General features: G+C 63.2%; 52 protein-coding genes (2 of these 52 running past the window's edge). 25 read left to right on the forward strand and 27 right to left on the reverse strand.

Annotation, left to right across the window (positions count from 1 at the left end; translation table 11 throughout):
* The 3 genes from HNQ60_RS24820 to HNQ60_RS24830 all read left to right on the forward strand — a co-directional run.
* Positions 1-1,309: the 3' portion of an alpha/beta hydrolase gene (locus HNQ60_RS24820; protein WP_184335466.1), read on the forward strand. It extends 104 nt beyond the left edge of the window; the window shows 1,309 of its 1,413 coding nt (coding positions 105-1,413); its start codon lies off the left edge, out of view; the stop codon is at positions 1,307-1,309.
* Between the two features lie 171 nt (positions 1,310-1,480).
* Complete coding sequence (locus HNQ60_RS24825; RefSeq protein WP_184335467.1) at positions 1,481-2,944, forward strand: esterase-like activity of phytase family protein; 1,464 nt, start codon at positions 1,481-1,483, stop codon at positions 2,942-2,944.
* A gap of 115 nt (positions 2,945-3,059) precedes the next feature.
* A complete protein-coding gene (locus HNQ60_RS24830; RefSeq protein WP_184335468.1) occupies positions 3,060-3,518 on the forward strand; it encodes a nuclear transport factor 2 family protein in 459 nt (152 codons plus the stop codon).
* A 199-nt stretch (positions 3,519-3,717) separates the two neighbouring features.
* Here HNQ60_RS24830 and HNQ60_RS24835 read toward each other — a convergent pair whose 3' ends face one another.
* Both HNQ60_RS24835 and HNQ60_RS24840 read right to left on the reverse strand, forming a co-directional pair.
* The gene (locus HNQ60_RS24835) at positions 3,718-5,640 is read right to left on the reverse strand and encodes a Calx-beta domain-containing protein (RefSeq protein WP_184335469.1); all 1,923 of its coding nucleotides are present in this window, start codon (positions 5,638-5,640) and stop codon (positions 3,718-3,720) included.
* Positions 5,641-5,822: 182 nt separating this feature from the next.
* The gene (locus tag HNQ60_RS24840; protein ID WP_184335470.1) at positions 5,823-6,863 is read right to left on the reverse strand and encodes an aldo/keto reductase; all 1,041 of its coding nucleotides are present in this window, start codon (positions 6,861-6,863) and stop codon (positions 5,823-5,825) included.
* A gap of 251 nt (positions 6,864-7,114) precedes the next feature.
* Here HNQ60_RS24840 and HNQ60_RS24845 point away from each other — a divergent pair, with 251 nt between their 5' ends.
* Positions 7,115-8,335: a DUF3466 family protein gene (locus tag HNQ60_RS24845; RefSeq protein WP_184335471.1), complete on the forward strand. Its 1,221-nt coding sequence runs from the start codon at positions 7,115-7,117 to the stop codon at positions 8,333-8,335.
* Between the two features lie 145 nt (positions 8,336-8,480).
* Positions 8,481-8,915: a DoxX family protein gene (locus HNQ60_RS24850; protein WP_184335472.1), complete on the forward strand. Its 435-nt coding sequence runs from the start codon at positions 8,481-8,483 to the stop codon at positions 8,913-8,915.
* Positions 8,916-9,132: 217 nt separating this feature from the next.
* On the opposite strand, the gene HNQ60_RS24855 is transcribed toward HNQ60_RS24850, so the two are convergent.
* Positions 9,133-9,750 carry an FMN-dependent NADH-azoreductase gene (locus tag HNQ60_RS24855; protein WP_184335473.1) on the reverse strand — a complete coding sequence of 206 codons (618 nt, stop codon included), beginning with the start codon at positions 9,748-9,750 and terminating at the stop codon, positions 9,133-9,135.
* A gap of 105 nt (positions 9,751-9,855) precedes the next feature.
* Between HNQ60_RS24855 and HNQ60_RS24860 the strand changes: the two genes are divergently transcribed.
* A complete protein-coding gene (locus HNQ60_RS24860; protein WP_184335474.1) occupies positions 9,856-10,797 on the forward strand; it encodes a LysR family transcriptional regulator in 942 nt (313 codons plus the stop codon).
* Positions 10,798-10,885: 88 nt separating this feature from the next.
* Here HNQ60_RS24860 and HNQ60_RS24865 read toward each other — a convergent pair whose 3' ends face one another.
* The 5 genes from HNQ60_RS24865 to HNQ60_RS24885 form a co-directional block, all read right to left on the reverse strand.
* Positions 10,886-11,809, reverse strand: a complete 924-nt coding sequence (locus tag HNQ60_RS24865; protein ID WP_184335475.1) for an ABC transporter permease — start codon at positions 11,807-11,809, stop codon at positions 10,886-10,888.
* A complete protein-coding gene (locus tag HNQ60_RS24870; protein ID WP_184335476.1) occupies positions 11,806-13,332 on the reverse strand; it encodes a sugar ABC transporter ATP-binding protein in 1,527 nt (508 codons plus the stop codon). Before HNQ60_RS24870 ends, HNQ60_RS24865 begins: the two co-directional genes overlap by 4 nt.
* Positions 13,333-13,346: 14 nt before the next feature.
* Positions 13,347-14,285: a sugar ABC transporter substrate-binding protein gene (locus HNQ60_RS24875; RefSeq protein WP_221304430.1), complete on the reverse strand. Its 939-nt coding sequence runs from the start codon at positions 14,283-14,285 to the stop codon at positions 13,347-13,349.
* Between the two features lie 99 nt (positions 14,286-14,384).
* Entirely contained in the window at positions 14,385-15,362 is a 978-nt protein-coding gene (locus HNQ60_RS24880) for a GNAT family N-acetyltransferase (RefSeq protein ID WP_184335477.1), read from the reverse strand.
* Between the two features lie 244 nt (positions 15,363-15,606).
* On the reverse strand, positions 15,607-16,509 hold the full coding sequence (locus tag HNQ60_RS24885) for a class I SAM-dependent methyltransferase (RefSeq protein WP_184335478.1): 903 nt from the start codon (positions 16,507-16,509) through the stop codon (positions 15,607-15,609).
* A gap of 237 nt (positions 16,510-16,746) precedes the next feature.
* Between HNQ60_RS24885 and HNQ60_RS24890 the strand changes: the two genes are divergently transcribed.
* Complete coding sequence (locus HNQ60_RS24890; protein WP_184335479.1) at positions 16,747-17,622, forward strand: aldo/keto reductase; 876 nt, start codon at positions 16,747-16,749, stop codon at positions 17,620-17,622.
* Between the two features lie 32 nt (positions 17,623-17,654).
* Here the strand turns inward: HNQ60_RS24890 and HNQ60_RS24895 are convergent, their stop codons facing one another.
* Positions 17,655-18,398 carry a hypothetical protein gene (locus HNQ60_RS24895; protein ID WP_184335480.1) on the reverse strand — a complete coding sequence of 248 codons (744 nt, stop codon included), beginning with the start codon at positions 18,396-18,398 and terminating at the stop codon, positions 17,655-17,657.
* A gap of 155 nt (positions 18,399-18,553) precedes the next feature.
* On the opposite strand from HNQ60_RS24895, the gene HNQ60_RS24900 reads away from it, so the two are divergent.
* Positions 18,554-19,657 carry an alpha/beta hydrolase gene (locus tag HNQ60_RS24900; protein WP_184335481.1) on the forward strand — a complete coding sequence of 368 codons (1,104 nt, stop codon included), beginning with the start codon at positions 18,554-18,556 and terminating at the stop codon, positions 19,655-19,657.
* A 34-nt stretch (positions 19,658-19,691) separates the two neighbouring features.
* Here HNQ60_RS24900 and HNQ60_RS24905 read toward each other — a convergent pair whose 3' ends face one another.
* On the reverse strand, positions 19,692-20,081 hold the full coding sequence (locus HNQ60_RS24905; RefSeq protein WP_184335482.1) for a hypothetical protein: 390 nt from the start codon (positions 20,079-20,081) through the stop codon (positions 19,692-19,694).
* 127 nt (positions 20,082-20,208) lie between these two features.
* Between HNQ60_RS24905 and HNQ60_RS24910 the strand changes: the two genes are divergently transcribed.
* A complete protein-coding gene (locus HNQ60_RS24910; RefSeq protein WP_184335483.1) occupies positions 20,209-20,592 on the forward strand; it encodes a YchJ family protein in 384 nt (127 codons plus the stop codon).
* A gap of 90 nt (positions 20,593-20,682) precedes the next feature.
* Positions 20,683-21,447 carry an SDR family oxidoreductase gene (locus HNQ60_RS24915; protein ID WP_184335484.1) on the forward strand — a complete coding sequence of 255 codons (765 nt, stop codon included), beginning with the start codon at positions 20,683-20,685 and terminating at the stop codon, positions 21,445-21,447.
* Between the two features lie 45 nt (positions 21,448-21,492).
* Here the strand turns inward: HNQ60_RS24915 and HNQ60_RS24920 are convergent, their stop codons facing one another.
* The 3 genes from HNQ60_RS24920 to HNQ60_RS24930 all read right to left on the reverse strand — a co-directional run bounded on the left by HNQ60_RS24920 (position 21,493) and on the right by HNQ60_RS24930 (position 23,606).
* Positions 21,493-21,738 carry a hypothetical protein gene (locus HNQ60_RS24920; protein WP_184335485.1) on the reverse strand — a complete coding sequence of 82 codons (246 nt, stop codon included), beginning with the start codon at positions 21,736-21,738 and terminating at the stop codon, positions 21,493-21,495.
* Positions 21,739-21,892: 154 nt separating this feature from the next.
* A complete protein-coding gene (locus HNQ60_RS24925) occupies positions 21,893-22,954 on the reverse strand; it encodes an aspartate-semialdehyde dehydrogenase (protein ID WP_184335486.1) in 1,062 nt (353 codons plus the stop codon).
* Between the two features lie 241 nt (positions 22,955-23,195).
* Positions 23,196-23,606, reverse strand: coding sequence for a hypothetical protein (locus HNQ60_RS24930; RefSeq protein WP_184335487.1), 411 nt, complete (start codon positions 23,604-23,606; stop codon positions 23,196-23,198).
* Positions 23,607-23,758: 152 nt separating this feature from the next.
* Between HNQ60_RS24930 and trhO the strand changes: the two genes are divergently transcribed.
* A complete protein-coding gene (gene trhO, locus HNQ60_RS24935; RefSeq protein ID WP_184335488.1) occupies positions 23,759-25,558 on the forward strand; it encodes an oxygen-dependent tRNA uridine(34) hydroxylase TrhO in 1,800 nt (599 codons plus the stop codon).
* A 203-nt stretch (positions 25,559-25,761) separates the two neighbouring features.
* Here trhO and HNQ60_RS24940 read toward each other — a convergent pair whose 3' ends face one another.
* Entirely contained in the window at positions 25,762-26,313 is a 552-nt protein-coding gene (locus HNQ60_RS24940) for a hypothetical protein (protein ID WP_184335489.1), read from the reverse strand.
* Between the two features lie 140 nt (positions 26,314-26,453).
* Between HNQ60_RS24940 and HNQ60_RS24945 the strand changes: the two genes are divergently transcribed.
* The 4 genes from HNQ60_RS24945 to HNQ60_RS24960 all read left to right on the forward strand — a co-directional run bounded on the left by HNQ60_RS24945 (position 26,454) and on the right by HNQ60_RS24960 (position 29,947).
* On the forward strand, positions 26,454-27,659 hold the full coding sequence (locus HNQ60_RS24945) for a tetratricopeptide repeat protein (protein WP_184335490.1): 1,206 nt from the start codon (positions 26,454-26,456) through the stop codon (positions 27,657-27,659).
* Positions 27,656-28,264 carry a hypothetical protein gene (locus tag HNQ60_RS24950; RefSeq protein ID WP_184335491.1) on the forward strand — a complete coding sequence of 203 codons (609 nt, stop codon included), beginning with the start codon at positions 27,656-27,658 and terminating at the stop codon, positions 28,262-28,264. The genes HNQ60_RS24945 and HNQ60_RS24950 overlap by 4 nt, the downstream gene beginning before the upstream one ends.
* Positions 28,206-28,784, forward strand: coding sequence for a helix-turn-helix transcriptional regulator (locus HNQ60_RS28190; protein ID WP_184335492.1), 579 nt, complete (start codon positions 28,206-28,208; stop codon positions 28,782-28,784). Before HNQ60_RS24950 ends, HNQ60_RS28190 begins: the two co-directional genes overlap by 59 nt.
* A 104-nt stretch (positions 28,785-28,888) precedes the next feature.
* The gene (locus tag HNQ60_RS24960) at positions 28,889-29,947 is read left to right on the forward strand and encodes an alpha/beta hydrolase (RefSeq protein WP_184335493.1); all 1,059 of its coding nucleotides are present in this window, start codon (positions 28,889-28,891) and stop codon (positions 29,945-29,947) included.
* Here HNQ60_RS24960 and HNQ60_RS24965 read toward each other — a convergent pair.
* A complete protein-coding gene (locus HNQ60_RS24965; RefSeq protein WP_184335494.1) occupies positions 29,927-30,778 on the reverse strand; it encodes an MBL fold metallo-hydrolase in 852 nt (283 codons plus the stop codon). The genes HNQ60_RS24960 and HNQ60_RS24965 overlap by 21 nt on opposite strands.
* 94 nt (positions 30,779-30,872) lie before the next feature.
* On the opposite strand from HNQ60_RS24965, the gene pdxR reads away from it, so the two are divergent.
* Both pdxR and HNQ60_RS24975 read left to right on the forward strand, forming a co-directional pair.
* A complete protein-coding gene (gene pdxR / locus HNQ60_RS24970) occupies positions 30,873-32,327 on the forward strand; it encodes a MocR-like pyridoxine biosynthesis transcription factor PdxR (RefSeq protein WP_184335495.1) in 1,455 nt (484 codons plus the stop codon).
* Positions 32,328-32,566: 239 nt separating this feature from the next.
* A complete protein-coding gene (locus tag HNQ60_RS24975) occupies positions 32,567-33,277 on the forward strand; it encodes a hypothetical protein (RefSeq protein WP_184335496.1) in 711 nt (236 codons plus the stop codon).
* Positions 33,278-33,282: 5 nt separating this feature from the next.
* Here HNQ60_RS24975 and HNQ60_RS24980 read toward each other — a convergent pair whose 3' ends face one another.
* Both HNQ60_RS24980 and HNQ60_RS24985 read right to left on the reverse strand, forming a co-directional pair.
* A complete protein-coding gene (locus tag HNQ60_RS24980) occupies positions 33,283-33,735 on the reverse strand; it encodes a YybH family protein (protein WP_184335497.1) in 453 nt (150 codons plus the stop codon).
* Between the two features lie 57 nt (positions 33,736-33,792).
* Positions 33,793-36,015: a xanthine dehydrogenase family protein molybdopterin-binding subunit gene (locus HNQ60_RS24985; protein ID WP_184335498.1), complete on the reverse strand. Its 2,223-nt coding sequence runs from the start codon at positions 36,013-36,015 to the stop codon at positions 33,793-33,795.
* 268 nt (positions 36,016-36,283) lie between these two features.
* Here HNQ60_RS24985 and HNQ60_RS24990 point away from each other — a divergent pair, with 268 nt between their 5' ends.
* On the forward strand, positions 36,284-37,390 hold the full coding sequence (locus HNQ60_RS24990) for a nucleoside hydrolase (RefSeq protein ID WP_184335499.1): 1,107 nt from the start codon (positions 36,284-36,286) through the stop codon (positions 37,388-37,390).
* Positions 37,391-37,476: 86 nt separating this feature from the next.
* On the opposite strand, the gene HNQ60_RS24995 is transcribed toward HNQ60_RS24990, so the two are convergent.
* Positions 37,477-38,115: a dihydrofolate reductase family protein gene (locus HNQ60_RS24995; RefSeq protein ID WP_184335500.1), complete on the reverse strand. Its 639-nt coding sequence runs from the start codon at positions 38,113-38,115 to the stop codon at positions 37,477-37,479.
* Between the two features lie 168 nt (positions 38,116-38,283).
* On the opposite strand from HNQ60_RS24995, the gene HNQ60_RS25000 reads away from it, so the two are divergent.
* A complete protein-coding gene (locus tag HNQ60_RS25000; RefSeq protein ID WP_184335501.1) occupies positions 38,284-39,372 on the forward strand; it encodes an anthrax toxin-like adenylyl cyclase domain-containing protein in 1,089 nt (362 codons plus the stop codon).
* A 112-nt stretch (positions 39,373-39,484) separates the two neighbouring features.
* Here HNQ60_RS25000 and HNQ60_RS25005 read toward each other — a convergent pair whose 3' ends face one another.
* The 4 genes from HNQ60_RS25005 to HNQ60_RS25020 form a co-directional block, all read right to left on the reverse strand.
* Positions 39,485-40,384: an alpha/beta fold hydrolase gene (locus HNQ60_RS25005; protein ID WP_184335502.1), complete on the reverse strand. Its 900-nt coding sequence runs from the start codon at positions 40,382-40,384 to the stop codon at positions 39,485-39,487.
* 190 nt (positions 40,385-40,574) lie between these two features.
* Positions 40,575-41,198, reverse strand: coding sequence for a helix-turn-helix transcriptional regulator (locus HNQ60_RS25010; protein WP_184335503.1), 624 nt, complete (start codon positions 41,196-41,198; stop codon positions 40,575-40,577).
* Positions 41,199-41,316: 118 nt separating this feature from the next.
* Positions 41,317-42,114: a LytR/AlgR family response regulator transcription factor gene (locus HNQ60_RS25015; RefSeq protein WP_184335504.1), complete on the reverse strand. Its 798-nt coding sequence runs from the start codon at positions 42,112-42,114 to the stop codon at positions 41,317-41,319.
* Positions 42,111-43,238 (reverse strand): sensor histidine kinase, encoded by a 1,128-nt coding sequence (locus tag HNQ60_RS25020; RefSeq protein ID WP_184335505.1) that lies wholly within the window; start codon positions 43,236-43,238, stop codon positions 42,111-42,113. Before HNQ60_RS25020 ends, HNQ60_RS25015 begins: the two co-directional genes overlap by 4 nt.
* A 235-nt stretch (positions 43,239-43,473) precedes the next feature.
* Here HNQ60_RS25020 and HNQ60_RS25025 point away from each other — a divergent pair, with 235 nt between their 5' ends.
* Both HNQ60_RS25025 and HNQ60_RS25030 read left to right on the forward strand, forming a co-directional pair.
* Positions 43,474-44,550 carry a Gfo/Idh/MocA family protein gene (locus tag HNQ60_RS25025; protein ID WP_184335507.1) on the forward strand — a complete coding sequence of 359 codons (1,077 nt, stop codon included), beginning with the start codon at positions 43,474-43,476 and terminating at the stop codon, positions 44,548-44,550.
* Positions 44,547-45,860 (forward strand): Gfo/Idh/MocA family protein, encoded by a 1,314-nt coding sequence (locus tag HNQ60_RS25030; RefSeq protein WP_184335508.1) that lies wholly within the window; start codon positions 44,547-44,549, stop codon positions 45,858-45,860. Before HNQ60_RS25025 ends, HNQ60_RS25030 begins: the two co-directional genes overlap by 4 nt.
* Before the next feature lie 76 nt (positions 45,861-45,936).
* Here HNQ60_RS25030 and HNQ60_RS25035 read toward each other — a convergent pair whose 3' ends face one another.
* Both HNQ60_RS25035 and HNQ60_RS25040 read right to left on the reverse strand, forming a co-directional pair.
* Entirely contained in the window at positions 45,937-47,472 is a 1,536-nt protein-coding gene (locus tag HNQ60_RS25035) for an MFS transporter (protein WP_184335509.1), read from the reverse strand.
* A gap of 85 nt (positions 47,473-47,557) precedes the next feature.
* Positions 47,558-48,025 carry a DUF1203 domain-containing protein gene (locus tag HNQ60_RS25040; protein WP_184335510.1) on the reverse strand — a complete coding sequence of 156 codons (468 nt, stop codon included), beginning with the start codon at positions 48,023-48,025 and terminating at the stop codon, positions 47,558-47,560.
* A gap of 120 nt (positions 48,026-48,145) precedes the next feature.
* Here HNQ60_RS25040 and HNQ60_RS25045 point away from each other — a divergent pair, with 120 nt between their 5' ends.
* Positions 48,146-49,243, forward strand: a complete 1,098-nt coding sequence (locus HNQ60_RS25045; RefSeq protein ID WP_184335512.1) for a winged helix DNA-binding domain-containing protein — start codon at positions 48,146-48,148, stop codon at positions 49,241-49,243.
* A 129-nt stretch (positions 49,244-49,372) separates the two neighbouring features.
* Entirely contained in the window at positions 49,373-49,948 is a 576-nt protein-coding gene (locus HNQ60_RS25050; RefSeq protein ID WP_184335514.1) for a glycine zipper 2TM domain-containing protein, read from the forward strand.
* 6 nt (positions 49,949-49,954) lie between these two features.
* On the opposite strand, the gene HNQ60_RS25055 is transcribed toward HNQ60_RS25050, so the two are convergent.
* The 3 genes from HNQ60_RS25055 to HNQ60_RS25065 form a co-directional block, all read right to left on the reverse strand.
* Complete coding sequence (locus HNQ60_RS25055) at positions 49,955-51,403, reverse strand: M48 family metalloprotease (RefSeq protein ID WP_184335515.1); 1,449 nt, start codon at positions 51,401-51,403, stop codon at positions 49,955-49,957.
* Between the two features lie 13 nt (positions 51,404-51,416).
* Positions 51,417-53,228 carry a DUF885 domain-containing protein gene (locus HNQ60_RS25060; RefSeq protein ID WP_184335517.1) on the reverse strand — a complete coding sequence of 604 codons (1,812 nt, stop codon included), beginning with the start codon at positions 53,226-53,228 and terminating at the stop codon, positions 51,417-51,419.
* 72 nt (positions 53,229-53,300) lie between these two features.
* Positions 53,301-53,978, reverse strand: coding sequence for a YdeI/OmpD-associated family protein (locus tag HNQ60_RS25065; RefSeq protein ID WP_184335518.1), 678 nt, complete (start codon positions 53,976-53,978; stop codon positions 53,301-53,303).
* A 130-nt stretch (positions 53,979-54,108) separates the two neighbouring features.
* Here HNQ60_RS25065 and HNQ60_RS25070 point away from each other — a divergent pair, with 130 nt between their 5' ends.
* A complete protein-coding gene (locus HNQ60_RS25070) occupies positions 54,109-55,224 on the forward strand; it encodes a DmpA family aminopeptidase (RefSeq protein WP_407676468.1) in 1,116 nt (371 codons plus the stop codon).
* A gap of 298 nt (positions 55,225-55,522) precedes the next feature.
* Positions 55,523-56,507, forward strand: partial view of an HD-GYP domain-containing protein gene (locus HNQ60_RS25075; RefSeq protein ID WP_184335520.1) — the 5' portion only. Its footprint extends 221 nt past the window's final position; 985 of the gene's 1,206 nt are visible here — the first part of the coding sequence; its start codon is at positions 55,523-55,525; its stop codon lies off the right edge, out of view.

Below are 56,507 nucleotides of genomic sequence, written 5' to 3' on the forward strand. Positions count from 1 at the left end.
ACCCGTCGTTGTCGAAGCCGCGCTGCCCTTCGCGCCGCTGGCCGCATTTCCGACTGCCCGACAGTACTGGGGCATCGACGCCGCCGCGGGCTATCGCGTCGAAGTGCCGGAGCAGTGGAACGGCTCGCTCGTCATGTATGCGCACGGCTATCGCGGCGAAGGCAATCTGCTCACGGTGTCGAATCCCGCGATTCGCGCCCACCTGCTGGCGAACGGTTTCGCATGGGCCGCATCGAGCTACACGCGCAATCACTACGATGTGCGTGCCGGCGTACAAAGCACCAACTCTCTCGCGCGCGCCTTCGAGAGCATCACGGGGCTGAAGCCCCACCGCTATTTCATTCACGGGCATTCGATGGGCGGTCACGTCACGGTCGCATCCATCGAGCAGTTCCCCAATCGAACCTGCCCGTCGGGGCGGCTGGGTCATTTCTGCCGGGAGACCGTCGAGTTCCTCGGACAGCTCGCGGGCGGCATCAAGTACAGCGGCGCAGTGCCGATGTGCGGCGTCAACGGGGATACGCGGCTGTTCGATTTCTTCGACGACTTCAATCTCGTCGCGGCTGAGCTCGCCGGCATCGACGTACCGCGGCCTTCGCCCGACTATCCGACGGCACAGCTGCCTTCCATCCTCAGCCAGCTGTTCGTGACTTATCCGACGATCAACACGCCGCTGGGTGACAAGCTGAAGGCCGCGACGATCGAACTGACCGGCGGCCCGCGCCCGATCGTCGATCTTTCGTATCCCTCGTTCATGAACCTGCTCTTCGGATTCGGTGGCGGCGATGGCTCCATCTCCGCTGTCACGAACGGGCTGTCCGTGACGAACAACATCGGCCGCATCTATCAGCTCGACCATGACTCGCGACTGTCGCGCGAGGAGTTCGAATTCAATCGATCGATCCTGCGAGTGCGGCCCGATCCGAAGGCCAATCCGCCGAGATTCATCGAGCTCGAAGCGATTCCACGCAACACGGGCAACCTGCACGTGCCGACGGTGAGCCTGCACACGCTCGGCGACCTGTTCGTTCCGTTCTCGATGGAACAGATCTATCTCGAGCGGACCCGCTTCTGGGGTCAGCAGCATCTCTTCGTGCCGCGCGCGATCCGCGCTGCCCAGCATTGCGAATTCAGCGTTCCCGAACAGGAGCAGGCTTTCGCCGACATGCTGAAGTGGGTCGACCAGGGCGTGAAGCCACGCGGCGACCGTATCCTCGATCGCAAGACCGTGCAGCAAGCGAACTTCGGCTGTCAGTTCACGACGCCGATTCGCGCGTATGACAGTGCCGCGGCGTGCGCTGCACCTTGAGATCAAGAGTATGGAAAGTCTTCTTCTGATTCTTCCTCCGGTTCGGATTCCTCAGTAGCACCACCGTCAACCAACCTTCACGGATCGGCAACAGGGAGTGGCCAATGATCCGGACTCGCTGCGAATCGCGCGCCGATCGGCGGCGCGCGTGCACGCACGGGAGTCCGAAGCATGAAGCACACGAATCGCCTGATCCCTGCCCTCGCCCTGCTCACCTGCACTGCGGCGGCATTGCCGCAGGCGGGTGCCGCTGAGCTCCTGCAACGAGCGGTGCTCCCGAGTGACACCTTCTCGCCGGGACCGACCTCCGGCCAGTTCGCCACGGGCGCGAACGGCGTCGTGCTGCCGCTGATCAATCGTCAGCCCGTGCAGGGATTCTCGGCGGTCCTGCCCGGCCCGACGAAAGGCACCTACAGGGTGATGGCGGACAACGGCTTCGGTAACAAGGCGAACTCTCCGGATGCGCTGCTGCGCGTCTACACAGTGAAGCCCGATTTCGAAGAGGGCACGGTGTCCGCGGCGCATCGGGTGACTGGCGAAGCTCTCTCTGAGTTCACGGCCGACAGCTTCATCACGCTGCGCGATCCCTGGCGGCGCGTGCCGTTTCCGATCGTCGCCGACGGCGCAACTTACCCAGGCACACCCGCCGGCGGCGGCACGATCGCAGTGGATCCGTCGATCCGCAGCGGTCGCCTGCTCACCGGTGCGGACTTCGACATCGAGTCGATCCGGCGCGCACCGGACGGCACCCTGTGGTTCGGCGACGAGTTCGGCCCGTATCTCATCCACACGGATGCCCAGGGACGCGTGCTCGAAGCCCCGATCCCGTTGCCCAACTTCCGCGCACTGCCGAGCACCCTCGGCGGATCGGAAGTGAATCCGCTGGTGCAGGCGATCAGCAATCCGCAGCGCACGCTGGCCGCGAATCTCCCGGACTCGGGCGGCTTCGAAGGAATGGCGCTCAACGCCAGCCGCACCCGCCTCTATACGCTGCTCGAGAAGGCGATCGCCGGCGATCCGGTGCGTGAGCGCCTGATCATCAGCGAGTTCCATCTCGCTGCGCGCAAGTACACGGGCAAGACGTTCGCGTACCTCCTCGACAAACCCAACCACGCGATCGGCGACTTCACCGCACTGACCGACACGGAGTTCGTAATCATCGAACGCGATGGCGGTCAGGGTGATCCGAGCGATCCGCGCTTCACGTCACCCGCGCGGTTCAAGAAGATCTTCCGCGTCGATCTGCGCCGCATCGATACCGCGGGCAATCTCATCAAGGAAGAAGTTGCGGACCTGATGAACATCTATGACCCGCGCGACATCGCGGGCGACGGCCGCACCAACACGGTATTCACGTTCCCGTTCACGACGATCGAAGACGTGCTGGCGCTCGACAACAATCGTCTTCTCGTCATCGACGACAACAACTATCCGGGCTCGGCGGGCCGCGAGTTCGGCGTTCCGGACAACAACGAGTTCATCGTGATTCATACGGCGCCGTTGCTGGAGTGCGAGGAAGGACGGGGTCGGCGCGGCGACGGCTACGACGATCGGCACCATGACGATCAGCACCGTGGGGATCATGGGCACGGTCGCGGAGACGATTGTCGGCCAGCCGCGGAAGAAGTGCGATAGCGGATAGCGGATGGCGGATAGGCCGGGACAACGGTGCCCGGCCGCAAGATTCTCCAAGTCCAGGCCCGCGTCGACGATTACCGTCGCACGCACATCCGGACCAAGGAGCTTCTGCATGACCACGATTCGCAGTTCCACCATCGCCGCCGCGCTCGTCCTGGCGGCAATGTCCCCGCTCGCAGCCGCGACGGACGACGTCAGCATCGTCGCTGCACTGGACACGACCTACCAGGAGGCCGTGAAGAAGAACGACGCAGCGACGATGGATCGCATCCTGCACGATGACTTCGTGCTGGTGCTGGGCGATGGACGGACTTATCGCAAGGCCGACCTCATCAACGATGCGCGGACGTCCAGGTTCGCGTATGAGTTGCAGGACGAGGAAGCCGGCTCACAAACGGTGCGCGTCTGGGGAGACACCGCAGTCGTGACCGCGAAGCTCCTGCTCAAGTACGAGCACAATGGGAAGCAGTTCGAACGCAAGCTGTGGTTCAGCGATACGTACGTTCGCACGCCGCAGGGCTGGCGGTACGTATTCGGGCAGGCCTCGTTGCCGCTGCCGCGTGAGAGCTGAGCTTCCTAGAGCTTTCGCTGAGGCGCTTCAGTGTCGATGGAAACACCGATCGCGTAGAGGATCGCAGCGACTGCAGCAATCATGAAAGCGATGAACCAGACCATGGATCCCTCACTCGAGCCGTACATTGCCTGACGTGAACCGTTCAATGCACCACAGAGCGCAACGGTTCCTGCCCCACGCAGATATCCCGGTGCCGTCAGTTGGCGGCGCCGGAAGTGAAGTTGTCGACCCGGAAGCGATCGGCGTCGTCGCCGGCGAATCCGACGGCGCCTGCTGTTGCGATGCGTGAGGATGAGCTGTCGCTGTAGTGGCCTTCGCCCAGGACCTCCCACGCGCTGCCTGTGAACCGCTCGACATATGCGTCGAGCCTCACCGGATTCGTTCCGACAGCCCGCAGGCGCAGCCGGTAGGTGTCAGTGAGATTGATCGAACGGGAAAGCGAGAACACAGCCAGAGCCGTGTCCCAGCCGGTGCCGGTCTGGCGTCCCAGAACCGCCTGGGTCTGCGAGTTGTTGAGGTACACGAGATAGCCGTCCCACCGGCTGGCCAGCCCGACTGTCGACGCCTGTGCGCGTGCAAGCACCGCCGGATAGCCCACGGGGAACTGCTGGAACCGCAGCTCGACAATCGACTCGACATCGAGCGAGTCTTCCGATGCCGGGCGATACACGAGGCTGTTCCGGAAATCACCCGACGGCGCATTCTTCTGCACGGCCCCGCCGGAGAGCGAGAACGAGTTCGCCGTCTTCTCGATCCATGAGTTGCCCAGCACGGCGCCGTCCGCTCTCGCGAACGTATCGGAGAATGACGGAGTCACGGGACCTGAAGGCCCCTGGTTCGGTTGATCGTTCGCGGCAATCGAGACCGTCGCCGTTGCAGGCGAACCCATGTCGGCACCGACCGCCGTCGAGAGATCGACGCTGAATGTCTCGGCGGATTCCGCGTACGAATCATTGATGATCGAAATCTGGACCGTGCGCTCTCCGGACTGGCCGTTAGCCCAGGTCAACGTGCCGGTTCTCGCCTGGTAATCGGCGCCAGCGGTTGCCGAGCCGTTGCGCGTTGCGTAGTTGACCGACGCCGCGCCGCTCGAGCCGCCGGTGCGAGTGACTCGAACCGTGACCGAACCGCCGTCCTCGGCAACGGAATAGCTGCTCACGGCAAACTCCACATCGCCGCGCGGCGCTGAGCTCGCCGGCGATTCTTCGGGGTCGAACGTGCCGCTCTGCGTCCGGTACAACGACATGCAAGCGTTGGTGATCGAATCGCAGATCCGCGATCCGCTCATCTCCCCGATCTGGTACCAGCCCACGAGTCCGGACTCGGTGCCGTACACCGGCTGCGACCAGTTCGACTGGATTTCCGATGCCGATTTCGCGCGCGACCAGAATCGAACGTCATCGACCAGACCCTTGTAGTCTTCCCATGCCGCGCCCGAGATGGCGGCGATTTTCTCCGCGCCCCATACGAAGCCGCTCTGACCGGACGGATAGCCCGACCAGCTGTTCCACCACTGACGCATATTCGTTCTGACCGGCGATGTTTCGCTGTCGATCAGCGCGCCGTCGATCCACAGCTCGAGCTGCGACGCACTCGATCCGCTCCAGCGCCGCACGAGTGTCACGTGATGCCAGCGGCCGTCGAGCAGCGATGGTGTATTCGATGCTGGATAGGCGCCGACCGATCGCACTCCGCCGATCACGGAAGACCCGTCTCCGAACAGCCAGCGCAGGCGACCGCCGCCGTAGAACTGCAATCCGACGGAGCCGCTCGGAAACGACGAATTGTTGAAACCGTCGAGCAGAAAATTTCCGTAGTACCACCAGTCCGAACGACTGTAGGGCGCGACATCCGCGGACGACCACGTCGTGTATTTCGAGGAAGTGCTCGTGGTCGAGCCCACCGGAAAGTTCTGATTGGGCTTCAGCCACAGCTCCAGTGTGAACTCGCCGGAACCGAATGCTGACGGCAGCGAAGTCTGCTGCGCATAATCGAACGCGTTCGCGCCGTTCTGGAAAAATTCGAGACTGCTGGCGAGCAGGCGCTGACTGACGAGAAGGGAAAGCATCAGTGTTGCGAACGCGACGCGTGCCGCCATCGACCGGTGATTCTTGTTCATGGCCTGACCGGATTGCCTGACCGGATTGTTTGGGTGGCCCTGTAATTCTTCTCCGCAGCGCAAGTTCCCGATCGCCTACGTTTCCGTTGCAAAAAATTCAGAGCTGTCGCTGATTGCAAACAGAATGCGACACGACGCGCTGAATGCAGCGCGCCGTGATCTCGTGACGCGAGACGACGTTGTTATCGCAATGGAACCGGCGGAGGTGTGCGTTCGGTGAACTGGCCGTTCCAATATGGGTAGTACGGGTACGGCGCATCGACCGCGCTCGATGCATCAAGCTTCAAGACTTGTGCGGGAGAAAGGTTCCATCCGACCGCGCCAAGATTGTCGCGGAGCTGCTGCTCGTTGCGCGCGCCGATCAATACAGTCGACACCGTCGGTCGTTGCAGCAACCAGTTGAGTGCGACTTGCGGAATCGTGCGGCCTGATTCGGCCGCGACCTCTTCGAGTGCGTCGACGACGCGATAGAGGCGCTCATCCTCCACACGCGGAGCGAACTGCGCAGTCTCGCGAAGCCGGCTCGAAGGCGGTGCCGGTTGCCTGCGGCTGATCCGTCCGGTCAGACGCCCCCAGCCGAGCGGACTCCAGACGACCGCACCGATCCCCTGATCGAGACCGAGCGGCATGAGCTCCCACTCGTAGTCACGACCGACGAGCGAGTAGTACACCTGGTTCGCCACATAGCGCGAGTAGCCGTAGCGATCCGCGGCCGCGAGTGACTTCATCAACTGCCAGCCCGAAAAATTCGACGCACCGAGGAAGCGCACCTTGCCGGCACGCACGAGATCATCGAGCGTCGACATGACACTCTCGACCGGCGTCATCGCATCGAAGTGATGAAGCTGCAGCAGATCGATGTAATCGGTCTGCAATCGCTGCAGCGCTTTGTCGACGCTTCGGATCAGATGATGCCGCGACGCGCCGACGTCGTTCGGACCGCCGCCCGTTCGCAGTGTGACCTTCGTCGAAATGATGGCCTCGTCGCGTCGGCCGCGCAGCGCTTCGCCAAGAATCTCCTCCGACGCACCGTCGGAGTACACGTCAGCGGTGTCGAAGAAATTCACGCCGGCATCGAGACAGATGTCGACCAGGCGGCGCGCCTCGTCGACGTCCGTCGTACCCCATGCGCTGAACAGCGGCCCTTTGCCGCCGAACGTCCCGGCGCCAAATCCCAGCACCGGCACCTTGAATCCCGATGCCCCCAGAAAGCGATAGTCCATGGCCTGCTCCTCGATGAAACGAAGCGTCCAGCCTAGAGATCGCAGACCCCGGCAAAAATGGGCTGCGAAGAAACAGACTCCTGCCGCACGCCCTGCAATCGATCCGCGGCATCGACTGGACCGCGCTCCTCCATGCCGATCGTCTGCCGTAGTCCTGCCCTTACGGGCAATCGCGAGCCGCCATGACATCGGATTCCGTCCGGGGTAACAGGCGGCACGTCGTCGCCATCCCAACAGCAAAGAGGTGCGTCATGCGTCTTTCCCGGTCCCTGCCCATTGCGGTCTCGATCCTTTGTGCCTCATCGGCACACGCCGCACTCAACTGGCAATTCGTGGTCGACAGCGCGCAGATCACCGATCTGAACGTGCCCACCAGCTACGACAGCATCGCCAAGGACATCAACAGCAACGGAGATATCGTTGGCCGCTCGTACAACGCATCGGGTCTCTATGGATTCTTCTTCTCGGCCGCCAACAACAGCAGCTACAACATCACGAGCGGCTTGTCCGGAGGCATGGCGCTCGGTGTCAACGACGCGGGCATCGTGGTCGGCAGCTTCGTCGACATCAACGCCGGCGCACTGGACAAGCCTTTCGTCTGGTCATGGGGCAGCAATGCGGCCGAGATGCTCGGCAATCCGGCTGCCCCACTGACTTACAAATGGGACACGATTGCGCTCGCCATCAACAACCAGCAGAAGATCGTGGGTTCCTCGAACCGGCGCGACGATCTCAACCTGCCGCCGCCACCGAATACACAAGGGGATTGCTACGAGACGCTGGCGGTGAAGTGGTCGTCACCGAATGCAGCGCCGGCGATGGTGTATTGCCCAAACGATGGGCCGGAGACTCCGGAAGTCTACGGAAAAGAGATCAACGATGCGGGCAGCGTGATCGGCCACGATGGCAAGTCGAACAACTTCGCCTCCAGGATGTTCATGTGGAAGCAGCCCACGCAGCAGCTGCTCGCCGTACCGCTGCCGGCCAACACCGCACAGACAACGTACACCTACGGCATCGTTGAGGGACTCACCGAGTCACATCGTGTAGTGGGCACGGCGTTCACGAACACGCTGCCGCGTGCATTCATCTGGAACGGCACTTCGACGTACGCGCAGGACATTGGCACGTTCGCCGGAGGTAGCTACAGCAGCGCACGCGACATCAACGAAGACCAGATCGTCGTTGGGCAGGCACAGGCGATCCGCAAACTGCTGCCCAACTCACCAGGTTTCGCCTACGACGCCGCGTTCATCTGGCATCCGCATTTCGGTTTCAGGGCACTGCCGGCGCTGTCGATGAACGGACTCGTTCCGCGCAGTTGCACGGCGACCGCCGTGAACGATCGCAAGAGCAGTTCGGGACTGGTCCAGGTCGCGGGTCACTGTGCGGGCTCCGACGGCCGCAATCGAGCGGTGCGATGGGACGTGATTGTTCGCAAGCAACCCGTCGACTTCCCCATCAGTCCGTAACGCCCGCCCGAGTTCGCCCGCGTGCAGCGGCGGGCGAACTCGGGAAACGGCTGCGGCGAACCGCAGTGCCGATGCCGCCGAACGTCCTTGCTCCTTGCATGCGCTCATCGGACACTGCCCTATCGCAAGTCACGGAACCCCATGCATGTCGAACGCCGCTCTCCTCACGTCGCTGCAGCGTTACGACGACCACGGCCTGCTGCTTCTGCGCGTGCTCGCAGGCTCCTTTCTGATCTACGGCGTGTGGGACAACATCACGAGCGCCGAACGCATGGAGGAATTCGTCGCCTTCCTCACGAAGTTCGGCTTTCCGGCGCCGGCGTTCATGGCGCGTCTGTCCGTGTGGGCGCAATTCCTGATTGGCCTGTCATTCATCACCGGCCTGCTGATGCGCTGGGCCGGGATCCTGTGCGCGATCAACTTCGCCGTGGCTTTCGTGATGGTGGATCGCTTCGCCGGATTTCGCGGCGCGTTTCCGGCACTTTGCCTGCTGGCCCTTGGGGTCTACTTCGCACTGCGCGGTTCGGGGAGGTTTGGGCTGGACGCGGTGCTTGAGCGGCGCGCGCAGGCGAAGCAGTAGAACGCTCTTCTCTCTGTGGGTCCGACTTTAGTCGGACGTCATGCCGAAGGCATTCCGTCACGCGCGCGCACGCGGGCGTCCATCTGAACTCCAGGGAGTGGATTCCCGCTTTCGCGGGAATGACAGAGAGCGAACCATGCCTTTCGGCATGACGTCCGGCTAAAGCCGGACCCACAGTCGGAGCGCGTGCCGCATCTCTGCCTGTGGGTCCGAGCGCTCAGGCCGCGATTGCCTGCGGCTCGAGCAAGTTGCTGATCGACTCACGAGCAGCACCCAGGCTCTTCTCGCGTACCTCATCGCCGTACGCGAGTCCCTCTGCGTATACGAACTCCACATCCGTGATGCCGATGAAGCCCAGGAACTGCTTCAGGTACGGCGTCTGCGTATCCGCCTCTCCCGAGTAGATGCCGGCGCGGGTGATGAACACATACGCCCGCTTGCCCTTGATCAGTCCTTCCGGGCCGGTCGCGTTGTAACGGAACGTCACGCCGGCTCGCGCCACATGATCGAAGTACGCACGCAGCGTCGAAGGAACGCTGAAGTTGTACATCGGCACGGCGAACACGATCGCATCGGCGCTGCGCAGCTCATCGATGAGCACATCCGAAAAATCGACGGCGGCCTGCTGCGCCGGCGTGCGGTCGTCCGCGCTGGACGAGAACGACTGGAATCGCTCCGCGGTCAGGTGAGGAATGGAATCGCCGGATACATCGCGCGTGATCACGCGTCCACCTGGATTCTTCGCGAGCCACGTTGCGACAAAGCGATCGGCGAGCTGGGACGACTGACCCTGCGAGCCGAACAGGCTGGTCTGGATCTTCAGCAGCGTTTTCATGGGACACCTCTCGGATCAGTTGAACTTCGGTGTCGCTATTTGAATATTGAACCAGCCGATAAAAAAGCATAATAATCGGCCTATTCCTATCCATTTATTAGATACATGACTCAGAAAAGCGAGGCCCAAGAAGGACTTAACCCTCGCATCACCCTTGAGCAGTGGCGCTGCCTCGTGGCGGTGGTCGACGCAGGCGGCTATGCGCAAGCCGCTGAAATGCTGCACAAAAGTCAGTCCGCAGTGACTTATGCGGTCCAGAAGATCGAGGAGCTGCTGGACTTGAAGGCCTTCGAAATTCAGGGGCGCAAAGCGGTTCTCACGCCAACGGGGCAGATGCTCTATCGCCGCGCGCAGGTGCTTCTCGAGGACGCGGGGACGATGGAGCGCGCGGCGCGCAAGGTATCGAGCGGCTGGGAAGCCGAGATCACGATCGCGGTCGAGGTCGTGTTTCCAATGTGGCTCGTACTCGATTGCCTCGGCCGCTTCGGCGAAGAGAGCCCGCAGACACGCATCGAGCTGCTCGAGACGGTGATCGGCGGCACGGAGGAAGCGCTCGTCAGCAGGCGAGTCGACTTCGCGATCTCACCCACAATCCCCACGGGCTTCGCAGGCGAACCGCTGCTCACCGCGCGATTCATTCCGGTCGCGCATCCCGATCATCCGCTGCACCAGCTGGGTCGCGAGATCACCGCGCGCGATCTGCGCAAACATCGCCATCTGGTCGTCCGCGACTCCGGATCTCAGCGCGATCGAAAGAGCAGCACCGTCGAAGGCGAAATGCGCTGGACCGTGAGCAACATGCCGACGTCGATTGGTGCCGCGTGCCGAGGTCATGGATTCGCATGGTTCCCGGAAGAAAAGATCCGGACCGAAATCTCACAGGGCCAGCTGAAAGCCCTGGCGCTCCGCGACGGTGCCGAGCGACTGCTGCAGATCTTTCTGGTGTTCACCGATCGCGACGGTGCCGGACCGGGAACGCTGCGACTGGCGCAGATCATTCGCGATGGCGTCAGGAACATGGCGAGCTTGCCGGCGGGGAGATGCTGAGCGGGGGAGGAAGAAAAGAAGGAGATTCTCCACGGGGTACACGGGGATCACGGGGATCACGGGGGAAGAATTCTAAGGTTCTGCCTACTCAGCCGCGCTTCCGACGATTGCGGTACACATCCAGCAGCACGGCGACGATGATGACGCAGCCGGTGATCACGCGCTTTGCCGGGTCCGATGCGCCGATCTGCGCGAGGCCGGCTTCGAGGACGGCGACGATCAGGACACCGAAGAAAGTGTTGAGCACCGAGCCGCGCCCGCCCATGAGGCTCGTGCCGCCGATCACGACGGCGGCGATGACTTGCAGCTCCATGCCGACACCCGCATTCGGATCCGCGGCTTCAAGGCGCGATAGCTGCATGAGTCCGCCGAGCGCGGCGAGGCTCCCCATCAGCGCGAACACGATCACCTTCCACGGACGCGGATCGATGCCCGCGAGGCGCATCGCTTCTTCGTTCGTTCCAATGCCCACGAGATAGCGCCCGAACACCGATTTGCGCAGCACGATGTGGCTCGCGACAACGATCGCGAGCGCCAGCAGGAAGGCCGGCGAAATTCCGAACCACAACGGCGTGCTCAGTCCACCGATCGCACCGCCGATGTACTGAGTGCGTGAGTCAGTCACTAGATATGCGCTGCCGCGCGCAATCTCGAGCATGCCGAGCGACACGATGAAAGACGGCAGCCGCCATGCGACGGTAACGGCACCAGTCAGCGTGCCGCAGAACAATCCGCACGCGAGCCCCAGGGTGGCAGCGCCGGGAAGATTCCATCCCCACGACTGCATTGCAACGGCGGTGAGGCCCGCGCTGAGCGCCAGCACCGAACCGATCGACAGATCGATTCCCGCGATGATGAGTACGAACGTCATGCCCACGGCCATGACGGTGAGGGCCGGAATGTCGTTCGCGATCGCGATGAACGTGTCGCGGGTCAGGAAGTATTCGCTCGTCAGTCCGAACCCGACGACCAGCGCGAGCAGCGCCAACGGCAGACCCAACGCCTGTTTCATGATGCCGCCTTGTCCGTCGCCATGTTCATGGTTTGTGCGTAGGCCGAGAACGCTGCTGCGAGAAGTGCCTGTTCGGTCCACTCGCCGCGCTCGAACGTCTGAACGAGCGTGCCCGCACTCATGACTGCGATCCGATCGCACAGTGTCATGAGCTCGCGCAGATCGCTGGAAACGACGAGCAGTGCCTTGCCCGCTTTCGCCAGCGCGTCGAGCTCAGCATAAATATCGGCGCGCGCACCGATGTCGACACCGCGGGTCGGCTCATCGAGCAGCAACACCTGGCAATCGCGATGCAGCCAGCGCGCGAACAGCACTTTCTGCTGGTTGCCGCCGCTGAGCTCATCGACATGCTGCGCGGAGTCCTTCGAGCGGATACGCAGGCGCTGCTTCCATTGCTGCGCGGTTCGTTCCTCACCGCCGCCATCGATCCATCCCTTGCGACTCACTGTGCTCAGGTGCGCGATGGTGAGATTCATCGCCAGTGCCTGGCCGAGCAGCAGCCCCTGGGATTTGCGATCCTCCGTGAGGAGGCCGACACCCTGCGCAACAGCATCCGTCGGATTGCGAATGCGAGCCGGCCGGCCACCGAGCCAGAGATCTCCGGTCGATTTCTGATCGGCGCCGAAAATCAGGCGCAGCAGTTCCGTGCGACCCGAACCCACCAATCCCGCGAGACCGAGGATCTCGCCGGCGTGCACCGCGAGGCTGGCATCACGTACGAGACCGCCGCTGAAATTCGCGACGCGCAGAAGCTCGCGGCCCGAAGCCCGACGCGGACGATCCTCATCCTCATGGACGTCGTGTCCGACCATCATCCGGACGATCTCATCGTGCGAGACTTCAGCCATCGCGCGATCACAGGCGAGCCGGCCATCGCGCAGCACGACGACACGATCCGCGATTCGCTGCAGCTCATCCAACCGATGCGAGATGTAGACAATCGTTACACCGCGCCCTCGCAGGAGCGCGAGCTGACGAAACAGCTCCTCGACCTCGCGCGCAGTGAGCATCGCCGTGGGCTCGTCGAGAATGAGAAGCTTCACATCGCCGCTCAGGCCGCGTGCGATCTCGACGAGCTGCTGCTGACCGATGCCGAGCTCGCTGACGGGAAGTTCCGGATCGATCGAGTCCAGCCCAAGCAACGCGAGCTGCGCACGAGCCCGCGCATTCATGGCGTCGCGATCGATGAAGCCGAAGCGATGAGGAATTGCGCCGAGTTGCAGGTTCTCCGCGACGCTGAGTGTGCCGACCAGACTCAACTCCTGCAGAACCATGCGTACGCCGCTGCGCTCCGCGTCGACGCGGCTGCGTGGCGAGAACCGCTCGCCGCCAAGGAGCATCTCGCCGCTGTCAGGCGAAATCAGCCCTGCGATGAGCTTCGACAGCGTGCTCTTGCCGGCGCCGTTCTCACCCGTGAGCGCGACGATCTCGCCCGTATCGAAGGCGAGATCGATGTCAGTGAGCACCGGCGCAGCGAACGATTTGCACAGCTTCCCGATTCGCAGCAAAGGTGCGCGAGCCATCGTGCACTCCGCGATCAACGAGTGACGAGCGCAACCTCGGTATTGGTCACGACCGGCAAGGATGCTTGTGGTGTCTTGGCAGCGAGCGCCTTCAAAGCCACTTCGATTCCGAATGCGGCCTGCTTGCCCGCGAACTGATCGACGGTCGCGCTCATCCGGCCGTCCGTGAGCAGCGGCTTCACGGCCGGGATGTTGTCGTAGCCGACGACCTTCACCTTGCCGGTCTTGCCCGCCGAACGAATCGCCGCTACCGCGCCGAGCGCCATCGTGTCGTTGCCGCAGAGCAATGCAGCGAGATCCGGATGTTCACGCATCATCGCCGAGGCAACGGTGTTGCCCTTCTGCAGTTCCCACTCACCCGATTGCACGCTGGCCACCTTCATGCCCGCGGCCTGCATGGCATCGCGGAAACCCAGCGTGCGCTGCTGTGCGTTCACCGTCGTGGGAACGCCTTCGATGATGCCGACCTTGCTGCCGGCAGCGAGCTGCTTCGCGAGATGGTCACCGGCAAGCTTCGCACCCGCGCGATTGTCCGGGCCGACGAAAGGAATCGAAATGCCCTTGGCCGCCAGCGCCTTCGCATCGAGACGGTTGTCGATGTTGACCACGATCACGCCCTTCGCGATCGCGGACTGCAGCACCGGCACGAGCGCGCTCGAATCCGCGGGCGCAATCACGATCGCATCGACGCGCTGCGCCAGCATCTGTTCGACGAGCCGGATCTGGCCGGACGTATCGATCTCGTCCTTGATGCCAATGGCGATCAGATCGTACTGGGCTGCATTCGCCTTCTGATGCGCCTTTGCCCCATCCTGCATCGTCTGGAAGAACTCGTTGGCCAGCGATTTCATCACCAGCGCCACGCGCGGCTTCGCAGCCGCCTCGGACACGGCAGGCAGGACCACCATGCTGGACAGCGCAAGCGCCGCCAGGAAACGTCGGAAAATCTGCACGCGAGGTCCTTCTTGTTCGGGAGGCTGACGCCGGGAGGCCAGAATAGGGGCTGGTTCCGCGCGCTGTCAAAGCGCCTCTGACCGGCGATGTATACGCCCTCAGCGCAACCTGCGAGTGTGATCGCGCCCGGTGACTGACAGCGCCAGTTCGTATCCGGCGTCGAGTATCTTCATCAGCCTGCCCATGGAAACCAGCCGGTAGAACGATTGCTGGCGCGCGCCGAACGCTCGAAAGAAGCGCTCGACGTTCGGCAGCATCGAACCGACGAAATCGAACCGGCGGGTATGCACTCCCGCGCGACGGATCGCTTCCCACATCATCAGGCTGTGCGCGCCGCTCGTCCGCAACTGGGGATCGGCGCCGCCGGCGAGGTAGTACGTGGTGTGCGCATCGCGCACGAGATACAGCGACGAATGCACCCGGCCCTTTTCGTCGCGGGCCATGAGGATCTCGCGGCAATCGCGCTTCGAGCACGCGGCATCGATGCGCTGCATGATTTCCAGCTTGTGAGGCGATTGCACCCCGATGCGCGCGAACGTCTTCGCGATGACGCGCTGGCTTTCGACGATGTCCTCCGTCGCCACGATCTCGACCTGCTTGCGCGCCTTGCGGATCTCGCGACGGATGTTCTCGCGAAGCCCGTTCCAGAGCCGGGTCTCGTCGCTCAGATCATCGAGCACATAGGTACAGCGCGGAGTGACCTGAAAGCCCGCCCACATGAACGGCAGTACGTTGGTGAACGAGGCGTGGCAATGCACTGCGAGCTTGTCGTACTTCGGCAGCTTCCCGAGCAGCTCCTCGATGAGCTCTTTCTCGAGCTCCAGGCGCCGCGACACTTTGACGGCGTCACCGGTAGCGAGCGCTGGCCCCAGCCAGGGCGTCAGCGGCGGCGGAATGATGAACCGCAGGCCCGCCGATCGCGATTCCACGATCGGCCATCGCGCACTGATGAGCTCGCCGGGATTGACCGTGATCTCACGCCAGGAGTTGGGCGCAACCGCATCGAGCCACCAGGGTTCCTGGAAGAGCCCGTAGCTGAGCGTGCGCGGAGGTTTCGACTGTTCGGCCAGGGCCATGGCAATGCCAAACCGACGGATTGATGCCGGTGTTCCACCAGCCATGGGAATTCCGGCAAATTCTGCGCCCCGGATGTGGGGAGAGCCATAGGCAGCGAAGCAAAAGCAACCCACCCAGCAAAAACTGGAAGATTTGTCGACGGTGGGGAAATCCGGGACGGCGCAAACGCGCCGCCGTCCCGGTGAAATCCGTCATGCCCGCACAGTCGTCATGACGGACTATTTTCTCGCGGGGACGAGTGCCTCAGGCCTTCTTCTTGAACTTCAGCGTCATCCGGTCGCTCTCGCCGATCGCTTCCATCTGCGCCTTCACGTCAGGCTTGCCTTCGCTCGTGGCGAGCGTCGGCGGCAGGCGCCACACGAAGTCCTTCTCGGTCGGCTGGTCCTTCGGGTTGGCGTTGATCTCGCTCGCTTCCACGAGCTCGAATCCGCCCTTCTCGAAGGCAGCAACTACAGCCGACTGCTTCAGGTAGCCGGCCTCGCCGACAGCCCAGGCATCGGAGTTGCCTTCCGGCGAACGATGCGCTTCGACGCCCACGATGCCGCCCGGCTTCAGCACTTTGTTGATGTCCGCGAGCGCCTTCGTGAGATAGCCGTCCTTCGCTTCCATCCTGTTGAAGTGGTGCAGCGCGCGGATCATCAGCACCACATCCGCGGTGCCCGCCATGTCATCGGGAACGGCGCCATACTGAAACGCCGCGATCGCGGCATCGTCCGCACCCCGCTTGGGCTCCATCTTTGCGACGTAGTCGGCGGGCCAGTTCGTCTTCGTCTTGGGATCCGGAGAGTACTCGCCGAACTTCGTCCACATTTCCGCCGAGTAGTCCGCCGCGATCACTTTGCCATTCGGGCCGAGATAGTCGAGCAGGATGCCGGTGTACCAGACATCGCCGGGCAGAGTATCGACGACGGTCATGCCCGGTTCGACGCCGAAGAACTGCAGCGTCTCTTTCGGGTGCCGATAAGCGTAACGAGCCTTCTCCGCATCCGGTTGCGCAGCGAGCACGGCATCGAGCCGTTCGGCCGGTGAAGGCTCCGCAGCCGCCGTCGCAGGCGTCTGTGCCGCGGGTTCCGCGGGCGGTTCAGCCGGTTTCGAGCATCCGAGCAAAGCCACGGCAACGGCGGCGACGAGCAATGGTGTTCTCATGAGTTTCTCCCCTTTGTGAGCGGATTCCTTCGACCCGACAGCATGGCATTCCCGAGCGCGCGAATGCCACCGTCCGGCGCATTTGTGTCCGGCCGAACAGGCGCTTCGCGCGTGATTCGAACGTCGGACGCGTGAGTAGACCCGATCGGGGGAGGCGGGATTGCAGTGAATACGAAGAGAATTTCTCCTCGCGAGCTGGCACCTTCGAATTCTCACCTTGCGCATCGGCAGCAACCCATGACAACCGCACACGCTCCCTGCTCCGGCACTTTCAAGGTCGGCGGCGAAATACTCGTCAATCGTCTTGGGTTTGGCGCCATGCGGATCACGGGGCCGGGCATCTGGGGCCCGCCGCGCGACAAGGCCACCGCGCTCGAAGTCCTGCGCATGCTTCCCGACCTCGAAGTCAACTTCATCGACACCGCGGACTCTTACGGGCCGGATGTGTCCGAGGAGCTGATTCGCGAGGCCCTGCATCCCTATTCGGGACTGCTCATTGCAACCAAAGCGGGGCTGACACGCAGCGGCCCGGATCAGTGGACACAGAACGGCCGGCCCGACTATCTGATCGCGCAGGCGCACAAGAGCCTGAAAAAGCTGGGCGTCGACCAGATCGGCCTGTGGCAGCTTCACCGCATCGATCCCAAGGTACCGCGGGACGAACAGTTCGGCGCCGTGAAGAAACTGCTCGACGACGGCGTGATCCGGTTTGCGGGTCTGAGTGAAGTATCCGTTGAGGAGATCGAAGCCGCGCGCAAGGTCTTTCCGGTCGCGACGGTGCAGAACCTCTACAACCTCGGCAACCGGGCGAGCGAGCAGGTCGTGGACTATTGCGAGCGCCACAACATCGGATTCATTCCCTGGTATCCGCTGGCCGCCGGCGACCTCGCTCGCGACGGCTCGTTACTCGACCAGGTCGCCGCCAAACACGATGCGAGCCGCAGCCAGATTGCACTCGCGTGGATACTGCGGCGCAGCCCGGTGATGCTGCCCATTCCGGGCACGGCGGATCCAAAGCATCTCGAGGAGAACGTCGGCGCGGCCGGAATCCATCTCTCCTCGCATGATTTCGATGATCTGAACCGGGCGGGGCAAGGGCTGCACGCCGCGTAACGCGACTTCGTCATTCCCGCGAAAGCCACCGGTCATTCCCGCGAAAGCGGGAATCCATCCTGCGACGATGGACTCCCGCTTTCGCGGGAGTGACGGAGATCGAGCGTCTCGTCCGCGTTCCTCCACAACCACACGCCAATGAGCGTTCGCCCAAGGGGCTGGATCGCCGGATAGACCCAGTCTGCGAGCGCGTCAGGCACGACGTGTACCTGGAATTCGCCCAGCATGTACGTCACCGTGAGCAGGCACCCTGCCACGAAAAAGCCGCCGACGATGCGCGTCAGTCCTTTGTGCTTCAGGAACGTGACACCGAAGCTGAGATTGCCGATCGCGAAGCCGATGAGCAGCAGGAAATACATCGCGTCCCACAACGCGTCGTACATGAACGTGTGAGCCTCGATCTGCGCACGCATCGCCGCGTCCGCGGTTGCGAACGCGGCACGCCACTTGTCGAAAGCAAGCAGTGTCAGCGTCTGCTGCCCCGCTTCAGTGAACGCCCAGAGCACGAATCCCAGAAGACCGATCACGGCCGCGGCCGATGCAGCGCGACGGATGCGCATCGCAATCCCCAGAGCCGCCGTCAATACGATGAATGGATGGACGAGGTACACCCACGATCGCAGCGCATAGGCAGGGTCATTCACCCGGGACATGCGTCCTTCGAATCCTTCCACCGGCGCATAGAGGTCGGGCAGAAAGATCAGCAGCAGCGTCGTGACTGCGGAGACGACCGAGCAGATCGCGGCGGTGCGGTAGAAGGAACGGTCGAAGTGCATGGTTCGGTGACGGGTGACGGGTGAGATGGGTGACGGGCAGCGTGCCGCGGTGCCCATGCGGCAGGAATACGCATGGGACGAAGGCCGTCGGTCAGGGACGGACGGGATGCAGCGTATAGTTCGCGTTCCCTGCGAAGCGACTCCAGAGCCTGCGAATGAATCGAAAGATCCCTGCCCTGTTGCTGACTTTCCTGTCGATGCTGTCCCTTGCTTCGATTGCCGCCGACGACACGGGCCCCGGCCTCAAGAAGGCGCGGGGCGTCATCGCGGATCTCGACCGGATCGTGACGCCGCGCGGTATTCAGGAGAACTACAAGCTGCGCGCCGGCGGCATCGATCAGTGGGTCTATGCGCGGGGACATGATTCAGAGAATCCCGTGATTCTGTTCGTGCACGGCGGCCCAGCCTCGCCCCTGTCGCCGGCGCTCTGGCAGTTCCAGCGTCCGCTCGAGGAATACTTCACGATGGTCACGTGGGACCAACGCGGCGCCGGACGCACGTTCCTCACCGTCGATCCCGCGGACATCGCCGACACGATCCGCATCGATCGCTACGTCAGCGACACAATCGAGATCGCGGAGGCCATCCGGCAGCGATACCACAAGCAGAAGCTCATCCTCATGGGACACAGCTGGGGCACGGTCGTCGCAATGAAAGCGGCGCTCGAGCGACCCGACCTCTTCCATGCGTACGTCGGCATCGGCCAGGTCATCAACACGAAGACCAATGAGCGGCTGAGTTTCGAATACGGACTCGATCAGGCCCGCAAGACGAACAACGCCGAAGCGATTCGCGATCTCGAATCGATCGCGCCTTATCCTGGAGACCAGCCCATCACTCGCGAGCGGATCATCATCGCGCGCAAATGGCCGCAGTACTTCGGAGGTCTGACGGCGTATCGAAACAGCTCCGCCTACTTCTTCAGCGCACCGCTGCTCTCGCCGGAGTACGAGCCGGGCGACGTTGCCGCGATCGACCAGGGCAATGTCTTCACGCTCGGAAAGATCCTGCCGGCGTTTCTCGAAGTCGACTTCACGACCGTTCGCGAGTTTCCGATTCCCGTCGTCATGTTCATGGGCCGGCACGACTACACGACGCCCTCGCAGCCCACGGAGCAATGGCTGAACGCAGTGCGGGCGCCTTACAAGCAGGGCGTATGGTTCGAGAACTCCGCCCACATGATTCCGTGGGAGGAGCCCGGCAGGATGCTGGTGAGCCTGCTCGAGCACGTGCGTCCGCTGACGACGCGCACGAAGTAAGCGCCTCTTCCGGCCAGGAAGAGGCGCCTGGCGATTACGGAATATTGATCTGGATCGTGTCGCCGGAATTGATGCTCACGCCGCGCCGATAAACCCAGCGCTCGACGTTGCCGTCGAGATAGCGAATGCGGAAATCGACCTTGCCGGTCCAGCACGGAAGCTCGAGCTCGACGGCCTGCTTGCTGTGAGAGGCAGCGCCTGCCCCTTCAGGATCGAGCACTGCAGCCTCGAGTCCTCCGATCGGGTTCCACAGATTCAGGCCGGCCTTGCTTGCACCGCTGTTCGGGCCGCCGAAGATGGTGATGGCATTCGGAGTCTTGTTGTTGATCCGCAGGTTCAGATCACACCCCACGCCGGCGCTCGCCACCTGGGCGAGACCGAACACGAGGGCGATGGCGGACAGGATCGGATAGCGCGTTTTCATGAATACTCCTTCGATGAGGTCGCCGGGGCGACAGGCAGGAGATGACCTCCTGACTTCATCAACGGAAGCCTTCCGCCGGAACCGGACAGCGATGGAACGAAAGGACAGGTCGTGCGAGTCTGCGCGCATGAAGACGACGCCCTCCTGCCCGTGCGGCTCAGGCCAGCCGCTCGCTGCGTGCTGCGGCCGATATCACGCTGGGGAACCCGCACCCACCGCGGAAGCGCTGATGCGATCCCGGTACTCGGCGTTCGCGCTGCACAACGAGCCGTATCTCATGATGTCGTGGCATCCGCGCACGCGGCCCGCGTCGATCCCGTTCGATCCCAATCAGAAATGGCTGGGACTGCGCGTCGTCGAAGCGAAGAACACCGGCGCGGATACCGCGGAGGTCGCATTCATCGCGCGCTTCCGCGTTGGTGGTGGATCTGCGGCTCGTCTTCACGAGCGCAGCCGTTTCGTGCGCGAGAACGGCCGATGGCTGTACGTCGATGGCGATCTTCGCGACTGATCCCGAAACGGATTCGAGCGCAAGAACCGAGGAGAGCGAAGCGCGACCGCGTTCTATCGTGAGCCCGAATGTCGCTCACGAGGAACCGCCATGTCAGTACTCGCTCATAAAGTCGCAATCGTCACAGGCGCCAGCTCCGGCATCGGCCGCGCAACCGCGGTTCTATTCGCACGCGAAGGAGCATCTGTCGTCGTGTCCGCGCGGCGCCAGAAAGAGCTCGATGCACTCGTCGACGAAATCTCCACGGCGGGCGGACGCGCAGTGGCTGTCGCTGGTGATGTGAGAGCGGACGACCTGGCGCAGCGACTGGTCGCCACTGCGGTCGAGCGCTTCGGCGGTCTCGACATCGCATTCAACAACGCAGGGTCGCTCGGAGAAATGGGCGCGACGCCGGATGTGTCACTCGATGGCTGGCGCGAAGCCGTGGACATCAATCTCACCGCCGCATTCCTCGCTGCCAAGCATCAGTTGCCTGCGATGCTCGCGCGCGGCAGCGGCTCCCTCATCTTCACTTCGACGTTCGTCGGCTACACGGTGGGCTACCCGGGTGCCGCCGCTTACGCCGCGAGCAAGGCTGGTGTGATCGGACTCACCAAGGCGCTGGCGGCCGAGTTCGGTCCGCGGGGAATCCGGGTGAACGCCCTCCTTCCCGGTGGCACGGACACGCCGATGGCGCGGGCGATGAATGGAACACCGGAAGCGTGGGCGTTCGTGGAGCAACTGCACGCACTGAAACGCGTCGCTACGCCGGAAGAACAGGCGAAATCCGTGCTCTATCTCGCGTCCGATGCGTCTTCGTTCACGACCGGCACTGCGATGCTGGTCGACGGCGGCGTTTCCATCAATCGTGCCTGAGCCGCCCGCCCGATGTCCGGCACACATGTGTCCGGATGATCGCGACTAGGAAGCGCAGCGAAACGTCGTTACCTGCCGGCCGGTGCCCGGAGGCAGCGAGGGATCCTTGTTGACCGTGGAGACGATCACGGCTCGTTGCTCGCTGGCCTTGCCACAAGCGCGATTCGCCAGCGCCTGGCTGTCCTCATCGGCGCCATGGGTAATCGAGTTGGTGTTGTCGTGATTGAGCTTCACGGTCGTGCAGGCACTCATTGCGACGACACAGGCAGCTATGACGATCCCGCGAATCATGGTGACCTCGGCGTATCGGCGGCACGGATCGTGAGCTTATCTCCTCTGTCACCCCCGCGTAAGCGGTGTCCGCCGTCATTCCGCGCAGGCGGGAGTCCATCCGGAGACTGAAGATGGATTCCCGCTTTCGCGGGAATGACGGGAGTTGCGGGACCTACCCCACCAGCTTCTCCGCGATCTGCACCGCATTGAGCGCCGCGCCCTTGAGCAACTGATCACCCGCGATGAACATCGAGATGGAGCGGTTCGACGGATCGCTCACGTCCTGGCGGATGCGGCCGACCAGCAGCTCGTCGCGACCTGACGCATCGTTCGGCATCGGGTAGTAGTTGTTCTGCGCATCGTCGACCAGGCGCACACCCGGTGCCGACGCCACGATGCTGCGTACTTCTTCCGGCGTGATCCGCTCTTCGCACTCGAAGTTCACGGAGACGCAATGAGCGCGCAGCACGGGAACACGCACGCACGTGGCCGTGATCCGCATCGTCGCATCGCCGAAGATTTTTCGCGCTTCCTGCATCACCTTCGCTTCTTCGTCGTTATAGCCCGTCGTCGGATCGACGCGCGCGTTGTGGCTGAAAACGTTGAATGCGTAGGGATGCGGCAATACCTTGGGCTCATAGCGCTCGCCCGCGAGATACGCACGCGTGCTCTCGCGCAACTCTTCCATTGCAGCAGCACCGGCGCCCGAAGCCGCCTGGTAGGTCGACAGGATCAGGCGGCGAATCGGATTGCGCTGATGAATGGGCCAAAGCGGCGTGATGCTGAGAATGGCCACGCAATTCGGATTGGCGATGATGCCGCGATGCTGCGCGATGGCCTGCGAGTTGATCTCCGGCACCACGAGCGGCACATCGTCATGCATGCGGAAAGCCGACGAGTTGTCGACGACGATCGTGCCGCGCTCGGCCATCAGCGGCGCGTACTGCTTCGAGACGGAGCCGCCTGCGGAGAACAGCGCGATGTCGATGCCGTCGATCGTATCCGGGCCCAGCGCTTCGATGACGACCGGCTGATCGCCGTACTTGAGCACCTGCCCGGCGGAGCGGCCCGAAGCGAGCAGACGCAGCGAGCGCAACGGGAATTTGCGCCGGTGCAGGCACTCGATCATTTCGCGACCGACTGCTCCCGTCGCACCCACCACGGCGACGACCGGCGAGCGAAGGTCGCGACGGGGTCGCGAATCAGGGACGGAATCGGAGACTGCTGCGCACATACTGCTTCCTCATTGAGTGAAGCCGGGTCGGGAACGCAGCCAAAGAAAAGGCCCCGTCCGTTTCCGGCGGGGCCTTTTGAACCGTTCGATCGCTTTTTGACTTACGCGCGCAAACAGTCCGGCAACCCCGCTGGGAGCCGCTTTGTTTTCGTCGTGCGTTTAATCGAGCGAATCATGGGCGGGGAAATTAGCCGACGGACGACGGGTCTGTAAAGGGCCAAAGTACACAATCCCCGAAGGCCTATCGCGCAATTCCGCCCTTTCTTTTACTTAAGTAGGCCCCGGCGAGCGCTGCCGGGATACCAAGGCCTAGTCCCAGGACCCGCACCCAGGTCGGTACTCCGGTGGAAAACGGGATGCTGATGGCGACCCCGAGGACGCCGAAGGCCAGCGCGTTGTAGTACGGCAGCGTCGGAGCCAGGCGTGCTGTGAGATAGCCACCAACGACTGTCGATGCCGTCCCGAGAACCAGCGCGGTGAGCAGGTAACCTGCGTCCTCATTCAGCGCGGCCAGCGCAGCCTCGATCTGTTCCTTGGGCGCGTCGAGAGGGGGCCCGCCGAACATCGCGAACAGCACCAGGCTGGACACGAAATCGATGCCGAAGACGGCGAGGGTCGCGAGCACGATCGCCTTGATACTGATGCCTTGCATGAATCCGTGGTGCTTGTCTTGAGGATGTACCTCACCAGTCTGACATTGTTCGTCGTACGCCTGCGTGACTTCGGCGTGACGCCCGCGGATTTGCAGGGGCAGTCCTCGCGCACTTCGAATACCATCGCGCACCGTCGAATACCCGCACCGCGATGAAGCCGATCCTCAACGCCGCCGCCTACAAATTCCTGCCGCTGTCCGACCTGATGGCGAAGCGGGATCGGTTGCGCGTGCTCTGCGAGCAATGGCAACTCAAGGGCTCGATCCTGCTCAGCCCCGAGGGCATCAATCTCTTCGTCGCCGGGGAAGCCGATCAGGTCGAATCGCTGCTCGCCGAGCTGCGCAGCTGGCCCGGCCTCGCTGACCTGCAGCCGAAACTGAGCGGTACGGAGGCCCAGCCGTTCCGACGCATGCTGGTGCGAGTGAAGAACGAGATCATCGCTTTCGGCGTCGAGGGCATCGATCCCTCCCGGCACACTTCCGCCAAGCTGCCGGCGACCGAACTGAAGCGCTGGCTCGATGAGAAGCGCCCGGTGACGCTGCTCGATACGCGCAATCGCTATGAAGTGAAGCTCGGCACCTTCAGGAATGCGCTGCCAATCGACATCGATCACTTTCGCGACTTCCCCGCGGCAGTGGCGCAGCTGCCCGCGGGGCTCAAGGAGCAACCGATCGTGATGTTCTGCACCGGCGGCATCCGCTGCGAGAAGGCCGGTCCGTTCATGGAGCGCGAAGGCTTCAGGCACGTCTACCAGCTCGAAGGCGGCATCCTGAAGTATTTCGAGGAGTGCGGCGCCGCGCACTACGAAGGCGAATGCTTCGTGTTCGATCAGCGCACCGGACTCGACGCGCATCTGCAGCCGACGCAGTCAGCGCAATGCTTCAAGTGCCGCCTGCCCCTGACCGAAGAAGACCAGCGTCACGAACATCATGTGCCGGGCGAGAGCTGCCGCTACTGCTATCGCACGCCGGCCGAGAAAATGACGAGCGTGCTCAGCGCCCGCCACGAGGAAGTGAAGCGGATCATCGATCCGCTGCCCGGCAGCCAGCCGCACGATCACTTCCGGCCCGTCAGCATTCCGGCTGAATGCGACGGGCAACGACTCATCGAAGCGCTGTGCCACGTCGTGAAGCACGTGCCCGAAGAAACATGGCTGGAGCGTTGCGCACTCGGCCTCGTACTCGACGCCGACGATCGCTCGTGCGAGCCGCACAGGATCGTTCATGCCGGCGAGCGCTATCGCCACAAGTTCCCGGCGGTGATCGAGCCGGACGTGAACATGCGGCTCGAAATCCTCTACGAGGATGAAGCGCTGTTCATCGTGAACAAGCCCGCGCCGCTGCCCATGCACGCGGGCGGCCGGTTCTATCGCAACACGCTCAAGTACGTGCTCGATGCGCTCTACGCCCCGCAGAAGCCGCGCCCGTCACATCGACTCGATGCGAATACGACGGGTGCACTGGTCGTTGCGCGAACGCAGTTCATCGCGAAGAAGATCCAGACGCAGTTTGCACGCGGTGAGGTGGAGAAGCGCTATCTGGTGCGCGTCCACGGCCATCCGACGGATGACAACTTCGCGTGCGATGCACCGATCAGCGTCGATGCCGGCAAACTGGGCTCACGCTTCATCGATCATGAGAGCGGCCTGGCCGCACGCACCGAGTTCAGCGTTCTCGATCGCCTCGCTGATGGCTCATCGCTTCTCGAAGCTCGCCCCCTGACAGGACGCACGAACCAGATTCGCGTGCATCTGTGGCATCTCGGCTTCCCCGTATGCGGCGATCCCGCGTACGTTCGCGGCAAGGAGCTTGGGGACAGCCAGACGCTGGACATCAATGCACCGCCACTGTGCCTGCATGCGTGGCAGGTCAGCTTCGAGCATCCGCTGCATCGGCAGACCGTGACGTTTACCGCGCCTCCGCCGGGGTGGGCGTCTGTCACTCCGGCGTAGCGTCTGTCACTCCCGCGAACGCGGCCACGCTTTGCCTGGTTCAGATGGATTCCCGCTTTCGCGGGAATGACGGCATCTGTCACTCCCGCTTTCGCGGGAATGACGGATCGCTGTCGCGATGACGTCCGGCTGAAGCCGGACCCACAGCGACGCCCCTCTTCCTCCCAGCTAACCGCCAACCGCCAACCGCCAACCGCTTCTCCTCAGTGCTTCCACTCCGCCTGCAGCACCTCGGCGGCGTCATTCTCCAGCTTCACCTCGATCTTCGTTTCCTTCCCCGCGGCATCCGGCCCGAAGAACTCGTAAATCACGACGCCGTTGCCCTGGTCGCTCTCGATGATGCGGGTCGGCGCGAACTGCGCATTGGCTCCCGTGAGTGCAGCCATGACCTTCGCAGGCGCGTCAGCCGCGACGATGTCGCGCTGAATCTCGACGACTTTCCAGACGCCGTCGACTTTCGTCAGGTCGAGCTCGATCTCCGCTCCGTTGAACGTGCCCTCGACATCGTAGTAATCGTTGCCGTTGCGCTGCTCATGCTCCGCTTCCGCGACCTGCATTCCCGGGCGTGCGGCTTCGACTGCCGCCAGCACCTCCGGCGGCACTGACGAAAGATCGACCGTTTCCTTCCCTGTCGCATCGACCTTCTGCGCCGGGGCGGCCGCGGGCTCGGATGCCGGCGCAGGTTCTTTGCTGCAAGCCGCGGTCATCAATGAACCCGCCAGCACACACGAAACGAGAATGACCTTCGAGCTCATGGCATCACCCGCGGCAAGCAACAGGGGCCCGCATGCTACCGCACTGCCGTGTTCTTCTGTCCATCGTGCCACTTGATTCCCGTGCCATTGCGCACTGAAACTGCGCACACGTCGGCCAAGAACGTCACGAGGCATTCAACGTGTCCACCCCCGATCCGGTTCTCACTGCTGCCGTGGCCGCACATCAGGCAGGCCGGCTGCAGGAAGCGATCGATGGATACGAAGCCGTCCTCACGAAGCGGCCCGATGATCCGGACGCGCTGCACTTCTTCGGGATGCTGCACTTTCAACTCGGCCGCGGGATCGACGCGGTACGGCTCATCGGTCGTTCGCTCGACCTGCTGCCGACCAATCCCTATGCCTGGAACAATCTCGGCAACATCCTCGTGTTCCAGGACAAGTTCAAGGAAGCCCGCGAGGCGTATCGACGCGTCACCGTACTCGCACCGCAGATGGCGGAAGCCTGGTTCAACCTCGGCGTGTCGCTGCGTGACGCCGGCGAGTTCGAAGCCGCCGTGAATCATCTTTACGAGGCGATCCGCCAGCAGCCCAGTTTCATGCGGGCCTACGAAAGCCTCGGGCAGTTGCTGTATCGCGTCGGCGATTTCGAACGCGCCGCGCAGGTGTATCGCGACTGGCTCGCTCGCGACCCTGACAATTCCGTTGCAAGACACATGGCGGCTGCAACCTCCGGCATCGATGTACCCACACGAGCCGACAGCGACTACGTCGCGAAGCTCTTCGACAAGTATGCCCGCCACTTCGACATGAACCTCAAGGAGCTGGGTTATCGCGCACCTGAAGTCATCGCATCGACGCTGGCGCATTGCCTCGACGGCAGTTCGTTCAAGCCTGTCGTTCTCGATGCGGGGTGCGGCACTGGTCTCTGCGGTCCGCTGCTGCGGCCCTTGTCAACGACGCTCATCGGCGTCGACCTGTCACCCAAGATGGTGGACCTCGCTCGCGAACGCGGCACGTACGACGAGCTCGTCGTTGCAGACCTTTGCTCGTTCATGCGCTCCCGACCGCTGGCTTTTGAAGTCGTCGTCGCGGCGGACACGTATGAGTACTTCGGCGATCTGAAGGAAGTGAACGAAGCCGCGGCGATGGCGCTGCAACCGGGTGGGCTCTATCTGTTCACCGTCGAGGCGCTGCCGGAAGACGCCAACAAGGACTACGAGCTCCTGATGCACGGCCGCTACGCTCACCGCCGGGGCTACGTGGAGCAATCGTTGCTCGATACCGGATTCGATGTGATCGACCTGAGACTCGAGGTGCTGCGAGCGGAACGAATGCAGGATGTCGCGGGCTTGCTGGCGATCGCGCGCAAGCGGGTCCAGCAATGAGCACGCTGCACAGTTCGCTCTATGCCATCGCCCTGATGAGCTGCGTGCTTGGTTCGTTCGTGACGCGAACGACGATGCGCGGCTCTCATTACCTCATGGTCTACCTCGCGCTGGAATCTCTCGGGTTCATTTTCGAATGGCTGATGCTCCATCCCACATCACCGGGAAAATCCCTGTGGCTCGGCCTGCTGATGTGCGTGTCGTTCCTGCTGGCTCCCTGCGTCTCGCTGTATGCGCGCGAGATTACCGAGCGGCCCCGTCCATCCATCAGATCGCTGTCCACGGGCGAAGTGTGCGTCATCGCCGGCGGAATGCTGCTGACATTGCCGCTGATCCAGGCGTCACACTTCGGCCCCGACTATGCCGAGGCGGCCGGTTCCACGAACCAGCTGCCGTGGTCGATGATTCACGACCATGTTCGTTTCGGCGGCGATGTTTCTGCTGCAAGCGCCCTTCTATCTTCGTCAGTGCCTTCGACGCATGCGCTTGCACGCGGACACTGCTTCCCCGGCCCAGCTCGGGGCACTGCGGATTCTGCTGCTGGCCGTGGCCCTCAACTGGTTCGTGAGCCTGCTGCGGATTCTTCATTGCGTCATCCTGGGTAAGGACACTGGCCTCGGGCTCGTATTCGCATTCATGGAAGTGGGTGTCACGCTGTGGGCCATCTTCTCGCTCCTGCAGCCCACCACCGACGCGATGCAGCTGCCGGCGATCGCCCGCATCGATACAACACAGGCCGCGGCGAAGTACGGCCGGTCGGCGCTCGATGCCACTGCCCGCGCCCGCATCCAGCGCAAGCTATCGGCGGCGATGACAGATCTGCGGTTGCACCGGGACAGCGCGCTGAGCCTGCGAGCGCTGTGCGATCACATTCGCGAGAATCCCCACTACGTCTCGCAGGTCCTGAACCAGGACCTGGCCACGAGCTTCCACGACTTCGTGAATCGCCAGCGCATCGACGACGCGAAGGTGGCGCTCCGATCGTCCCCGGAGCGGCCGATCCTCGAGATTGCCCTCGACGTCGGCTTCAACTCCAAATCCACATTCAACGCGGCGTTCCGGGCGCACGCCGGGATGACGCCCAGCGAGTACCGGCGCCCTCAAGCGGCGTCGCCGCTTCCATAAGACCGCCAGAACGATCGCCAGCGACGTCCGATCCGGACGGATCGGTCGCCCGACCGCACTCACTGATCGATGCTGCCCCGTCGTTTCACTACGGGGACATGGCGATGCGATTGCTGCGATCGGGCTGTCTGGTGTTGCTGCTGGTGGGCGCAACGATTCCTGCACTCGCCACGGAGAAGGCGGGCGCAGTGGCCGACCTGGAGCTATCCTCCCCGAGTCTCGAAGAGAACATCATCGGCATCGACCCGGTGCGGCGAATCAAGATCTACCTGCCGCCCGGGTACGACACGAGCCGCAAGTCCTACCCTGTCATTTACTACTTCCATTCCGTGTTCTGGAGCAATCGCCAGATGTTCCAGGACGGTGGCGTCCAGCGCCTGTTCGATCGCGCAATCGCCGAAGGCACGATTCCGCCGTTCGTTTTCGTCGCCGGCGATTTCACCACGCCGCACGTGGGCACCTTCTTCGGCAATTCGCCCGTCTCAGGTCGCTGGATCGATCACATCGTCGATGAGATCGTCCCCGCGATCGACGCCCGCTTCCGCACCATTCGAACGCCCGCCGGGCGCGGACTGGCGGGAGACTTCCTGGGCGGCTACGCAGCGCTGAAGCTCGCGATGATGTACCCGGACCGGTTCAGCGCCGTCTATGCGCTGCATCCGATCGGCACATCCGGCGGACTCATTCCCATTTCCTCGCGGCCTGATTGGGGGAAGATGAATCGCGCCAGATCGTGGGACGATCTCGCGGATGACGGGCTCTCGCAGGTCTTCATGGCGATGGCGCAGTCTTACCTGCCGAACGCACAGCGCCCGCCGTTCTACTGCGACCTGATGGTTGAGGCGAATGGCGGAACACTCGAACTCGATTCGACCCATGCCGAGCGTCTGCAGTCGCAGTTCCTGCTCGATCGCCTGCTTCCCCGCTACGCGCAGAACCTGAAACGCCTGGCCGGAATCCAGTTCGACTGGGGGCGTTACGACGTGAACCAGGATCACGTCGCGGCGAATCAGTCGTTCACACGCCGGCTCGACGATCTCGGCGTGCCCCACTACGCCGAGGAATATCGCGGCAACCACTACGAGATGAACTGGAGCGAGCACGGACGCGTGGAGGATCGGATGCTGCCGTTCTTTGCGCGGCTACTGGCGTTCGAGAGATAGGGAATGAGAAGAAGCCGGCCGGCTCCCCACTCCAATCGCCCTCAGGTAACGATCGAAGGAACGCTCCACCGCCTCCCGCGCCCCTCCAATGATGTTTCGTCCCCACGTGTAGCCGAACACGTCGTCGAACTCGAGGCCGGCGATCTTCTGCCGCATCGTGCGCACCGCATCGGGATGCAACGGAATGGCATTCGGGTAGCTGTACATGAACGTCACGTGCCGGCGATCGAACACCACTTGCAGCGCGTCGCCCGGAAAGAGCTGGCCCTTCGGGCGTCGACTGTCCTGCCAGTGAAGCGCCGTGCTGCCCGGAAAGTGTCCGCCGCAACGGATCAGTTTCACGCCCGGTGAAAACACGTGCTCTTCGCCACCCCACAACCGGATGTTCCGTGAGCCGCGACCCACCCACTCACGATCCGCTTCATGCAGGTAGATCGGTACGTCCCCGAGCGCCTCGCTCCAGTCGACCATCGACGAATAGAAATGCGGATGCGAGATCGCGATCAGATCGATGCCGCCCTGAGCACGAATCCTGTCCACGGCCTCCTGCGTCACCAGCGGCACGCACTCCCAGAGGATTCGATGAGTCGCGGTCGGCAGCACGAATGCCCGCTGGTCGATGGCAAAGGCCGGCGACATGCCGACGCAAAGAATCCCCTGCTCGTCGTCCAGACGGTTGCCGTGCGTGCGACGCAATTCATCCTGGGTCGTCCAGCGTTGTCCTCCCCACCCCACGTATTGCCGCTCGTCCATGCAGATGGGGCACTGTTGAGGATGCGGCGTCGGCGTCTCGTACTGGGTGCCGCAGGTTGCGCAGATCGGGTGAAACATCGGTGATCCCTCCGGATCGATCGGGCTCGTGTCATCGCGGCGCCAGCATGCGATGATCCGTGGACCCCCAGAAGGTCCAGATCCAGCGACTTCCATGGAACCAATTTTCGAGCTGCCGATCAGCGTCCCGCCGCGCCGGTCGCGCAGTCGACTGCAGGCGCTGCATCGTCAGTTGCGCGCGGCCATCGTGGAGGGCCGCTTGCAGGCCGGCGTTCGACTGCCACCGACGCGTGTGTTCGCCTCGACGTATGGGGTGTCGCGCAACACGGCAATCGCTGCCTACGACCTGTTGCTGAGCGAGGGTTACGTCGTCACGCGCCAGGGAGGGGGTACGTTTGTCAGCAATGCGCTGCTGAATCGATCGGCGAAGACGCCGGTGCGCGCGAACAAGGACGATGCCCGGCTCAATGAATTCTGGCGCACTCGTTCGCCTGGCGCTCCGGAGCCGGCACCCCGAATCCACTTCAGGCTCGGCGTGCCGGAGCTGTCTCTCTTCCCGTTCGACACCTGGCGCCGACTGTCGGCTCGGGCATTGCGCACCTACTCGAAGATACCGGTCTCTGGTTACGACGATCCACGCGGACGCCTCGCCTTGCGGGAAGCGATCTCGAAACACGTGTCGTTCACGCGCGCCGTGTCTTGCGAGCCGGACGATATCGTCATCACAGCGGGCGCGAAGCAGGCGTTCGATCTCATCGCGCGGATTCTCGTTACGCCCGGCCGTTCGGTGGTTGCGCTCGAGAACCCTGGCTATCGACCGCCGCGCCTTGCGTTCGAAGCAGCCGGCGCGAAGATCGTGCCGGTTCCCGTCGACGAAGAAGGCATCGTCGTCACCAAGCTGCCGGCAAACGCGCGAATCATCTGCGTCACACCGTCACACCAGTATCCGACTGGGGCGGTGATGTCCGCGCCGCGACGCACCGAGTTGCTCGCCTTCGCGCAGGCGCATCAGGCCGTCATCATGGAAGATGACTACGACTCGGAGTTCCGCTTCGGAGATCGGCCGCTCGATGCGCTGCAGACGCTCGATCGCTCATCATCCGTGTTCTACGTGGGCACGTTCTCGAAGAGCCTCTTTCCTGCCCTTCGCATCGGATTCATCGTCGCGCCGCAGTGGGCACGCACCGCGCTCGCCGCCGCAAAACAGAATGCGGACGGCTACTCTGCGATTCAGCCCCAGGAAACGCTCGCGGCATTCATCCATGAAGGCCATCTTGCACGACATGTGCGTCGCATGCGCCGCATTTACGACGATCGGCGCAGCGCGCTGCTGGAGCGGCTCGACCGCGACTTCCCGTGGTTACGACCGATCCCCGCTGCAGCAGGACTTCATCTGGCCGCGCTGGTGGCGCCCGGTGTCGACGTCGACGCGTTCATCGCGAAGGCACGTGAATCAGATGTGGGCATTGAAACGCTGCGTATCTATCAGTTTCAGAAAGCGACCGCTCCTGGAATTCTCTTCGGCTACGGCGCGCTCGGCGAAGCAGCGATCGTCGAGGGCCTGGCGCGACTGCGACGGATCTCAGTGAAGTCGCGATCCCGGGCCTGATGTCCTTCTGGACCATGCACCGTGCGTACGTCTCATTTGCCCTGACCGGCCGCTCGTGACGCAGCTCGCACTTCGTCGCGCACCCGCTCCGGGAACGCAGGGACGAAACGTGAGGCGCTTCCTGAAATCGCAAAGTAGGAGATCTCGACACCCCAATTGAGGGCTCCACCTCACTGAAAAGCCGCGCCTTCATGCCGATCTTTGGGGCTCATGGAGAAACTGTTTCACGAGGTTTCCAAGTGACCCGGATCGGCATCGTCCTGAGCGCCTGCTTCGCCCTGCTCTTCGCGGCTACGAGCCGTGCCGAGTCGTTCGACGAAGCCTGTGCCTCCCTGCCGTCGCTCCCGCTCGCGACGGTTTCGACCCTGCCGATCACCATCGACAACACGATCCGCGGCGGCGACATTCACCGGATGACAGTCGAAACCACCGGTGCAGCGAGTCTCGGTAAACGCGCGACGGTCGGCACGACCTTCGCGACCCGCACGTGGGAAGCGTCGTATGGATTGAGCATGTTGCACGACCCGGTCTCGGGCCGTGTCTGCTACCGCCCCGCAATCAATGTCACGGTCGGCTACGAGCCGCTGCAGATTTCCGTTGCACATCCCTTCGAAGCCGGCAGCTGTGCGTTCGATGCGATCGTCGAGCACGAGCGCGAGCACGTGAACATCTACTCGCAGTTCCTGTCCAGCGCATCGCATTCCATCGAGGCAGAGCTCAGGCAGCGCATCGCGGGTAACGTCCGCTACGCACCCAGCCTCGATGCCGCCAATGCGCAGATGCGCCAGTTGCTGCGTTCTCAGGTCCACGAGATCGTGCGCAGCGAGATGGCCAAGGGCCAGCCGCAACACGACGAATTCGATTCGATCGACGAATCGTTGCGCTTGCTGAATGCCTGCAACGGCGAAATCCGCCGAGGCCTGTCCCGCGAAGTGCTGGCGCTGAAGTAACGCCCTTAACGCTGCGTCTCGCGCGACGAGACGTGATTCAGCGCGATCACCCATTTGCCGTCCCGCTTGCGCATCAACCGCGTGTTGATGCCGTTCTGCGGACTGTTCGGCCGATCCAGCCGGTAGCGACTGATGAGCTGCGCTGCGTCCGGTCCCAGCAACTCGATCCGGATGTCGTAGAAATGCAGCGTGCCGCGGCCGTCCGGCGACTGTCCGTAGTCGCGAATGTAATGGTCGAGCGTCCCCTGCCAGTCCTTCTGGAACTCGCCGCGCGACACGAAGATCACGTCCGGATTGGCGAAGCCTTCCATGTACCCACGGAAGTCGCCGCGATTCCACGCAGCTTCCATGCGGCCGATGACTCCACGGATCGCCACCTTCTCGGCTTCTGCCTCTACGTCGGCGAATGTCGCGTGGGAGACCAGTGCAAGCGCCAGCAGTGCAATCGATCGGATCATGGGAGCACTCGGGAAAGTTGGGGTGTGCCCAATACTAGACCCGAAGCCCCTGCATGACTAAGCGAGCGAGAAAGGAAGTTGCCGCAGGCGCTTGCCCGTCGCGGCGAAGATCGCATTGGCAAGCGCCGGAGCAACCAGGGGCGGCGACAGTTCGCCGGAACCGTGAGGCGCATCGCCTGGGTTCTCGATGAAATGCACTTCGATCCGCGGGCACTCGTTCATGCGCACCACCGGAGTGTCGTTGAAGTTGCCGTTCATGACGCGACCGTTCTGGATGTCTATGCCGCCGTAGAGTGCAGCGGTCAGGCCCCACACGATGCCACCCTCGATCTGCTGGCGCAGACCGCTCGGATTGATCACGCGACCGACATCGACAGCAGCCACGGCGCGCTCCACCCTGATGCGCCCATCGGCGACGAGGACATCCACGACCAGTGCGGCGTAACTGTTGCCGTGCATGTAAGGGAACACGGCAATTCCCTGTCCGCGGCCTTTGCCTTTCTTGCCGCGACCCCAGCCGCTCTTGTCGGCCGCGAGATCGAGCACGCGCCGCAATCTCACGCGACTCAGCTTGTTCGAATGCCCTACGTCGACTTCATCACCTGACTCAAGCAGCTTTGCACGGAAGCGGTAAGGATCAACCCCGGCAGCGACCGCGAGCTCGTCGATGAAACCCTCCTGGCCGAAGGCCCAGTTGTTCGCGACGACCGAGCGCCAGGCTGCGCTCTGCACGATGCTGTCCGCGTGCAGGCTGATGAAGTCATAGCGGGTATTCGGGATGTCATACGCCATCCACGGCATCTCGTTCGCGGGATCGCCCCAGAACGTCCGCCCTTCACGATGGCCCCAGGCTGCGATGCTGCCCTTGTCATCGAGGCGCGCGCGGTAGTCGGCGTAGTAGAAGGCATGGAACCCGTCGTTCCGGATGTCGTCCTCGCGGCTCCATACGACCTTCACAGGAATATTACCGGCGGCGAGAGAGACCTTCAGCGCTTCGAGCGCGACGTCCGGATAGAAGCGGCGGCCGAAGCCGCCACCCGACGGCAGCGCGTTCACGGTGATGCTGCGCGCCTCGATGCCGAACATCTGGCTCGCGCGAGCGACGATGCCCTGCGGTGCCTGTGAACCCACCCAGACTTCACATCGATCGCCGCGATGATGGGCGACACAGTTCATCGGCTCCATGCACAGGTGGGCCTGGTACGGAAACACGTAGGTCGCGTCCAGCGAACGACCCGCACCCGCAAGTGCGTTCTTGTCGCCCGTCGATCGCAGCGGATCACCCGGCGGCTGTTTGAACTTCTCCTGCACGTGCTCCATCCAGCTCTTCGAGCTGAACTTCTCGTTCGCACCGCCGTTCCATCGCACTTCCAGCGCATCGCGTCCCCGCATGGCGGCCCAGGTGCTGTTCGCGATGACGGCAACGCCGTCTTTGATCGTGAAACCGGTTGCCCCTTCGAGCTTTCCGTACGGAGACAGGAAGCCTTCGACCGGAACGACCTTGATGACGCCAGGCACCTGCAGTGCGCGTGTCGCATCGAAACCGGCGAGCTTGCCGCGAAAGACGGGACAGCGCGCGATCGCGGCGTACTTCATTCCATCGACCTTCACGTCCATCGCATAGCGATGCTGGCCGCTCACGATCGCGGGCGCGAAGATGTTCGTCACCGGCGTGCCGATGAGCTTGAAAGTTTTCGCATCCTTCAGCGGCGCTTCGAGCTTTGCGAACTCGGCATCGTTGTAGGTTGCGGGCAGCGACGACAATCGATCTGCCGCGAGGCGCGCGAGCTCGCCGAACCGCAAGACCTTCCCGCTGGTCGTATTGCGGACCGTACCGTCGGCAACCGCACAGATCGATGCCTCCACCGACCATTGGGCAGCCGCCGTGTCGATCAACGCCTGTCGCGCAAGTGCGGCAGCCCTGCGGATCGGCAGGTACATATCCTTGACCGTCGTGCTGCCGCCGGTGCCGCTCAATGCGTAACGCGTTTGTCCGGTGTTCGGAAACTCCACCGTCACTCGCCGGAAATCTACCCCCAGTTCTTCCGCCATGATCATCGCGAGACTCGTCGCGACGCCCTGCCCCATTTCGTGCTTGATCGACAGGAAGCGGACTCGGTCGTCCGGATGGATCTCCAGGAAATAGGACAATGCGACCGGATCACTTGCCGGCACCACGGAGCCCGCAACGTCACGCGCCAGCGCGGCAGGCATCGAGCCTGAGACGATGATGCCGCCGCCCGCCATCGCTGACAGTTTCAGGAATTCGCGTCGCTGCATTGCCATCGCCACACCTTTTCAGCGCCAGGGGATCACGAAACCCTGCAGTCATCCCCGTGCACGCGGGGATCCATCTTGAGAAGAATGGATTCCCGCCTGCGCGGGAATGACGCGGGCGGAGACCTCTTAGCGTAGCGGCCACGATGGCCCGGCGGGGCGGGCCGGTCGCGCATCCGGCACGGGTCGTCGCATGACTTGCGCGGACGGACGATCACGGCGCGGGATTTTCCCGTAGGATCAGCCCTGACTTCCGTCATGGGCGAACCGCATGTCCACACTCCGACTCTGCGTTCTCATGGCCGCGACATTGCTCGCGAGCGTCGCGATCGCCGCGCCCCGCAAGGTAATCATCGACCAGGACGCACTCGGTCCGGGCGGACCCAACCTGCAGCCCATTCTGATGCTGCTGCAGGCCGAGGATGTCGAAGTCCTCGGGATCACCGTCGTCAGCGGCGACGGCTGGCGCGATGAAGAAGTCGCCCACACGCTGCGCCTGCTCGAGATCTCCGGACGCACGGACATTCCCGTGGTGCCCGGTGCCGTGATGCCGCTCGTCAATTCGCCCGCGCGAACGAAGGCCTGGGAGCGAACGTACGGCAAGCTCTACTACAAGGGCGCCTGGACCGAGAAATTCGGCGACGAAGGTTCGGTGAAGCGCGCACCGCCGCACCCCGACAATCCATACCTGATTCCGCCCTCGCCCGCCGGAGCGCCGACCACGAAGGCACTCGACGAAAGCGCCGCGACGTTTCTCATCCGCAAAGTGCGCGAGTTCCCGGGTCAGATCACGATCATCGCGGCAGGACCTCTCACCAATCTCGCGCTTGCATCGCGCCTCGATCCGAAGTTCGCAGGTCTCGCGAAGGAACTCGTCTTCATGGGCGGCAGCTTCAACCCGGTGCCCGCGCAGAATCACTTTGCAGCGGAGTACGTGAACTCGCCTCGCCGCGAGTTCAACATGCGCTTCGACCCCGAGGCCGCGAGCATCGTCCTGCGCGAACCCTGGGCTCGGGTCATGCAGATTCCCGTCGATCCGACGACGCGTACGTTCTTCAAGCCCGAGTACTACGAGCAGATCGGTCGGGGCCGGGCCGCGTTTCGCGACTACGTGAAGGCTTACGGCGAGTCCTTTCCGATGTGGGACGAACTCGCCGTCGGCGTGTGGCTCGATCCTTCGCTGGTGACTCGCAGCGCAACGCTCGCTGTCGATATCGAAACGAGCTTCACCGCCGGCTACGGCGACACACTGAGCTGGCCGGTTGGCGAGGGCCCCGGTCTCGGCGAGCGAGCGGTGCTCGTCGTGCAGGAAGTCGATGTGGCGAGATTCGAAAAAATGACGGTGGAGCTGCTGAGCAGGCCGTCGCGGCGAAGGTAGTCCACAACCGAACTGCTGTCATTCCCGCGAAAGCGGGAATCCATCCGGACGCAAGATGGACACCCGCCTTCGCGGGTGTGACGGACCTACCTCGCGAACTTCAAATGCGTCACATCCGGCGCCGCAAGCGTGCTCACCAGCTTGAGCCCGTGCATGTCGTCGCCGAGCCCTTCGAACAGCCGCTCGCCGCTGCCCAGCAGCACCGGAGCGAGACTGATCAGCATCTCATCGACGAGCCCCGCGGCGAGGTACTGCTGCGCAGCCTTGGCGCCACCGGCGAGCGAAACGTCTTTACCGTTGGCCGCACGACGCGCCTGCGCTAGCGCTGACTCGATTCCATCCGTGACAAACGTAAACGTCGTTCCTTCGAGCTCGAGCGGCTGTCGCGCATGATGCGTGAGCACGAACACAGGATGACCGAAGGGCGGCTTGTCGCCCCACCATCCTTTCCAGGGATCGCTCGCATTCCACGGTCCCGGGTGCCCGCCGAACATGTTCCGGCCCATCACGGTGGCACCGATGTTCCGGATCGATTCCTCGACTACCGCCGAGTTCACGTTGACCTCGCCGCCCTGCATGTCGTGCGCCGACCGCCAGGCCTTCAGTCCGAACACCCATTCGTGGAGCCGCATGCCGCCCAGGCCGAGCGGATTCTTCACGCTCTGCTCGGGTCCGGCGACGAAGCCGTCGAGGGACATACTGATTTTCAGCCGCAGTCTGGACATTCCGGTCTCCTGGCAGGATCGATGGGCAGGCCCTTCAAGAACGACTCACCGTCGGCCGATCCGACACGACGATACCGGTTCAAGAGCAATTTCCCTCGAATGACCGACATCCTCCCGGCTACCATAGCCCCGTCCCGTCGCCCACAACAAACTCAGCAGGGGAATGACATGACACTACTCGTGGGGAGCGCGGCCCTCGAAGCGACAGGTACGTTGCCGGCGCATTCCGATGCCTTCCAGGCGATCACGGACGAAAACAAGTGTGTCATCTCATCGCGTTCCGTAGGCAAGTACGCCACTGGCCTGCTGCGCGACGGCTACGCGACCAAGGGCTTCCACAACAAGGCGAAGTCCTGCAACTGGGGCCCGATGGCGGGCTTCGTGCTGAGCGACCCGCGATTCACGAAACGCGGCGACAGCCGCGAGGCGATGGAAGAACAGCGCAAGGACATCGTCAAAGCCTTCAAGGAAGGTTCGGGCGAAGTGCCCGTCTACATCACCGAATCGCGACGTGTCGAACTGCTCCGCCCCGCGCTCAACACAATGCGGCCGGGCTGGGAAGTCGACTACAACAATCACTACTACTACGCGAACAGCCCGAGCGGGAAGCTGTTCCTGTTTCATCTGCAGCGCACCGACAGAGCGCCCGGCGCCTACGGCAAGCCGATGTGGGCCGTGCAGTACGCGTACACAGAAGCTGCGATGCCGGGCAAACTGAAATCACCCGCCACCTCCAAGGACACGAGCTTCCTGCCGGTCACGGCGATCGTCGATGTCGCCACGCGACCTTCCGCGGCAGGCACATACCTCTCCGCCACGACGGGTGACTACGATCTGTTCGCCGTGTTCCCGCAACGAAGCAGTTACAACCGGAAGGAAGCCGACAAGCGCGCCGTGCCCGGCAGCGACCGCTTCCGCCAGCCGATCAAGCAGTTCATCGAGCACGAAGACAAGGAAGTCGGCAACATCACGCCGCGTATCGCGAGACTGGTCGCGCAGATCAATGCCCGCGCAAACCATGCGGGCGGCAACATCGTTCATCACAGCGATGAAGCGGGTCGTCCGCTCGTCAACGACATCGACTTCCCGTTCATCGCGTGGATCCCCGGCAAGCCGCGTCCCTACGCCGCCCGCAACGTTTCCGAGTTCAAGGAGCTCATCGCACTGCTGAAGGGCGAGTACGTGCTGGCGCTGAATCCGGGATGGCTGAAGCCCCTGGGGATCGGCGTGAGCGGCGGCGGCTCGTACGAAGTGTGACGATGTGAGCGCCTGCGGATTCCTCCCCGCGGCATCCGTCACTCCCGCGAAAGCGGGAGTCCATTCCTTCCCCCGGATGGATTCCCGCTTTCTCGGCAATGACAACAGCAGCTCAGCCCTTCATGAACGCCTCGATGTCCTCATTCACCCGCCTCGCATGCGTCACCCAGATCCCATGCGGCGCATCGTCGTAAATCTTCAGCTGTGAGCCGCGCACGCCTGCTGCGACACGCTCACCGGTGATCACCGGAATCGCCTGCACGTCACGGGCTCCGTGAAGAATGAGCGTAGGCCGATCGATCCTCGCGAGATCCTGGCGAAGGTCCGTGCTGTAGAGACTGCGGAAGCAGCGCATCGCCACCGGCGTCGGCGTATCGAGCAGCTGGCGCGTCAGCATTTCCTTCATCGGCATGCTCGTCGTGGGCGTGAAGAATTTCTCCTGGAACTCGTACGCCCATGCGGGGAAATCAGTCGCGTAGCGCTGCAGCGTCGCTTCGAAATATGCCTGCGGCGCACCGTAGGGATTGTCGTCCGTTTTGAGAATGTACGGCGCGACCGGCGCGAGCATGACGATGCGACGGATCCGCTTCGAACCGTGACGGGCGATGTAGCGGATGGATTCCGCAGCGCCCATCGAATGAGCCACGAGCGTGACGTCCTTCAGATCGAGCTGTTCGATCACCGATGCAAGATCGTCCGCCAACGTGTCGAAGTCGTAACCGGCCGGCGCGATCTGCGACCGGCCATGTCCGCGACGATCGTACGCGATGCATCGGAAGCCGCGGTCCGAGAAATACGCCACTTGCGGATCCCACATCGCGCTGTGCAATGCCCAGCTCGCGACGAACAGCATGACCGGCCCTTCACCGAACTCGCGATGAAAGAGCGTCACGCCATCGGCCTTGCTGATGATGGCTTTCGGCGCACCGCGCTTCGCGGCGGCCTGCGCGCCCATTGGAATCAACGCTGCAGCACCCATCGCGGAAGCCAGCAGGAGATTGCGACGATTCATTTTGGTAGATCCGGTTGCGGGCGGTAGCGCCGTGGCAGGAAGGATGGCGACCGGACTGAGGCGAGCCAATTACCCGGCAGGTAACGGCGCGGCTCCTGGTGTGCAGCTCCGTCACTCCCGCAAACGCGGGAGTCCATGCTTTTTCCGATGGATGCCCGCTTTCGCGGGCATGACGACGGCGGTTCCCTTACTACCGCGCACTCAACCTCTGCAGCGCCTCTTTCACACTGTCGCAAATGATCCTCTGCGCGAGCTGGCGCGCGACAGCTTCTTCCGATTGCTCCTCCGCGCGCGGCGCGCTGCCACTGGACCTGAGCAGCGCCACGTTGGTCAGAATCATCGTGTATCCCGGCGCGAGCACATCCTCGAGACCAAGTTCGCGCAGATACGTCGAGGCCATTCGAAGGACCGATGCCACGCTCGGCTGCTGCCGGATCGCCAGTGCCATCGCGAAGCTGTCCTGCAGATCCGCAGTCCGCTTCGGCATCGAAGGTGCTTCGCCGCGTTCCGGCGCAAAGCCGGCTGCGAGCATCAGGCGATCACGGGTTTCGGCATCCACTTTGAGCGTCGCGCAGAATCGCCGGACCATCGCACGGCTCGGATTCGAGCGATCGCGCTCGATGAAGTTCGTATGCCGCGTCGACACACCGGCCGCGAACGCCAGTTCCATCTGCGTCAGTCCGGCGTTGCGTCGCAGCCGCGACAGCAATGAGCCGAACGTCGGCCCCGCCGAAGCCGATTGTGCTGGAGATCGACCCTGATTCGCAGAGGCTTCAGGCTGCTGCGGACGAATGACCGGTGCATTGGACGCCATGAACCGAGCCTATCCGCAGCCTTTCGGGAGCAAGAAGCAATTGCCGGCGAACGGCCGTTTCATGCGGTCGAACGTCGCAGGCGCGGCGTCCGCGGTCGTGACTTTCCGCTGAACGTCGCTAGCTTTCGGAGCGACGCAGATTGAGTGCCTGTCGCAGCGAGCGGGCGTGAACCCGGCCGGCGGGGACGACGGAACCAGTCTTCAGTACGACTTCGAGTCCACCGTCTTTGCCTCGCCGCAGCTCCCGAATCGCACTACGCCGCACGAGATGGGCGCGATGGACACGCACGAACACGCCGGGTTGCAGCCTGCGTTCGAGTCCGTTCAGGCTCTCGCGCAACAGGTGACTGCGTCCGTCCGCGAACAGGCGAACGTAGTCTTCCTCGGCGGACGCGACATCGATCGATGCTGCGTCGACCCGCACGAGTTCGCCCCCGGTGCGACGAATCCAGAACTCGGTCTCGTAGCCGGCGGTGGAAGCAGTCTGCGAAGTGCGCAATCGTTCGACCAGCGCGCGCAACTCCGCAACCCGCTGCTCGACGTCTTTCGTAGCGAGCTGATTGCGGATCCGCTCGAGCGCCTGCGCGAGCCGCGATACCTGGACCGGTTTGAGAAGGTAGTCCACCACGTCACGCTCGAAAGCGGCCGCTGCATGGTGGCTGAACGCGGTAACGAAAATCACGGCGGGCAGATCAGTACTCGCCGACTCATCGAAGAGATCGAATCCGCTGCGATCGCCCAGCTCGATGTCTAGCAGCACCGCATCCGGCTGATGCTCGTCGATCAGTCGCCTGCCCTCATCGAGCGATCGGGTAGTCGCCACGAGCTGTGTGTGCGGCAATGCTTCGATCAGCAACTCCAGCCGGCGCAACGCCAACGGCTCGTCGTCGATGGCGATCAGGCGCAGCGATTTCATGCACGGACGGTCAGGGGAAGCGACAACCGCACTTCGAACGTCGATCCTGCCGCGGGCCCCGCGTTGAGCTCGAACTCCTTGCCATATCGCAGCCGCAACCGTTCGCGGACGTTCGACAGGCCCAGCCCCATGCCGCGGGAACGTACTGTCTCTGGTGCATCGTTGATGACCGCGACCTCGAGCCACTCCCAGCGCCTGCGGGCGCTGATGCTGATGCGCATCGGGTGGCCGGCGTTGAACCGACCGTACTTCACTGCGTTCTCGACCAGCGGCTGCAGCAGGAAGATCGGCACGAGCGCCTGCTCGGTGCCCGCCTCGATATCCAGATCGACCGTCAGCTCCGGATAGCGGGCCTGTTCGATCTCGAGATAGAGCCGCTGATTCGCAATCTCGGTTGCGAGCGTGGTCTCGTCCGCCGGGTTGTCATCCAGCGCAGTGCGCAGGAAGGCCGACAGCCGATCGATCATGTGCTCGCTGTCGGCGGTGCGGCGGTCGAGCACCAGGGTCGACAGCGAATTCAGGGTATTGAAAAGGAAGTGCGGATTGATCTGGTAGCGCAGCGCCCGGATCTGCGCTTCGCGCGCCGCGATGACGATGCGCGCATGCTCCTCGGACTGGCGGCGCACCTGGTCGCTGTAGTCGATGGCCAGGTGCAATGCCGCCCAGGCGAGGAAGAACCAGGCCCAGAAGCCGTAGAAAATGACGTTCAGCGCGATGACATCGCGCGTGAGCGGCACGCCGATCCCGACAGACCGCAGCGCCATTTCGTTCGCGAGGAGATGGATGAGCGCAGCACAGAAGGTCAGGCCGAGGGTGAGCAGCGCCCGCCGGAGGAAGGGCCGGGGCGGGGAGAGCACAATCAGCCGGTGCATGGCGAAGCACAGGCCGATGCCGAAAACTGCGAGACCGACTCTCAATCCGCCGCGCAAGAGCTGCCGTTCGGCTCCGGCAATGAGACCAGCGGTCGTGATCATCGTGAAATTCAGGGCCCACAGACCGATCGTCATCCATGCGATCGGCCGGAACAGCGACCTCGCGTCGGTTGCCGGCTCCCGTCCCACGGAGGGTTGCTCCGCCTGGTCGGTCGAATCCGCGTCTTCGGTGGGCGCTGCTGCCGGTTTCATTCGGCGGCGATTATGTGGGGGCGTGCGGGTCGGCGTCGATTGATGTGCGAGGTAATGGAAACTACTGACGGGTTACGAGCGTTGTGGTCGGATACCCGTCGACGACGGTGTGGACGAATAGAGACAGCGGGTCAGAACGGAGCGGCTGGAATCGAATGAACGCGCGGATGACGGTGCGGGCTCGACGCGAAACGCCTTGCAACTCAACGATGAAGGCCCGCCACGGGAGCCGTGGATGACCCGGTTTCGCTGGGGAATTTTCGGCACGGGCGCCATCTCCGCAAAGTTCGTTGCCGGTCTCGCGGCGGCCCGGGATGCCGAAGCAGTTTTCATTGCCTCGCGCACGCTCGGGAAAGCCCAGAAGTTCGCCGCGGGGATGGGCATTCCCCGGGCGATCGCCGGCTATGCCGAAGCTGCCGCCACCGGCGGGGTCGATGCGATCTATATCGCCACGCCGCCCTCCGAGCATGCAGCTCATGCCCTGCTCTGCATCGAAGCCGGGATTCCCGTGCTGGTCGAAAAGCCCTTCGCCGCAAACGCCGCCGACGCTCAACGGGTCGCCGATGCAGCACGAGCCAGATCAGTGTTCGTGATGGAAGGGTTGTGGACACGCTTCCTTCCAGCCGCGCAGGCGTTGCGTGAAAAGATCGCTGCTCGCGCAGTCGGAGACGCCAGGATCGTCACCGGCAATTTCGGCACATCGCAGGTGCCGGATCACACCAATGGCATGTTCAATCCCGCGCTCGGCGGCGGTGCGATCGCCCATCTCGGCGCGTATCCGCTGTCGCTCGCACAATGGCTCTTCGGCACGGCGACGCGGGTTCAGGCAATCGGCACGGTCGGCGCGACCGGTGTCGACGAAGACGCTGCGTTCCAGTTGCAGTATCCGGGTGGTGTCACGGGTTCATTCTTCGTCAGCCTGCGCGCGTGGGCGCCTGACGATTTCCAGGTACTCGGCACCGAAGGCATGCTCGGGTTTCGCGGCTCGATCGTGCGACCGTACGGACTTCACGTCTCGCGCGAAACCCCTCGCGGCTTCGAGGAAGCGCAGTTCGGCTGGAAGGCACAGCTTCGCCAGCACGGACTCGTTCACCACATTGCCCAGCGCACTGGACGATCCAGTCGCGGCCGCGGCGCAGCCGTTGACTACCGCTACGACGGCAATGGCTTCCACTACGAAGCCGATGAAGTCCGCGCCTGCATATCGCGTGGCGCTGTCGAAAGCCAGGTCATGCCGCTGAGTGACAGCATCGCCGTCGCTGCGACCGCTGATCGCATTCGTGCCGCGCTGCACGGGAGCGATCGCGCATGAAGATCGCGTTTGTCGGCTGCGGCTACGTCTTCGACATCTACATGCGCACCCAGTGGGCGTATCCGGAGCTCGAGATCTGCGGTGTCTACGACATCGACACGGCTCGCTCCGCCACCGTGGCTAAGCACTACGGATTCCATGTCTATCCGAGCTACGATGCGTTGCTCGCCGATCCGAAGGTCGAGATCGTCGTCAATCTCACCAGCATTCGCTCGCACTACGAGACCGTCAGACGAGCACTCGAAGCAGGCAAGCACGTTTACTCAGAGAAGCCGCTGACGACGGACGTCGAACAGACGCGCGAGCTGTTCCAGCTTGCGCAAAGTCGCGGCGTGATTCTCACCGGCGCTCCCTGCAACATCTTCAGCGACGCGGTCAGCACCCTGTGGAAGGCCGTTCGCGACGGCGTCATCGGCAAGCCGATCCTCATCTACGCAGAGATGGACGACAATCCCGCGCATCTCATGCAGCTCGAAACGGTCCAGAGTCCGACCGGCGCGCCGTTCCCCTACGTCGAGGAACTGCAGGAAGGCTGCACCGTCGAGCATGTCGGCTATCACCTGGTCTGGCTGTGCGCGATGTTCGGCCCCGCGATTTCCGTCACGGCATTCTCGAAGTGCCTGGTCGAGCACAAAACCGACACGCCGCTCTCGCCTCCGAACACACCCGACTTCTCAGTCGCCTGCCTCGACTTCGCCAACGGTGTCGCCGCCCGGCTCACGTGCACATGGGTCTCGCCGCGCGACCATCGGGTGCGTGTCATCGGCGAGGAAGGCGAGATCAGCATCGACAACGCGTTCCACGATCAATCGCCAGTGACGATCGAACGCTTTTCGCGGGTGAGTCTCGCCGCCCGCAAGGCGCATACAGTGCGCAACCAGCCCCTCATTGGCCGCCGCTTCGGTATCGGGGGTCGTCGCGTTCCGCTGGTACGCCGGTGGAAGTCTCATGCAGTGGAAGCGGAGCGCGGTGTCGGCCGTTCGCTCAAGCACAAGTTCGTGAGCTGGCTGCGACGTCGCGAGATTCACGCGCTCGACAAATTACTGGGTGTGGCCGAGATGGCGCGGGCGATGAAGGAAGGACGACCGCAGCCGCTGCCGCCGGACTTCCTCACTCACCTCAATGAGCTGACGCTGCTGATCCAGAGAGCTGGAACCCAGGGCGTTGCCGTGCGCCCTCAAACCACATTCACACCGATCGGGCCGCTGCCCGACATGATGAGCGGCGGACACAATTATCGGGCGGAGTATCGGCCGAGGCTCTTCGAGAGGCTCAGTGGGAAGCTGGTCGCGGCGCTGCACAGGAAGTAGCTATGAGCTGCGAGCTGTGAGCGATGAGAGTGCGGCGAACCAGGGCTCGCGTTCCCTCTGGCTCATAGCTCACAGCTCACCGCTTCTTCATAAACCCCGCACACACCAACGCTGCGAGCACGCCCAGCGCCGCGCTCACCAGAGAAGCCGCACGAATCGCTCGTGCGAAAGCGTCACGAGACACCGACTCCACCAGCGTCTTGGCATCGCTCTGGAAATTCTTCGCCAGCTCGATTGCCGCGCCCAGGGTTTCTCGAGCACGCTCGACCACGTCGGGTGCGATTCCCGGTAAGGTCGCTTCATTCACGTGCGTGCGATAGACCGCGCTGACGATACTGCCAAGCACCGCGACACCCAGCGCCGCACCGAACTCGAAGCTCGTCTCTGAGATACCGGACGCTGCGCCCGCACGCTCCGGAGGCACATCGGACATCACCAGGTCCGTCGTCAGCGTTCCCATCGGGGCGAGGCCGGCGCAGAAAAGCACGAAGCCGGTGATAACGATCCACAGATCGCCGGTCGAGCTCACCTGAGTCAGCACTGCGTAGCCACCCGCGGTGATCAGAAACCCCCACGTCAGCACGGTGCGTGCCGGATAACGCCGCACGATGATCGGCGCGAGCACCGAACCCGCCATGAAAATGAACCCCGACGGCAACAGCCAGAGGCCCGCTTCGAGCGGCCCCATGCCATAGACGAGCTGCAGGTACTGCGTGATGAACAGAAACGAACCGAAGGCCGCGAAGACGCCGATGATGTTCACGCACAGCGCCGCCGAGAAGATCGGCCGCCGGAACAGCCGCAGATCGATCATCGGATCCTCGAGATGACGCTGGCGCCGGACGAACACCGTCCCGAGAACGAGACTCCCGACGATCGCGATGACCGGGAGCACCGACGCGCCGTACACGGCAATGTGCTTCGCACCGAAGATCATCAGGAGGACGGTCGAAGTCGCGAGCACCGCGCTGAGAACGTCCAGGGACCCGGCGTTCGGATCGCGGTACTCGGGCAGGAACATCGGCGCCAGGATCAACAGCAGAATCATGAGCGGCACCGCAACCAGGAACACCGAGCCCCACCAGAAATGCTCGAGCAGCATCCCGCCGACGATCGGACCAACGACGCTGCCCGCCGAGAAGCAGCCGACCCAGATTCCGATGGCCGTCGTGCGCTCCCGGTCGTCGAGAAACATGTTCCTAATGAGCGATAGCGTGGATGGCGCAAGCGTCGCGGCTGCAACGCCGAGGACCGCCCTCGAGAGAATCAGCATCTCAGCGCTGGAGGCAAACGCAGCCAGTACCGAAGCCACGCCGAACGCCGACGCGCCGATCATCAGCAAGCGCCGCCGGCCGATGCGGTCGCCCAGCGTACCCATCGTGATCAGGAACCCGGCGAGGAGAAAGCCGTAGATATCGACGATCCACAGCAACTGCGTCGAGGTCGGATTGAGATCGGCCGTGAGGTGCGGAATCGCCAGATTCAGCACGTTCAGATCCATCGAATACAGCAGGCAGGGAACGGCGATGACCGCGAGGCCAATCCATTCCCTCCGCGTAGCCTTTGGAGGAACCGGGGTTTCGACGACCGGGGCTTCGACAACACTCGTCATTCGATCGACCTGCAGCGGGGGAGGCGCATTCTCCCCAAGGACGAACGAATGCACCAGCCTCCGACACGCGGCCGGCGACGAATGACTAGCCTGCGCGCTCGATCAACGCCGCGTAGCACCCCGGTTTGGCAAAGTGCGCGTGGATATAGGCGACTTCTTCATTGGCGAAGATCGCTTCGATCCCGGGCTCGAGGCGCTGTCCATCGACGACATCGGCCGTCCGCAGCATGCCTTCCCGGTCGTAGCCTCGCAGTGACAGCAACCGCTTGCGCAACTGGGCTGGAACGTCGTTGACGGCATCGAACGTCGTCTCGCCTTCACGCACATAGATGGCAAAACTCGACCGGAACGGCGTATCGACAGGATGGTGTTCATAGTTGACCAGGATCACCGGGTCACCAGCAGCGGCATCGGTCAGACTGATGCGACAGGGAAATCCAGTCTCACGAGCGATCATGCGGCGTGCGCTGTGCGTCGCCAGCTGCGCGTCATCCAGCGCGAAGAGATGAGCAAACCGCTGCGCCGGCAAACCCCGAATCCGAAAGCCATTCATCGATCGATCCTCCGTTCTGGTGGATAGAGATTGCTTCAGGGACGTCCATCCCGCACTCGGGTTCTTGCTGTCGAATTCGGGACGCGTTGCGATGAGCAGGTCGCCGGGCGACCATAGCTGATGACTCTCGCCGCGCTGCGCCTTCGCAATCAGTTCATCCAGGGTTCGCGACTCGACGACCCGGCCGAAATCGTGCGAGCGTTGTGCGCCGTGCAGGCGCAGGACTACTACGCGTCGCTCTGGGCAATCGGCTTGCGGTCGCGCAATCTCGTCGATACGGATGTGGAAAAGGCGATCGCCGGCCGCCGCATCGTCCGGACATGGCCAATGCGCGGCACGCTTCATTTCGTCGCCGCGGAGGATGCGCGATGGATGATCGACTTGCTCGGTCCGAGAATCCTGGCACGCAATGCTGCCCGACTGCGTCGGGAGTTCTCGATCGATCGGCGCGTGATCACGCGCGCGACCAAAGTCGTCGAAGCGGCCTTGCGCGGAGGCGTACTGACCCGCGATGGGGTTTACGAGCAACTGGACGCCGCGAAAATCCCCACGGACCGCCAGCGAGGATTGCACCTCACCTGGTGGCTCGCGAATGAAGGCGTCATCTGTTGCGGTCCACGATCCGGCAAGCAACCGACTTTCGTTCTGTTCGATGAGTGGGTGCCGCGGACGCCCGCGATGGCACGCGACGAAGCGCTCATCCAACTCGCGCGGCGATATTTCGCTCATCATGGACCGGCAACAGCCGCGGACTTCTCATGGTGGTCCGGAATCACGATGACGGACGCGACGAGCAGCATTGAAAGCATCCAGGCGCAACTGACACGAAGGACGATCGGCGATGCGACGTACTGGTCGCAGAAGTCCGCGACCGCAAGAAACAAGGGCAGCTGCTACTTGCTGCCCGTCTACGACGAACTCACCGTCGGCTACGCAGATCGCAGCGCGGTTCTGGGTCCGACTCACGCCAACAATCCCGCGGCAGGCCACGGCATCTTCCGTGCCCCCATCCTGATTGACGGCATGATCGTCGGCAGCTGGACGCGGCAGTTGCGGCGCGACGGCGTCGAGATCGAAGCGATCCCATTCGGGAAGTTCAGTCGAGCGCAGAAGGATTCGATCGAAGAAGCGGCTGAACGCTACGGCAAGTTCGTTCGCGCGACGCCGAAAGTCCGATATCGCCAGACCGTTCGCAGCGCAGCAGGCGCCCGCATGTGACTCATGTCACTTCTCAGCGACACGGATGTTGCCTGAGCGGCGGCTCAGGGATCGATTCGCGACGCCGTGAGTTACAGTGCATCGCGGGCGCGTCGATTGACGAACGCGCCGCCTCACGGAGACAACTGCATGCACGCGCCGATCCGCAAGATTCTTGGGGCCTTCACTGTAGGCACGTTCCTTCTGACGAGCACTGTCGCCCTGGCGGATCCGCCCGAGCACGCACCCGCCCATGGCTGGCGCAAGAAGAACGACCCGCGCTATGTCGGCTACACCGGCGGCGGCTGGGAACGTGACTATGGCGTCGTCGAAGGCAGCTGCAATCGCAAGGAAATCGGTACCGTGCTGGGCGCAGTCGTCGGCGGTGCGGTCGGATCGCAGGTAGGCAGTGGCGACGGACGAGTCGTCGCAACCGTGATCGGTGCCGTACTCGGTGCCGCTGTGGGCCGCTCCATCGGTCGCGATCTCGACGAAGAAGACCGCGCGTGCGTTGGACATGCGCTCGAACTCGGCAAGCAAGGTCAGCCCGTTCGCTGGGTGAATGAAACGTCCAACGTCACCTATCTGCTCACGCCGCAGCCGCCGTCCAAGAAAGACGCAAAGAATTGCCGCCACTTCTCGATCAAGACATCGGGCGGAGGCAGGTCGCAGACATCGAACGGCTACGCCTGCCGGGACGGCAATGGTGTCTGGAAGATGCACTGAACGCAGTCAGCGCAGGATCGCGTGAATCAGCATCGCCGGCAGCCAGGTGAACAACGCTGACAGGGCGACGGAAACCCAGGCCAGCAGCACGACGACGATCGACAAGAGCACGACGACAAGAGCACCCAGCGGCACGAGAGCGAGCCGTCCGAGCAACGGTATTCGCTGCCACGCGCTGCGCTCTTCCTGTTGAGCGGTATTGGCGCCCATCCCCGTCAATGCGGTCAATCGGCGCTGTAGCGATGGGAACATCCTCGCGCCCGAGGAACTGAACAGCCCTTTGCCGCCGATCCTCTCCACGTTCACGACCGACATGTGAGCTGTCCATGGCGCAAACGCACCTTCCCAGGGAAGGTCGTTGAGTTTCAGCAATGCGCTTCCGAGCGTGTCCGGGTCTCGCGTGAGCCGGACCGCAGTTGCATCCGCGAGGAACTTCCGACGACGCCAGACCCAGGCGAGCAAGGGACTGAGCACGATCGAACCAAGCATCGCGCCGAAGAATCCGCTGATGACCAGCGGCCCCATCAGCGGCAGCCACATCATCGTGCGCCAGGGAACCTTGCCCTCTTCCGCCGGCGGCCCCTTCTTCGCTTGCCCGGCAGAGTCGAACGGGTTCGTGAGCTCGAGGGCGAGTTGCCCGTCTTCTACTGTGGAACCGTGCCGAAGCGCACCGCGCACCAGCCTGGCGAATCGGCGCGCCGCATCGCGATCGGTGAACGATTCGCTCAGCTTGGCAATGAGACCGAAGAGGCCGAGCGTCGTGGCAATCTGCGTGCCGACAGCGACGTCGCCATTCGCGATCGAACCGATCAGATGCCCGGCGATGCCTTGCATCTGCGCGCGATTCAATCCTTCGAGCATGCCGGTCGATACGGCGACGGTCGCATGCGCACCATCCTGGCCGAAGGCGGCCGCATTGGCGGCAGCACTCTCGATGATGAGCACTCGCGGCTGCTTCAATCCGGCTGCCAGCGTCATCTCTGCAATCACGTTCGAGAATCGCTGCTCCTCGAGCCGAGTCGCATCCGGCGCACGCACGTGGAAATTGCCGGCTTCGCTCATCGACGCTTCGCGGAGCACGCGCCTCAGCGCGAGCATGAGCAGCGCCATGACCACAAGACCGGGGATCGAAGCCATGAACGCCACGTACATCCAACGCGAGACCGGAACGGCTTCCGGCGCATCCGCGAGCGGCTCGATCGCGTCCATCGAGATCTCGAACAAATCGGGTGTCGGTGTCGCGAAATTCACGATGTCGAGAATGATGCCGAGCAAGGCGAAGAGCAGCGGCGCCATCAGCATCGCCACAACGAAGCCCAGCGCCAGTGCACACACAAGCGTGAGACCGCGGATGCGATTCGCGGCGCGCTGGTGCCGCTCGATCGCAGCGAAGAACGATTCACGTTCCTGCGGCGTCCAGGCTGCGACCGCGGTCATCGTCTGGTTCGCGGTCATCGGCGCTGCCGGGCTAGCCGATCGGCTCGTCGAGCATCATCTCGCGCACGAACCTCACTGGCGGCGCACCGTACGACAGCACCTTGTCGTGGTACGCCTTCACATCGAACTTGTCGCCGAGCTTCTGCTCGACCGCCTTGCGCATGTCGAAATGCTCCTGCGCACCGACGAAGTAGGTCGGAAGTTGCGCCGAGGTGAGCTGTGCGCGAACCCACTTGCCCGCCGCTTCGCGCTCCTGCTGGAACGTGTCGCGCGTCATGAGCTGCATCGCCTGTTCCCGCGACCAGTTGTCGACATGCACACCCTGGTCGAGGATCGCGTTGGCAATCGTGCGCAGGTAGAACTTGAGCTGGATCAGCCTGAAGAGGGGATCGCCGTTCAGGTACCCCGCATCGGCCATCACGTCTTCGGTGTAGACCGCCCACCCTTCCGCGAACACGCCGGAACGCAGCACCGACCGCAAGGTCGAGTACGCGTCGGTCGAATGAGCGCCTTCGAGGTAGTGACCCGGCACCGCCTCGTGAATCGACATGAGATGGATCATCCGGCTGTTGTATTCGCGCAGGAACGAATCGGCCTGAGCCTGGCTCCAGTCATCCGGAATCGGCGAGATCGCATAGTAGGTATCGAGCCCTTTATCGAGCGGACCCGGTGAATCGCAGTAGGCGACGGCGACGCCGCGCTGGAATTCCGGCATCAGGATCACTTTCACCGGAGCATCGGGGACAGTCACCAGATTGTGTTCGCGCGTGAACTTGGTCGCCTCAGCGAGTGTCTCCCTCGCGAAATCCGCCACCTTGTTGCGCTCGGGGCGATCGGCGTACCCAAGCTCCAATGCCGCCTCGATTGCCTTCTGTTGTTCTTCCGCCGTCGGACTTGCAGGCAGCGCGGGGGCGCCCTGTCGATCCTTGAGTACAGTCTGTGCGACGGCGTACATCTCATCGCGAACCCGCTTGAGCTCGGCTTCGGCACGCTGGCGGATCTCCTGTCTCGACAGCGACGCATTGAGCGAGAACTGCAGCTTCTCGTCATAGAGCTTCTGGCCGATGCGGAAATCCCCTTTGGCGCCCGGAACGAGGACGGTGTCGAGCCACTTCTGCTGTTCCGCGACCGCCTTGCGCAGCGTCGCGACCGACTCATCGAGTGCGCGGCGCTGGTCGCCCTGCAGTTGATCGGCATTGGGGGTGATGAAGGTATCGATGAGACTGAGCAATCCGCCGTTCTGCTTCGCGACGGTCTCAGCGTGAATCTTAGGTACGCGGGCAAGGTCGAGATTCGCGCGCATCTGCTCGAAGAGCCGGGGAATCTTTTGCATGCGAGCAGAAGCTGACTCAAGCCGCTGCGGAACCGGCGCAAACTCCCGCGCCATGACGTTGTAAATCGCTCCGCCTGCGAGTGCGCCGTAGACCTGCGGGTCCCAGGCCCAGCTCTGCAGCGTTTCCGTGCCCCAGATGTCGCCGCGAACCTGGTTGCGCAGGATGGCCGCATCGATCTGGTTCTCGCGCGAGAGCTTCGTGACATCGACAGTCTCGAGCTCGGCCAGGATCTGGCGGCTGAAATCGACGAGCTTCTGGCGGCCGGCGGCGCTCAGATCGTCGAGCTCGCGGTCGTAGTCGTGCTTGCCCATCTGGGTGGCGATCACGGGATTCAGCGCAAGCCAGCCCTCGAGCCAGCGTCGGGAGATTTCGTTCAGTCTTGCATCGGTGGCGGCGTCGGACGTCGCGGTTTCAGTCGTGCTGGCGGGCGGGGTCGCCGGTTTGCACGCAGTCAATCCGATGCAGAGCAGGAGTACCGAAGCAATCGAAGACACGCGCACTCGAAGCATGACCCGTCTCAATTGGGAGCGGCGGTACCGCGGTGACGCGAGAATACCAATCCGCCGCGACCTGCGCGCCTGCTATCGCTTCTTCGGCGCGGCCCTGCTCTTCCGGACACTTTTCTTCCTGGCAGTGCCCGTCTTCGCATCCTTGGGCGCTGATTGCGGCGAGATCGTTTCGCCCCGGGCAAGCATTGCGACGAGTGTGGCGATCTTCCTTTCCCGGCCCTCGGGCGTCTTCATATTGTTCGTTCGGAACGCCAGCGCAAACAGGTTGGTCCGATTGAGCGTGGGCAACATCTTCCTGGCCCGGGCATTGGCGTCGATCGCCTTGCGCAGATCGGCGGGAAGGGTGTCTTGCGTCGAAGCGCGGATGGGGGCATAGGCCCTGTCCCAGCGCCCATCCGCCTTCGCTGCATCGATGTGCCTTTGCCCATGCGGCGTCATTCGACCAGCGGCGGTGAGCCGCGCGACGCGATCGCGATTGATCTGGCTCCACATGCTCTTCGAACCGCGCGGCGTGAAACGCTGCAGAAACGACCGCTCGTCGAAGCCCTTGCGGATCGCATCGATCCAGCCCCAGCAGAGCACGGAATCGATCGCCTCGTCGTTGGTGACCGAGGACAGGCCCGAGCCCTTCTTGTGGATCTTCAGCCAGATCTCCGGCTCGCGATCATGATGCTCGCGCAGCCAGTCCTCGAACGCCTTCTGATCGGCAAAGGCCCTGATGCGCTTGGGGTCGGGTTTGACTGCGGCCATGATTTTTCGATGTCTGCGAAACTGACCGTGGAGACTAGCTCACCCGAGGGCTGCGGTGACACTATCCCGCGAGTCCCGTGGAATGAGCGAGCACTTCATGTCACCGATGCGAACCCTGATCGCTGCATGGATGGCGGCGTGCTGCCTGCCAGTGCTTGCGGCTGCCGAGGAACGCCCTTCGACCCGCGACCTCGGTATCGCGCCCGGCATCTTCGAACCTGGCCCGCTCAATGCGATCACGGATGTCGAGGGTGTGAAGGTCGGACAAGTGTCGATCGTGTCCGGCGACAACGTGCGCACCGGCGTCACTGCCATCCTGCCCCATGGCGGCAATCTGTTCCGGGAGAAAGTCGCAGGCGCGGTCTACATCGGCAATGCCTTCGGGAAACTCGCCGGCTCGACGCAGGTCAGCGAGCTCGGAACGATCGAAACGCCCATCGTGCTCACGAACACGCTCGCCGTCGGCCCTGCCATCGAAGGTGTCGTGACGTGGACACTCACGCAGCCGGGCAATGAACAGGTGCGCTCCGTCAACGCGCTGGTGGGCGAAACGAATGATGGCGGCTTGAACGACATCCGCGGCGGCCATGTGCAGCGCTCGCATGTGATCGACGCCATCCGGTCTGCCGCTGGCGGACGCTTAGCAGAGGGGGCAGTCGGCGCTGGCACCGGGACGATCGCATTCGGCTGGAAAGGCGGCATCGGCACATCGTCGCGACGCGTCCCCGTAGGCGAGGACACATGGACGATCGGAGTGCTCGTGCAATCGAACTTCGGCGGTCGCCTCACGATCGCAGGTGTTCCCGTGTGGCGCACGTTGTCCCCCGATACCGATAAGCAGCGGTTGACGGCGTCAGCGGACGGGTCCTGCATGATTGTCATCGCCACGGACGCGCCGCTCGATGCGCGCAATCTTGAGCGTCTCGCGGCACGTTCGATCTACGCGCTGGCGCGGACAGGGTCGACGTATTCCAACGGCAGTGGTGACTTCTCGATCGCCTTCTCGACGCACCCGTCACTTCGCGTCACTGGATCGTCCGTGCCACAGGCGAAGCTGGTTCTGCCGACAGACGCCGTGTCGCCACTGTTCGAAGCCGTGCTCGATGCAACGGAAGAAGCGCTATACAACTCGATGCTGCGTGCAACCGATACGACGGGACAAGGACGAACCGTGCGCGCGCTTCCAGTGGATGCATTGAAGAAGGCACTGCGTGATTGGCGTGCACCGGGCGGCAAGGCTCCGTAGTCGTCACTCCCGCGGAAGCGGGAGTCCATGCCTCTTCCGTCAGATGGATTCCCGCGTTCGCGGGAATGACGGATGCGCCCTCCAAACGCAGTCAAGGCCGGCCGCGGAATCTGCGAACTGCGCCCGGCCCGTTCGGTGAACTCCCCAGGGCAGGTCGCAATGAGAGCCAGTTCGCAAAATTTGGGGGTGTTGCGGCTCAGCTTCCGGCCCTTTCTGCCGATGCAGGATGCGGAACCGACGAAGCCATGCGCTCCGGCGCGGCTCCTGAGTTGTCACAAGAGACCGGGCTCAAGATTCGATGCTGAAGAAGATCGCCATATCGCAGGTTGAAACAGGGATGTACATCGACTCCGTCGAGGGCTCCTGGCTCAACCATTCCCTGTGGAAAGCGCGCTTCGTCGTCAACGATGCGGAGACGCTCGCACGTGTGCGCCAGTGTGGCGGCTCGGAATGCTGGATCGACACGTCGAAGGGCAGCGATCTCCCGGAGTCCGCTACCGTCATCGAACTGGTCCCGCCGAAGCCCACTGCCGCCGCTGCGCCGCCCAGGCCCGCTGACCGTCGCTCGATGGCCGATGAACTGCAGAATGCGGCCAACGTGCTGAAACATTCCAAGGCAGCGATGACATCGCTCTTCGCCGAAGCCCGCATGGGCAACGCGGTGAACACGAGCGAATGCCAGCCGCTGGTCAACGAGATCGTCCAATCCGTCGACCGCAATTCCGACGCTCTGCTCAGCCTGTGCCGGCTGAAGATCGCGGATGAATACACTTACATGCACTCCGTATCGGTGTGCGCCCTGATGGTGTCGCTCGGCCGCCAGCTCGGCCTCGATGACGCGATGTGCCGCGACGCTGGTCTTGCCGGCCTGCTGCACGACCTTGGCAAGGCCAAGATGCCGCAGGACATCATCAACAAGCCCGGCAAGCTCACCGACGATGAATTCACGATCATCAAATCGCACCCGGTGAAAGGTCACGAGATGCTGCTTGAAAGCGGCGTCGACAATGACCGCGTGCTCGATGTGTGCCGTCACCATCACGAACGCGTCGATGGCCGTGGCTATCCCGACAAGCTCGACGAAGCGAGCATTTCCCTCATCGCGCGCATGAGCGCCGTCTGCGACGTCTACGACGCCGTGACCTCGAACCGCCCCTACAAGGCGGGCTGGGATCCGGCCGAGGCGATCGCGCAGATGGCGTCATGGAAAGGTCATTTCGACAGCGTCGTGCTGCAGACCTTCGTCAAGACGATCGGCATCTACCCGGTGGGCTCGCTCGTGC

The sequence above is a fragment of the Povalibacter uvarum genome, assembly GCF_014202975.1.
Classification (GTDB): domain Bacteria; phylum Pseudomonadota; class Gammaproteobacteria; order Steroidobacterales; family Steroidobacteraceae; genus Steroidobacter; species Steroidobacter uvarum.

What these genes read in the sequence shown, in the direction of transcription:
- HNQ60_RS24885 (WP_184335478.1), bottom strand. Translation starts at nt 16,509, where the DNA reads ATGAGAACACCATTGCTCGTCGCCGCCGTTGCCGTGGCTTTGCTCGGA.
- HNQ60_RS24915 (WP_184335484.1), top strand. Translation starts at nt 20,683, where the DNA reads ATGTCAGTACTCGCTCATAAAGTCGCAATCGTCACAGGCGCCAGCTCC.
- HNQ60_RS25065 (WP_184335518.1), bottom strand. Translation starts at nt 53,978, where the DNA reads ATGGCCGCAGTCAAACCCGACCCCAAGCGCATCAGGGCCTTTGCCGAT.
- HNQ60_RS24965 (WP_184335494.1), bottom strand. Translation starts at nt 30,778, where the DNA reads ATGTTTCACCCGATCTGCGCAACCTGCGGCACCCAGTACGAGACGCCG.
- HNQ60_RS25035 (WP_184335509.1), bottom strand. Translation starts at nt 47,472, where the DNA reads ATGACGAGTGTTGTCGAAGCCCCGGTCGTCGAAACCCCGGTTCCTCCA.
- HNQ60_RS24905 (WP_184335482.1), bottom strand. Translation starts at nt 20,081, where the DNA reads ATGAAAACGCGCTATCCGATCCTGTCCGCCATCGCCCTCGTGTTCGGT.
- HNQ60_RS24910 (WP_184335483.1), top strand. Translation starts at nt 20,209, where the DNA reads ATGAAGACGACGCCCTCCTGCCCGTGCGGCTCAGGCCAGCCGCTCGCT.
- HNQ60_RS24850 (WP_184335472.1), top strand. Translation starts at nt 8,481, where the DNA reads ATGTCGAACGCCGCTCTCCTCACGTCGCTGCAGCGTTACGACGACCAC.
- HNQ60_RS24855 (WP_184335473.1), bottom strand. Translation starts at nt 9,750, where the DNA reads ATGAAAACGCTGCTGAAGATCCAGACCAGCCTGTTCGGCTCGCAGGGT.
- HNQ60_RS24950 (WP_184335491.1), top strand. Translation starts at nt 27,656, where the DNA reads ATGAGCACGCTGCACAGTTCGCTCTATGCCATCGCCCTGATGAGCTGC.
- HNQ60_RS25000 (WP_184335501.1), top strand. Translation starts at nt 38,284, where the DNA reads ATGACACTACTCGTGGGGAGCGCGGCCCTCGAAGCGACAGGTACGTTG.
- HNQ60_RS24995 (WP_184335500.1), bottom strand. Translation starts at nt 38,115, where the DNA reads ATGTCCAGACTGCGGCTGAAAATCAGTATGTCCCTCGACGGCTTCGTC.
- HNQ60_RS24990 (WP_184335499.1), top strand. Translation starts at nt 36,284, where the DNA reads ATGTCCACACTCCGACTCTGCGTTCTCATGGCCGCGACATTGCTCGCG.
- HNQ60_RS25030 (WP_184335508.1), top strand. Translation starts at nt 44,547, where the DNA reads ATGAAGATCGCGTTTGTCGGCTGCGGCTACGTCTTCGACATCTACATG.
- HNQ60_RS24895 (WP_184335480.1), bottom strand. Translation starts at nt 18,398, where the DNA reads ATGCACTTCGACCGTTCCTTCTACCGCACCGCCGCGATCTGCTCGGTC.
- HNQ60_RS25010 (WP_184335503.1), bottom strand. Translation starts at nt 41,198, where the DNA reads ATGGCGTCCAATGCACCGGTCATTCGTCCGCAGCAGCCTGAAGCCTCT.
- HNQ60_RS25015 (WP_184335504.1), bottom strand. Translation starts at nt 42,114, where the DNA reads ATGAAATCGCTGCGCCTGATCGCCATCGACGACGAGCCGTTGGCGTTG.
- HNQ60_RS24865 (WP_184335475.1), bottom strand. Translation starts at nt 11,809, where the DNA reads ATGAAACAGGCGTTGGGTCTGCCGTTGGCGCTGCTCGCGCTGGTCGTC.
- HNQ60_RS24925 (WP_184335486.1), bottom strand. Translation starts at nt 22,954, where the DNA reads ATGTGCGCAGCAGTCTCCGATTCCGTCCCTGATTCGCGACCCCGTCGC.
- HNQ60_RS24840 (WP_184335470.1), bottom strand. Translation starts at nt 6,863, where the DNA reads ATGGACTATCGCTTTCTGGGGGCATCGGGATTCAAGGTGCCGGTGCTG.
- HNQ60_RS25070 (WP_407676468.1), top strand. Translation starts at nt 54,109, where the DNA reads ATGGCGGCGTGCTGCCTGCCAGTGCTTGCGGCTGCCGAGGAACGCCCT.
- HNQ60_RS25050 (WP_184335514.1), top strand. Translation starts at nt 49,373, where the DNA reads ATGCACGCGCCGATCCGCAAGATTCTTGGGGCCTTCACTGTAGGCACG.
- HNQ60_RS24845 (WP_184335471.1), top strand. Translation starts at nt 7,115, where the DNA reads ATGCGTCTTTCCCGGTCCCTGCCCATTGCGGTCTCGATCCTTTGTGCC.
- HNQ60_RS24830 (WP_184335468.1), top strand. Translation starts at nt 3,060, where the DNA reads ATGACCACGATTCGCAGTTCCACCATCGCCGCCGCGCTCGTCCTGGCG.
- HNQ60_RS24860 (WP_184335474.1), top strand. Translation starts at nt 9,856, where the DNA reads ATGACTCAGAAAAGCGAGGCCCAAGAAGGACTTAACCCTCGCATCACC.
- HNQ60_RS24835 (WP_184335469.1), bottom strand. Translation starts at nt 5,640, where the DNA reads ATGAACAAGAATCACCGGTCGATGGCGGCACGCGTCGCGTTCGCAACA.
- HNQ60_RS24880 (WP_184335477.1), bottom strand. Translation starts at nt 15,362, where the DNA reads ATGGCCCTGGCCGAACAGTCGAAACCTCCGCGCACGCTCAGCTACGGG.
- HNQ60_RS25020 (WP_184335505.1), bottom strand. Translation starts at nt 43,238, where the DNA reads ATGAAACCGGCAGCAGCGCCCACCGAAGACGCGGATTCGACCGACCAG.
- HNQ60_RS25045 (WP_184335512.1), top strand. Translation starts at nt 48,146, where the DNA reads ATGACTCTCGCCGCGCTGCGCCTTCGCAATCAGTTCATCCAGGGTTCG.
- HNQ60_RS25025 (WP_184335507.1), top strand. Translation starts at nt 43,474, where the DNA reads ATGACCCGGTTTCGCTGGGGAATTTTCGGCACGGGCGCCATCTCCGCA.
- HNQ60_RS24920 (WP_184335485.1), bottom strand. Translation starts at nt 21,738, where the DNA reads ATGATTCGCGGGATCGTCATAGCTGCCTGTGTCGTCGCAATGAGTGCC.
- trhO (WP_184335488.1), top strand. Translation starts at nt 23,759, where the DNA reads ATGAAGCCGATCCTCAACGCCGCCGCCTACAAATTCCTGCCGCTGTCC.
- HNQ60_RS24960 (WP_184335493.1), top strand. Translation starts at nt 28,889, where the DNA reads ATGCGATTGCTGCGATCGGGCTGTCTGGTGTTGCTGCTGGTGGGCGCA.
- HNQ60_RS24985 (WP_184335498.1), bottom strand. Translation starts at nt 36,015, where the DNA reads ATGCAGCGACGCGAATTCCTGAAACTGTCAGCGATGGCGGGCGGCGGC.
- HNQ60_RS25040 (WP_184335510.1), bottom strand. Translation starts at nt 48,025, where the DNA reads ATGAATGGCTTTCGGATTCGGGGTTTGCCGGCGCAGCGGTTTGCTCAT.
- HNQ60_RS24825 (WP_184335467.1), top strand. Translation starts at nt 1,481, where the DNA reads ATGAAGCACACGAATCGCCTGATCCCTGCCCTCGCCCTGCTCACCTGC.
- HNQ60_RS24900 (WP_184335481.1), top strand. Translation starts at nt 18,554, where the DNA reads ATGAATCGAAAGATCCCTGCCCTGTTGCTGACTTTCCTGTCGATGCTG.
- HNQ60_RS24980 (WP_184335497.1), bottom strand. Translation starts at nt 33,735, where the DNA reads ATGATCCGATCGATTGCACTGCTGGCGCTTGCACTGGTCTCCCACGCG.
- HNQ60_RS24940 (WP_184335489.1), bottom strand. Translation starts at nt 26,313, where the DNA reads ATGAGCTCGAAGGTCATTCTCGTTTCGTGTGTGCTGGCGGGTTCATTG.
- HNQ60_RS24930 (WP_184335487.1), bottom strand. Translation starts at nt 23,606, where the DNA reads ATGCAAGGCATCAGTATCAAGGCGATCGTGCTCGCGACCCTCGCCGTC.
- HNQ60_RS24890 (WP_184335479.1), top strand. Translation starts at nt 16,747, where the DNA reads ATGACAACCGCACACGCTCCCTGCTCCGGCACTTTCAAGGTCGGCGGC.
- HNQ60_RS25060 (WP_184335517.1), bottom strand. Translation starts at nt 53,228, where the DNA reads ATGCTTCGAGTGCGCGTGTCTTCGATTGCTTCGGTACTCCTGCTCTGC.
- HNQ60_RS25055 (WP_184335515.1), bottom strand. Translation starts at nt 51,403, where the DNA reads ATGACCGCGAACCAGACGATGACCGCGGTCGCAGCCTGGACGCCGCAG.
- HNQ60_RS25005 (WP_184335502.1), bottom strand. Translation starts at nt 40,384, where the DNA reads ATGAATCGTCGCAATCTCCTGCTGGCTTCCGCGATGGGTGCTGCAGCG.
- HNQ60_RS24870 (WP_184335476.1), bottom strand. Translation starts at nt 13,332, where the DNA reads ATGGCTCGCGCACCTTTGCTGCGAATCGGGAAGCTGTGCAAATCGTTC.
- pdxR (WP_184335495.1), top strand. Translation starts at nt 30,873, where the DNA reads ATGGAACCAATTTTCGAGCTGCCGATCAGCGTCCCGCCGCGCCGGTCG.